The organism is Ralstonia nicotianae (assembly GCF_018243235.1).
Lineage (GTDB): Bacteria > Pseudomonadota > Gammaproteobacteria > Burkholderiales > Burkholderiaceae > Ralstonia > Ralstonia nicotianae.
Map to the genome: position 1 here is coordinate 748,586 of NZ_CP046675.1, position 56,925 is coordinate 805,510.

Consider the following 56,925-nt stretch of genomic DNA (forward strand, 5'->3'; position numbering starts at 1 on the left):
CGCCGCGTCGACGTCGTCGATATACAGGCCGGTCGTCATGGACCAGTCCCAGGGCTGGTAGTACGCGACGTAGGTCAGCTTGGGCTCCGGGGTGCTGCTGCCGGGCTTCGGCCACAGATAGCGCACGAACCCGCCGCCGGCCTTGGCGGTGCGGGCGATGTCGGTGAACAGGTGATTGCCGGCCGGATCGGTGACGGCGGACATGTTCTTGCCGACCATTTCCGGCTTGATCGGATGCATGACCGAGACCGCATCCGTGGTCGACAGCGAGAAATAGCCGTCGGCGCCATAGCGCATGGTTTTCAAGCGGGCCATCGTCTGCGCCTTGGCCTCTTCCACCGTCATCTTGCCTTCCCGCGCGAGCTGGCCGTATTCCTTGATGACGCTGAATGCCGTGGCGCTCACATTCTGCAGGTCGCGCTGCCGCTCTTCCATGCGCAGCGTGCGTGCGCTCCAGGCACTCCATAGCGTGATCGCCAGCAATCCCAGCCAGCTCAGGACGAGCGGAAGCCACAGCTTCTGCCGAAGCGTGAGTCGGTTCATGCTTTCCTCCAAGGTGTCTTGTATGCCACGCGATGCTGCGCGGCGCTCCCCGGCGCGATTCCACGCGCTCTACGGGGGCTATCGGGATGGAGGCAATGAAACTTGAGCCGGGGCCACCGTATGGCATGCCCCCGCGACTCAGTGCAATGCGGAAGGATCGATGGTCGGGAACACGCCGTCGGTGGCGGGTACCGGGCCGGGGGCGGGGCTCGATGCCTGGGCAGGCATGGCGGGCTCGGTATTGGCTGCGGCAGGCGTGTTGTCGAGCGGCGACCACGACTCCCACAGGCCCTGGCGCCGGAGCGGCACGTCCGGCGCGGCCTGGGCGGGGGCGTAGGCGGACGGCGGCTGCGCCGCGGCCACGGCAGTGGCCTGCTGCGTGATGTCGGTATGCGAGCCCGCCATGCGCGTGGCCCGGCCGCCGGCATCGCGCAACGCGACGCCGCTCGCCTGGATGCGACGGTAGCCGCCGTCCTTGTGGCGCATGCGGAATTCGGCCGCGTAGGACGGCGCATCGCCATCGACATGGACCTGGATGCGGTTGAGCACCAGCGGCAGGTCGTCCGGATGGACCAGCCGCAAGTATTCGCTGGTGCTCGGACCGATTTCCTTGAGCGTATAGCCGAGCATGGCGGCAAACCGCTCGGAGAAATGCGCGCCGCGCGTGATGAGGTCGAACTCCCACAGTCCGACGTGGGCGCCGTCCAGCAGCAGCTGGTGCCGCGCGCTGAGCTCGGCTTCGCGCTGGCGATAGCTCTGCTCCAGGTCGTTCAGCGCCTGCGTGGTTTCCTTGCGGCGACGGATCTCGCGCGCGACCACCGCCGCCGACCGATCGCCGGCTGCGCGGTCGCGAAAGCCGAGCAGGAGCACCGCGAGCACGGCGACGACCGGACCGGCCACCAGGGCCAGGCGTGCCCCTTCCGGCGCCCCGGTGGCGGCCGATGCTTGCTGCGCGCCGAGAATCGGCCCGGCAAGCACCGCGCCCAGCGTCAGCCCGAAGCCCAGCAGCAGGCAGACGAACACGCTCATGGCCGGACGCCGACCCGTTTCCGCGGGCAGCAGCGCAAACTGCAGCACGGCCGCGCAGGCCGTGGCCGCCAGGACCACCACGACGGCGAGCACGCCCGCATCCGACAGCGCGACCGTCTCCACGGTCTGCGCGCCGGCCTGGATCAGCTGCATCATCGGACCGCAGGCGCCCAGCAGCAGGCCCATCAGCAGCGTGCGGACCAGTCCGACGCCCGGCCGCGCACCCAGCATGCACCACAGCGCGGTGACCGCCAGGCTCCAGCCGAACGCCGCCAGCGTAAGCACCATGCCGTGCGTGCCGGACGCCGCTTCGTGCGATGGCCAATGCGCCAGCAGGGGCAGCAGCGAAACCGTCCACAGGCCGATGGCGGCAGCCAGCGCCGTCAGCAGCAGCGGCAGGCGCGCGGGACCGGCCGGTTGCCGGTGCAGGTCATCGAGCAAGCGCAGCAACAGGCAACCCGTGCCGCACGCCGTGACGAACGGCAGCAGCGCGGGCGACACCGCGCTCGCGAACTGCCCGATCAACTGGACAAGCGCGTCATCCACCGCAAAGCCTCCCCTCTTTCCGGACTACGCAAAACAGTGAGGGTAATGGATCAGCCCCGTGTCTGAAAGCCGTCCGGATTCATGCTTTGCCAGCGCCACGAGTCCTCGCACATGCGTTCGATGCCGTACTGGGCCCGCCAGCCCAGCTGCGATGCGGCCAGAGACGGATCGGCGTAGCAGGCGGCGATGTCGCCGGGGCGGCGCGCGACGATCTCATAGGGGATCGGACGGCCGCTGGCGCGTTGGTAAGCCGCAACGACTTCCAGCACCGAATAGCCGCGGCCGGTGCCGAGGTTGACGGTAAAGCCGCGTCCGTCGCGGCGCAGCACGTCCAGGGCGCTCAGGTGGCCGCGCGCCAGGTCCACCACGTGGATGTAGTCGCGCACACCGGTGCCGTCCGGCGTCGGCCAGTCGCCGCCGAAGACGGACAGCTGCTCGCGCCGGCCCGCCGCCACCTGGGCGACGTAGGGCATCAGGTTGTTGGGGATGCCGCGCGGGTCTTCGCCGATCAGGCCGCTGTGGTGCGCGCCCACCGGGTTGAAATAGCGCAGGTAGGCGATCCGCCAGGCGCCGTTGGAGACTTCCAGGTCGCGCAGCACCTGCTCGCCCATCAGTTTGGTCTGGCCGTAGGGGTTGGTGGCCGACAGCGGGAACGACTCGGTGATGGGCACGGTATGCGGATTGCCGTACACCGTGGCCGACGAGCTGAACACCAGCTGCCGCACGTTGGCATGCGCCATGGCCGCGCACAGCGTGACCAGCCCGCCCATGTTGTTGTCGTAATAGGCCAGCGGCTTCTGGACCGATTCCCCCACCGACTTCAGCGCGGCGAAGTGGATGACGGCCGAGATGCGCGTGCTGGCGAACAGGTCATCGAGCAGCCGGCGGTCGCGGACATCGCCCTGCACGAACTTCGGCGTCTTGGCGGTGATCTGCTCGATGCGGGCCAGCACGGCGGCGCTGCTGTTGCACAGATTGTCCAGGCCGATCACCTGGTAGCCGGCGTCCAGCAGTTCAACCCAGGTGTGCGAGGCGATATAGCCGGTGGCGCCGGTCAGCAGGATGGTTTCGTTCATCGGGTGAAGGGTTCGAGGAGGAGAAGGTTCGTGCCGCGCTTGTGTCAGGCCTGCGCGCGGCATCGAACGCCTGCGGAACAGCGCGCGCCAGCCCGCAGGACAGCGCGATCATAGCAAAGCCTTGCAACGGATTGCGGGCAAGCCGGCGAAACCACCGCGCTACGCAGCGGTGCCCGGGTGGTCTGCGGCAAGCCAGTCAGTGTAGGCCGCGCGCAGGCGCCAGGCGGAAGCCGGATCGCGCAGGCCCAGCGCGTGGCCGACTTCGGCGGGACCGGCGCCGGCATCGAACAGCGCGGCGGCATAGCCGTTGCGCAGGGTCTGCGGCGACAGGCGCTCATTGCGGTGGACCAGGGCCGGCAGCTCGCCCAGCCAGGACTCGACGCGCCGGTAGATGGACGCGGCATGCATCGCGCGCCCGCCGGCATCGGCGACGAAGATGCGTTCGCCGGGCACCTCGGCCTGGGCGCGCACCGCCAGCCACGCCGACAGCGCGGGGCGCGCCGTTTCCAGCAGCGGGGCATCGTACGGCTTGCCGCGTGCCGGCTCGACGCTGATGGTGGCCTGGTCCGCCGCCACCTGGCGCAAGCGCAGCGACTGGACCTGCGCCACCTTGAGCCCCGCGCCATGGCACACGGCCACGATGGCGCGGTCGCGGGCGAGCTTGAAGGCACTGGCATTGGCTGCCTCGCCCGCCGCTGCCGTCACGGCCAGCGATGCATCGATGGCGATGCGCTCGGCCCGCGAGAGGAATGCGGTGGGGTCGTTCTCGCCCTCGGCCAGCTTCTGCCGCACGGCGATGCTGGCCGGGTTGTGCGTGCCCGCGCGCAGCAGCGCGAGCTGATGGAAGACGCGCTCGATCAGGCGCGCGTAGCGGTAGCGGTGCAGCTTGGTCAGGCCCGCCTCATCGAGGAAGGCGGCGATGTCGGCGGCGCTCCAATCGGCCAGCGCGCGGCGGTGGGCCTCGGTCCAGCGCAGCCACTTGCGCCACATCGCGCGGTACACCGTGGCCGACGAGGCACGGTAGCCGCGCGCGGCCAGCCAGTGCTCGAAGGCCTGGGCGGGCTGGTCGGTCCAGTCCTGCAGATTCGGCTGGAAGAGATCGGGGGAAGGCGCGGCCGGATCGACGGACATGCGGCAAAAAACAGGCAGGCGCGGGCGTTTCGCGTATCCTCGCGAGCGTATCACGCCGTCGACAGGATTCCACCGTGAAAAAAACCGATCTCGAAAAACTCAAAGGCCTCAAGCTGAACAACGAACGCAAGCGCCAGGAACAGCGTACCGGCAAGGGGGGCCAGCCGGGCGCCGGCAAGGCCGTCCCGCGCAGCAAGCTGCTGACGGCGCTGCTCGACAAGCCGGCGCCGGACGACAAGCGCTGAGCCCGCCCCGCCCGGAACCCGGCTGCGCTGTGCCAACAGTTGCCGGGGTACCGGGCGGTCCGGCGCGGCTGTCCATCCGCACGCGCCGGCCATCACCTCCTCCCCTCGCCCCTGCCCGCCCCGTGCATCATCCACGCACACCGGGCACAGAAACAGCGGCCGCTTCAATCGCCTGAAGCCCGACGGCACGACATCCCGCCCACCGCCAGCAGCCCGATCCACAAGAACAAGCGCGCACGAACGACACGCGCGGCGCGTTGGGCGATCGACTGCACTCTCCCTGCATCCTGATCCGCGAGCTGCGACTGGCGACCACGCCCTCGGCGTGCAAGAACGATGCGCGCCGCCGCCAACGGCGCCTTCCGGCGCTGATCGCCTGAACCCGCACGCCACCGCGAATGTGGAGGATTTGCAACTTTGCCGCCGCTTTTACATACGGCGGCGGCGACAAATCGTTCGTGGATGCCGAGTCGATCACGCTTGCGCGCAGCGGCCCGCTTCTTGCGTGAACCGGCGTATCACGCACACATTCATGGATCGCCTTGTCTCGGATCGCATCACCCGCCTCCTCTGCCCGCGCGGCGCCGCTGCCGCCCATCGACCCGGCGCGCACGGCCTTTCTGCTCGACTTCGACGGCACGCTCGTTGACATCGCGCCGCAGCCGGAAGCCGTTCACGTCGCGCCGGACCTGCGCGCCACCCTCGCCGCCCTGCAGCGCGCAAGCGGCGGCGCGCTGGCGGTCATCAGCGGCCGCACGGTGGCCGACCTCGAAACGCGGCTCGACCTGCCCGGCCTGGTGATCGCCGGCGTGCATGGCGCCGAGCGCCGGCACGCCGACGGCAGCTTCCATCGCTTGCAGACCGACAGCGAGGCACTGGCCGCGCTCGAACGCGAACTGCGCGCGCAGCTGCCCAGCGTGCCGGGCGTGGTGCTCGAGTCCAAGGGCATCGCCTTTGCCCTGCACTACCGCCATCTGCCGCAGGCCGCCGACGCCGTGTGCGCGCTCGCCCGGCGCCTGGCCGACCGGTATGCCGACCACGTGCGGCTGCAGGCCGGCAAGATGGTGGTCGAGCTCAAGCCGCGCGGGGCCAGCAAGGGGGCGGTGGTCGGCCACCTGATGCGCGCCGCGCCGTTTGCCGGCCGCATCGCGCTCTTCGCCGGCGACGACCTGACCGACGAGAGCGCCTTCGAGGCGGTCAACACCCTGGGCGGCTGGTCGATCAAGGTCGGCATGGGGCCCAGCCAGGCGCATTGGCGCGTGCCCGATCCGGCCGCATTGCGCGACTGGCTCGCGGCGCTGGCCCGGCGCGCGGGAGGGCGTGCGGCATGAGCCGGCTGATCGTGGTCTCCAACCGCGTGGCGCCCATCGCCGAAGGCCAGGCGAGCGCCGGCGGGCTGGCGGTCGGCGTGTACGACGCGCTGCGCGATACCGGCGGCGTGTGGTTCGGCTGGAGCGGCGAGATCGCGCCGGGCGCGTCGGGCGAGCCGTCCATCGCCGCCAAGGGCGCCATCACCTTCGCCACCGTGGGCCTGAGCCGCCGCGACTACGACCAGTACTACCGCGGCTTCGCCAATGCCACGCTGTGGCCGGTGTTCCACTACCGCGTCGATCTGGCGCGCTACGAGCGCCAGGAGTACCACGGCTACCGGCGCGTCAACACGCAGTTCGCGCATCAGCTCAAGGCGCTGGTGCAGCCCGACGACATCCTGTGGGTGCACGACTATCACCTGATCCCGTTCGCAGCCGAATGCCGGGCGCTGGGGCTGCGCAACCGCATCGGTTTCTTCCTGCACATTCCGTTTCCGTCGCCGGAGATCCTGACGACGATCCCGCCGCACGAAGAGCTGATGCGCGCGCTGTGCGCCTACGACCTGCTCGGCTTCCAGACCGAGACCGATCGCGTCGCCTTCTACGACTACATCGAACGCGAGGCGCGCGGCTACATCGAGAACAAGGAGCACAACGGTCCGGTGCACGCCTACGGCAACACGCTGCGCGCCGAGGTCTACCCGATCGGCGTGCATCCGGACGAGATCGCGCGGCAGGCGGTGTCGTCGCTGGCGCGGCGCAATCCGTTCGCGCGCGAGGCCGATGCGAGCGGCGGCCGCCCGCTCAAGCTCATCATGAGCGTGGACCGGCTGGACTATTCCAAGGGCCTGCCCGAACGCTTCCGCGCGTTCGAGCAGTTGCTGGACGATTTTCCCGACCACCGGCGGCACGTGACCTTCGTTCAGATCGCGCCGACCTCGCGGCAGGATGTGCAGAGCTACCAGCAGATCCGCCAGCGGCTGGAGGCCGAATCGGGCCGCATCAACGGCAAGCATTCGGAACTGGACTGGACACCGATCCGCTACATCAACAAGCAGTACGACCGGCGCATGTTGATGGCGCTGTTCCGCGCCTCGCACATCGGCTATGTCACGCCGCTGCGCGACGGCATGAACCTGGTGGCCAAGGAATACGTGGCGGCGCAGGACCCGGAGGCGCCGGGCGTGCTGGTGCTGTCGCGCTTCGCGGGCGCGGCGCGCGAGCTCGATGCCGCGCTGATCGTCAATCCGTACGACACGCGCGGCATGGCCGAGGCGCTCAACCGCGCGCTGACGATGCCGCTCGAAGAGCGCAAGGCACGCCACGCCCACATGATGGACCGGCTGCGCGCGGCCGACCTCACGGCATGGCGCGAACGCTTTCTGGCCGATCTGCGCGGCGCATCGGCCCGCTAGCCCCGGAGACCCATCGCAGAAAAATAGCTTGCTATTAGGTAGCACGCGACATAATATCCGGGCCATGGACACACGCAAGACCGCCTCTCCGTACCCGAACCTGGCGCTGGACCAGCAGCTGTGCTTTGCGCTGTACTCGACCATGATCGGCCTGAACAAGGTGTATCGCGGCCTGCTCAAGCCGCTGGGCCTCACGTACCCGCAATACCTGGTGATGCTGGTGCTGTGGGAGCGCGACGCGCTGACGGTGTCGGAGATCGGCGAGCGGCTGTTTCTCGATTCGCCCACGCTCACGCCCATGCTCAAGCGGCTGGAGGCGGCGGGCCTGATCGGTCGCCAGCGCTCGGATGCCGATGAGCGGCAGGTGATCGTTTCGCTGACGGCCGAAGGCCAGCGCCTGAAGCATCGCGCCAAGGACGTGCCCGGCTGCGTGGCCGCCGCCATGGAATGCGTGCCGGCCGAGCTGGAAGCCTTGCGTACGCAGTTGACCGGCATGAGGACGCGGCTCTTCAAGAACGCGGCCTGATGCCGGAACGGGCGGGTGCCGCAAGCACCCGCATTTTTTAACCCAAATATATTGCACGCTATTTAATAGCGAACAATATTTCAGCGCCTGCGCCCGGCCCAAGACATCCGTGCGCAGGCATCCCACCCCTCTACAGGAGAACCGCCATGTCGATCGAAACCATCCTCTATCGTGCCCACGTCAATGCCACCGGCGGCCGCGACGGCCGCGCCGCCACCGATGACGGCCGGCTGGATGTCCGCCTCGCCACGCCCCGCGAGCTGGGCGGCGCCGGCGGCGAAGGCACCAACCCCGAGCAGCTGTTCGCAGCCGGCTACAGCGCCTGCTTCCTGGGCGCGATGAAGTTCGTCGCCGCGCGCGACAAGCTGCGCCTGCCCGCCGACACGAGCGTGCAGGGCTCGGTGGGCATCGGCGCGATTCCGAACGGTTTCGGCATCGAGGTGGACCTGGCGATCAGCCTGCCCGGCATGGACCGCGCCGAAGCCCAGGCGCTGATCGAGCGCGCCCACATCGTGTGCCCGTACTCCAACGCCACGCGCGGCAACATCGACGTGCGCCTGAGCCTGGTCTGATCCGGCCACCCCGACACCGCTCATCCACCTCTCTGGAGATTTCGCCGTGAACCGCATTGCCAAGTTCGTTGCCGGCTCGCTGCTGGCCGTCGCCACCGGTGCCGCCCTTGCCGCGGGCAGCCCGGGCGTGGAACGCAACACCCAGGCGTTCCTGGACGCGCTCGCCGCCGGCGGCGGCAAGCCGCTCGAAACGCTGTCGCCTGCCGAGGCGCGCGCCGTGCTGGTCGGCGCACAGGCCGCGCCCAAGGTGCCGCTGCCGCCGGCCGACGTCAGCGAGAAGACCATCAACGTGGACGGCAAGCCGATCCGCCTGACCATCGTGCGGCCGGCGGGCGCCAAAGGCGAGCTGCCCGCCTTCATGTTCTTCCACGGCGGCGGCTGGATCCTGGGCGACTTCCCCACGCACGAGCGCTTCGTGCGCGACCTCGTGGCCGACTCCGGCGCGGTGGCCGTGTTCGTGAACTACACGCCCTCGCCCGAGGCGCGCTATCCGGTCGCCATCAATGAAGCCTACGCAGCCACCCGGTGGGTCGCGGAAAACGGGGCGCAGATCAACGTGGACGGCACGCGGCTGGCGGTGGTGGGCAACAGCGTGGGCGGCAACATGGCAGCCGTGGTGGCGCTGATGGCCAAGACGCGCGGCGCGCCCGCCCTGCGCGCGCAGGTGCTGTTCTGGCCGGTCACCAACGCCAGCTTCGAGAACGCGTCGTACGACGCATTCGCCGAAGGCCATTTCCTGACCCGGCCGATGATGAAGTGGTTCTGGGATGCCTACACCGCCAATCCGGCGCAGCGCCAGGAGATCACCGCCTCGCCGCTGCTGGCGACGCCCGGGCAGTTGAAGGGCCTGCCGCCCGCGCTGGTGCAGACCGCCGAGAAGGACGTGCTGCGTGACGAAGGCGAAGCCTATGCGCGCAAGCTCGATGCCGCCGGCGTGACCGTGGTGGCGACGCGCTACAACGGCATGATCCACGACTTCGGCCTGCTCAACGCGCTGAGCGGTTTGCCGGCGACGCGCGCCGCCCTGCATCAGGCCAGCGAAACACTGAAGCTGCGTCTCAAGTGAGGTGAATCGGGAAGCGGCAAGCCCGCCGCCTCCCGGTGCTGCGGCCGCCGCGCGCTTGCGCGGCGGTTTGCCATGGCGCGCCGGCGCGGCTTACAGGCGGACACCGCCATGCCGCAGCGGCCCCTGCACCGCGTCGGCTTCGGCCGCGCCATCGGGATGCGGCGCGAGCATGCGGGCCAGCGAGGTATTCATGCGCGCCCAGTGCGAACCGGGCCAGTACACGCGCCGGCACACGTCGCACGTGCTGAACAGATGCTGACGCTCGCGCACGCGCGGCGGCACGCTGGCGGCCGCTTCTTCGGCGGACAGCAGCCGCAGCGGCGCATTGCATTCCAGGCAGCGCGAAAACGGCCGCGCCGCTTCGGCCAGCCTGAAGCGCGCCACGATCTCGCGCATCTGCGCCTGCGGCTCGCGCGCGCGGATGAAGGCGCCGCGCCGGATGCCGCGCCGCTTGAGCAGCTCCCGGTCGCGACTGAGCACGATCCAGTCTTCGGTATCGGCCAGCGCTTCGATGGTGGCATCGGCGTAGTTGTTGTCGTACGCGGTGTCGAAGCCGGCCATGCGCAGCAGGCGCGCCGTGGCGCCCAGGTGGGCGTCGCACAGGAAGTGCAGCGGCGCGTCCGGCAAGGCGGCCCGCACGCCGGCCACCGCCACCGCGCCGCGCGCGGGGAGCAGCGCATCGAGCAGCGCCGCATGGCCATCCACCTGGACCGCGCCGACCTCGGTATGCGGCACGCCGAAGGTCTCGATGGCGTGTTTGAGCGTGGCCCCCTCGGGCCATGCGCGCGCAGCGGGCCGCTCGCGCTGGGCGACCGGCAGAAGCGGCGTCAGACTCGCATCGAACGTGAACAGGAGGGTCGGCATGCTTCCCACGATACGCCGACCGGCGCCGGGGCGGAAATGGAAATGACAAGGGCGGCGCGGCCGGAAAGGACCACGCCGCCCCCGGGGATGCCGCCGCGACCGGTTCAGGCGGCGTCGGCCACCCGCCGCAGCGGCAGCGGCTCCTTCAGCCGCAGGCACGGGTGATCGGCGAACAGCATCGCCACCCAGTCCACGAACACCCGCACCTTGGGCGACAGGTGGCGGTTGTGCGGGTAGATGACCGACACCGGCAGCGGCTCGGAGATGTGATCGGGCAGCACCTCCACCAGTTGCCCCGATTGCAGGTGCTCATAGGCCAGGAGCCGCGCCGTCTGCAGCAGGCCCAGCCCGTGCAGCGCGCAGGCCATGGCCGATTCCGCGTCGTTGACCGACACCAGGCTGCGCACCTTGTGGATCTGCTTCTGGCCATCGATGACGAAATCCCAGTCCATGCGGCGGCCGTTGCGCGGCGAGAAGTAGTTCACCGCGATGTGGTCCTGCAGATCCTCCAGCGAACGGGGCGTGCCGTATCGCTCGAGGTAGTCCGGCGAGGCGCAGTTGACCATCGACAGCTGGCCGATGCGGCGCGCGACCAGGGTGGAGTCCTGCAGCTCGCCGACGCGCACGGCGCAGTCCACGCCTTCCTGGACCAGGTCGACGGTGCGGTCGCTCATGCCGATCTCCAGCTGCAGGCCGGGATAGGCGTCGTGGAAGTCGCGGATGCGCGGCACCAGCAGCCGTTTGCCGATCGAGCCGGGCACGTCGATGCGCAGCGTGCCCCGCGCCCCCGACGCGCTCTGCGAGAAGGCGGCCTCGGTCTCTTCGAGGTCGCCCAGGATGCGCACGCAGCGCTCGTAGTAGGCGGCGCCATCGGCGGTGACGTTGACGCGCCGGGTGGTCCGGTGCAGCAGGCGCACGCCGAGATGGGCCTCGAGGCTCTGCACGAGATTGGTGACGGTGGCGCGCGGCAACTGCAGGTTATCCGCAGCCTTGGTGAAACTGCTGGCTTCCACCACGCGCGTGAAAACCTGCATGGCTTGCAAGCGATCCATCTGCGGCTCCTGAAGATGGCCCGATCGGCGCAAGACCGCCTGCGCGAATCGATTCCTGGAAAGAGAGGTCCGGCGCGCGCGATCCGGCGCCGCGGATGATCGCGGCGCAGCAGACGGGCAAAAGGACGAGGCTTATTTTTAGCACAACCGGAAAACCTTGATTGTTCGGTTGCCGCTAATAGTGATGTCCGATTATAGGCATTTATCCGCGTGCGACGCGTCGCCAGAATTCAGCCCATCGATCACCGGGTACGCCGCCAAGGCATGCCCCGCTTGCCATCATGGGTTCTTCGCCACCTCGCCTCGTTGTTTCGGAGCATGCGCCGGCCGCCGCCGCGGACACCGGCACGCGCGCCGCACCACGGCGCCCGCTTGCCGGCGTGCCGGACGTCGTGCCCGCCGGCGCATTGCGCGTCGCGGCAGCCGATCAGCCCGGCCCCGGGACCGGCGCCCCGGCAACCGCAGAGGCGAACACGCCGCCGCGTGCCGTCAGCGCGGCGGACTACTGGACGCAGGGCTACGCCAGCCGCATCCGCCTGCGCGTCTTCCGCCCCGAGCGCCGCGCCGATGACGGTGCCGTGCCGCTGCGCCAGCCGGGCGTGCTCTACCTGCATGGCGGCGGATTCGTCGGCGGCTGCATCGACGATGCCGACGTGTCGGCCCGGCATCTGGCCGCCACGCTGCCGGCGGTGGTGGTGACGGTCGGCTATTCGCTTGCGCCGGCGGCGCCCTTTCCCGCCGCGCCGGAAGACGTCTACGCCGCGCTGTGCTGCATGGCCGAGCACGCCGCCACCTGGGGCATCGACCGCCGCCGGCTGGCGGTGGCCGGGCACGATGCGGGCGGCAACCTGTCCGCCGCGCTGGCCATGATCGCGCGCGACCGCGGCGGCCCCGGCCTGCGCGCGCAGGTGCTGATCGCGCCGATGCTCGACCCGACCATGGCGCGCGTGCGCCCGGACCGGCTGGCCGACGCGGACAACTCGGCCGAGGCCTGCGCCGCCTGCTACCGGCAGTACCTGCCGCGCCCCACCGAGCGCGTGCACCCGTACGCCGCGCCGGTGGAATCACGCCGCCTGCATGGCCTGCCGCCCGCCCTGCTGCTGACCGCGCCGCAAGACCTGCTGCGCACCGAAGCCGAACGCTACGCCAGCGCCCTGATCGAGGCAGGCGTGGCCACCCAGGTCCTGCGCGTGGCCGATGCCTGCCACGACTCCATCGCCACCGACCGGGCGGCGCTGGACGAGATCACCTGTTTCCTGCGCTGGCACCTGGGCCTGACCCGCCCGGCCGGCCCGCGCAAGCGCCGGAGGCGCCGCGCCGCCACGGCCGGCACGGCCGATGAACTGCCAGGCTGACACGGCGACGAGCGCCCGGCCCCCCGGAACCCGGCCCGGCAAACGCCGGCCTTTGATGAATGGTCCTCAACACGGCATGCGGTTGCGAGCGCTTGATCGACGACTGACGCTGTATTCCAATCCCGGAGCACGGTAGACCTGCGACCCAGGCCGCGCCGCTCCGATCCGGCACGACCTGGGAGACGCCTGGCTGATATCCCCATGACAACAAACGGAGTACGCCGCCGCGCGCATGCCAGCCATGCCGCGGCCGCACGCTGTTCCCGCTTTCTTCTTTGCTGATCCCCAACGAATCGAGAGTCATCATGAGCCTGTCAAAACGCACCCTCGCCTTGTCGGTCGCCGCCGTGGTCGGCGTTGCGGCCGTGGGCATCTACGGTCTCGCCCCCACTGCCGGCGCCTCGCAGCAACCGGCCGCGCCGGCCGCCATGCCGGTGGATGTCGCCCCGGCCATCGCGCGCAACGTCACCGACTGGGACGAGTTCTCCGGCCGCCTGGAAGCCGTCGAGCGCGTCGAGGTGCGCCCGCTGGTGGGCGGCACCATCACCGCGGTCCACTTCAAGGACGGCAGCATCGTCAGGAAGGGCGACCCGCTGTTCACCATCGATCCGCGCCCCTACGCCGCCGAAGTGGCCCGCACGCAAGCCGCGCTGACGGCCGCCAAGTCGCGCGTGGCCTACACCGCGTCGGAGCTGGAGCGCGCGCAGAAGCTGGTGGCCGACAACGCCATCGCCCGCCGCGAGTTCGAAGAGAAGGAAAACGCCGCGCGCGAGGCGCAGGCCAACCTGCAAGGCGCCGCCGCCGCGCTGGATGCGGCCAAGCTGAACCTGGAGTACACGCGCATCGTGGCGCCGATCGCGGGCCGCGTGTCGCGCGCCGAGATCACCGTCGGCAACGTGGTCGCCACGGGCGGCGCCGCGCCGGTGCTGACCACGCTGGTGTCGGTCTCGCCGATGTACGTGGCGTTCGATGCGGACGAGCAGACCTATCTGCGCTTCTCCGCCAACAGCGCCCAGGGCGCCAGGACGCCGGTCTATATCGGCCTGGCCAATGAAGACGGCTACACGCGCGAAGGCACGATCCAGTCGGTCGACAACCGGCTCGACGTGCGCTCGGGCACCATCCGCGTGCGCGCCACGGTGGACAACGCCGACGGCCGCCTCACGCCGGGCCTGTACGCCCGCGTGAAGATGGGCAGCGGCGCGCCGCACGATGCCGTCCTGATCAGCGACAAGGCGATCGGCACCGACCAGGACAAGAAGTTCGTGCTGGTGGTCGACGCCGCCAACAAGACCAGCTACCGCCCCGTCACGCTGGGCGCGTCGGCGGACGGCCTGCGCGTGGTGAAGGCCGGCCTGAAGGTGGGCGAGCGCATCGTCGTCAACGGCATCCAGCGCGTGCGCCCGGGCGACCCCGTGGCCCCCAACGCGGTGACCATGGAAAGCCTGGTGGCCAAGCGCGCGGCACGCCCCGGCACGCCGCCGCAGCCCGATGCCGGCAACACCGCCGAAGCCGCTGCGCCGTCGTCCGCCGCCGCCCCGGCCGCCAAGGCCACGCCGCAGCCCAAGCCCGCGAACGCCAAGACCGCCGCCGCGCAACGCCTCCCGGCCGACCGTGCCTGATCGCGCACGCACGGCCGAACCTCATCGCCCAACGCCATGAACTTCTCCAAATTCTTCGTGGACCGCCCCATCTTCGCCGGGGTGCTTTCCACGCTGATCCTGCTGATCGGGATCATCTCGATCTGGCGATTGCCGATCTCGGAGTACCCCGAGGTCGTGCCGCCTTCGGTGGTGGTGCGCGCGCAGTTTCCGGGCGCCAACCCCAAGGTGATCGCCGAAACCGTCGCCTCGCCGCTCGAAGAGCAGATCAACGGCGTCGAGAACATGCTCTACATGCAGTCGCAGGCCAACAGCGACGGCAACCTGACCGTGACAGTGACCTTCAAGCTGGGCACCGACCCGGACAAGGCCCAGCAGTTGGTGCAGAACCGCGTCTCGCAAGCCATGCCGCGCCTGCCCGACGTGGTGCAGCGCCTGGGCGTGACCACCATCAAGAGCAGCCCCGACCTGACGATGGTGGTCCACCTGCTGTCGCCCAACGACCGCTACGACATGACGTACCTGCGCAACTACGCGGTGCTCAACGTCAAGGACCGCCTGGCACGCATCAACGGCGTGGGCCAGGTGCAGCTGTTCGGCTCGGGCGACTACTCGATGCGCGTGTGGCTCGACCCGAACAAGGTGGCCGAGCGCGGCCTGACCGCCAATGAAGTGGTGCGCGCCATCCGCGACCAGAACGTGCAGGTGGCGGCCGGCGTGATCGGCGGCTCGCCGTCGCTGCCGGGCACGGACCTGCAGTTGTCCGTCAATGCGCAGGGGCGCCTGAAGACCGAGCAGGAATTCGGCGACATCATCCTCAAGAGCTCGCCCAACGGCGCGGTGACCACCCTGCGCGACGTGGCCCGCATCGAGCTGGCCGCATCGGAATACGGCCTGCGCTCGCTGCTGGACAACAAGCAGGCGGTGGCCATTCCGATCTTCCAGGCGCCGGGCTCCAACGCGCTGCAGATCTCGGACGACGTGCGCAAGACGATGGCCGAGCTGAAGGAAGACTTTCCCGAAGGCGTGGACTACCGCATCGTCTATGACCCGACGCAGTTCGTCCGCTCAAGCATCGAGGCGGTCACGCACACGCTGCTCGAAGCGGTGGCGCTGGTGGTGCTGGTGGTGATCCTGTTCCTGCAGACCTGGCGCGCGTCGATCATTCCGCTGCTGGCGGTGCCGGTGTCCATCATCGGCACGTTCGGGCTGATGCTGATGTTCGGCTTCTCGATCAACGCGCTGTCGCTGTTCGGGCTGGTGCTGGCGATCGGGATCGTGGTGGATGACGCCATCGTGGTGGTGGAGAACGTCGAGCGCAACATCGCCGACGGGCTGTCGCCGCGCGAGGCCACCTACAAGGCCATGCGCGAGGTGAGCGGCCCCATCATCGCCATCGCGCTGACGCTGATCGCCGTGTTCGTGCCGCTGGCCTTCATGACGGGCCTGACCGGCCAGTTCTACAAGCAGTTCGCGCTGACGATCTCGATCTCGACGGTCATCTCCGCGTTCAACTCGCTCACGCTGTCGCCGGCGCTGGCCGCGCTGCTGCTCAAGAGCCATGACGCGCCGAAGGACCTGCTGGCGCGTGTGATGGAACGCGGCCTGGGTTGGATCTTCCGCCCGTTCAACCGCGTGTTCGGTGCCGCGTCGGAATCGTATGGCCGCAGCACATCGCGCGTGATCGGCCGCAAGGCCGTCATGCTGGGCATCTATCTGGCGCTGATCGGCCTGACCGCGCTGCTGTTCAACCGCGTGCCGGGCGGCTTCGTGCCGATGCAGGACAAGCAGTACCTGGTGAGCTTCGCGCAGCTGCCCGACGGCGCCTCGCTGGACCGCACCGAGGACGTGATCCGCCGCATGTCGGACATCGCCCTGAAGCACCCCGGCGTGGAAAGCGCCGTGGCCTTCCCGGGCCTGTCGATCAACGGCTTCACCAACAGCCCGAGCGCCGGCATCGTGTTCGTCACGCTCAAGCCGTTCGACCAGCGCAAGACGCCCAACCTGTCGGGCGGCGCCATCGCCGGCCAGCTGAACCAGCAGTACGGCGCCATCAAGGATGCGTTCATCGCCGTGTTCCCGCCGCCGCCGGTGCAGGGCCTCGGCACGGTGGGCGGCTTCAAGATGCAGCTGGAAGACCGCGGCTCGGTCGGCTACGAGCAGCTCTTCGCCGCCTCGCAGGCCTTCATGCAGAAGGCGCGCCAGACGCCGGAGCTGGGCCCGTCGTTCTCGAGCTACCAGATCAACGTGCCGCAGCTCAACGCCGACCTGGACCGCGTCAAGGCCAAGCAGCTGGGCGTGCCGGTCACGGATGTGTTCGACACCATGCAGATCTACCTGGGCTCGCTGTACGTGAACGACTTCAACCGGTTCGGCCGCACCTACCAGGTGAAGGTCCAGGCCGATGCGCCGTTCCGCGCCCACGCCGAAGACATCCTGCAACTCAAGACCCGCAACACCGATGGCGACATGGTGCCCCTGTCCTCCCTGCTGCGCGTGTCGCAAGGCTTCGGGCCCGACATGGTGGTGCGCTACAACGGCTACACCGCCGCCGACATCAACGGCGGCCCGGCGCCGGGCTACTCGTCGGGCCAGGCCCAGGCCGCGGCCGAGCGCATCGCGCGCGAGGTGCTGCCCAAGGGCGTGCGCTTCGAATGGACGGACCTGACGTATCAGCAGATCCTGGCCGGCAACTCCGCCGTGTGGATCTTCCCGCTGTGCGTGCTGCTGGTGTTCCTGGTGCTGGCCGCGCAGTACGAGAGCCTGACACTGCCGCTGGCGGTGATCCTGATCGTGCCGATGAGCCTGTTCGCCGCCATGCTGGGCGTGTGGATCTCGCACGGCGACAACAACATCTTCACGCAGATCGGCCTGGTGGTGCTGGTGGGGCTGGCGTGCAAGAACGCGATCCTGATCGTCGAATTTGCGCGGGAGCTGGAGCTGCAGGGGCGCTCGATCGTGGAAGCCGCCATCGAGGCCTGCCGCCTGCGTCTGCGCCCGATCCTGATGACGTCGATCGCCTTCATCATGGGCGTGGTGCCCCTGGTGATGTCGACCGGCGCCGGCGCGGAGATGCGCCATGCCATGGGCGTGGCCGTGTTCGCGGGGATGCTGGGCGTGACGCTGTTCGGCCTGTTCCTCACGCCGGTGTTCTACGTGGTGCTGCGCACGCTGGCCTCGCGCCGCCGCCAGCGCTCGGAAGACGCCCCCGACCTGGATCCGGACGCCGGCGGCACGGCCCTGCCGCTGCCCTCCGGCCAACACTAATCATGCATCCCGAATCGACATGAACGCGCTCAAACAACAACAGGGCGGGCCCGCGCGGCCGGGCCGCTGGACCCCGCTGGCGCTGGCCGCCGCGCTGTTCCTCGCGGCCTGCTCGCTGGCGCCGACCTACGAAAAACCGGACGTCGGCACCCCGACCGCCTTCAAGGAAGCCGCCCAGGGCGCCGATGCGCCGCTGGCCGCCGGCGAGCAAGGCAAGTGGAAGACTGCCGAGCCCTCCATGCCGACCGACGGCGCGTGGTGGAAGCTGTTCAACGACGCCACGCTCGACAGCCTGGAAGCCCAGGCCGGCGAGGCCAGCCCCACGCTGGCCGCCGCCGCCGCGCGCGTCAGCCAGGCCCGGGCCATCGTGCAATCCAACCGCGCGGCGCTCTTCCCCGAACTGGATGCGGGCTTCGGCCCGACACGCCAGCGCGCCTCCGCGGCATCGGCGGGGCTGCCGGTCGGTGCACCGGTACAGCCGCAGACCTACTGGCGCGCGCAGGCCACCGTCTCGTATGAGGCCGACCTGTTCGGCCGCGTGCGCAACAGCGTGAACGCCGCCGATGCCGACGCCGAGCGCGTGGAAGCGCTCTACCGCGCGGCCCGCCTGTCGCTGCAGGCCGACGTGGCGCAGACCTACTTCAGCCTGCGCACGCTCGACGCCGAAGAAGCCCTGCTCGCCCGCACCGTGGTCGGCCGCGAAGAGGCGCTCAAGCTGGTGCAGCGCCGCTTCAGCACCGGCGACATCGGCGAGCTGGACGTCGCCCGCGCCGATGCCGAACTGGCCACCGCCCGCTCGGACCGCCTCGATGTGGCGCGCCGCCGCGCCTTGCTGGAGCACGCGCTGGCGACCCTGCTGGGCAAGGCGCCCTCGGGCTTCACCTTGGGCGCCGACCCGCTGCAGGCGGCCAACGTGCGCGTGCCGCCCGGCCTGCCCTCCGCCCTGCTGGAGCGCCGCCCCGACGTGGCCGCCGCCGAGCGCGCGATGGCCGCCGCCAATGCGCGCATCGGCGTGGCGCGCGCGGCGTTCTTCCCGCAACTGCAGCTCACGGGCGGCTTCGGCTTCGAGTCGCACGACATCGGCGATCTGCTCAAGTGGAGCAGCCGCACCTGGCTCCTCGGGCCGCTGGTGGGCACCGCGCTGTCGCTGCCGATCTTCGACGGCGGCGCGCGCAGCGCCGGCGTCAAGCAGGCCCGCGCCGCCTACGAGGAAAACGTCGCCAACTACCGCGAGGCCGTGCTGGTGGCCTTCCGCGAGGTGGAAGACAACCTCTCCGACCTGCGCCTGCTGGCCGACCAGTCCAAGGTGCAGGACGACGCCGTGCGCGCCTCCACGCGCGCCGCGCAGCTCTCGCGCACGCGCTACAACGCGGGCTCGGTCAACTACCTCGACGTGATCGATGCCGAACGCAACATGCTGTCGACGCAGCGCGTGGCGGTGCAGCTGGCCGGCGGGCGCGTGAATGCGACGGTGGGGCTGGTGAAGGCACTGGGCGGCGGATGGGGCGACCCGCCGGCGCCGCAGACCACGGTGAGCCAGCGATAGGCGCAACCGGCGAGCCACACCCGGCGCGGCTTCGGCCGCGCTTTTTTTTCTTCGCCGGCGCCGGCCGCGTCGGGCTGCGGTCATCCGGACGCAGTCGTTCGACACCACCGGGCCCCTTCCAGGCGAGCGGCGATATACTGCTTCCCGAAGTCGTCAACGTGCCGCCGCGCCCTTCCCATGGCCGATTCTGTCCAGTACCAGCAAGTCGCCGACGTGCCCGGCCTGGTGCTGAGCGCGGGTCGCTTCTCGCAATTCAGTTTCGAGCGGCATTTCCACCTGGATTTCCATGTCGGGCTGGTCACCGCCGGCGTGCAACGCCAGCGCTTCAAGGGCAAGACCGTCTTGCTCGGCCCCGGGTGTATCTCCCTGATGCCGCCCGGCGAAATCCATGACGGCGTGGCGGAAGGTGACGGCGCATACACACTCAAGACGTTCCGGCTCTCGCAAGCACTCTTGGCGAATCTGGCCCAGGACATCAGCGGCACGGATCATGAGCCGGAACTCGCCGCGACCTTGCTCGAGGATCCGGCACTGGCCGGCCACCTGCTCCGCCTGCACGACGCCATGCAACACAGCGGCGCCAGCACGCTCCAAGTGCAGTCGGAATGGCTGGCCCTGCTGGCATTTTTACTCAAGCAATCGCGCGCGCTCATTCCGGAGCACACCAAGGGCGCGCTCTCGCCGGCGCAATGGCAACGGGTCAGGGACTATTGCTTCGCCCACGCCGGTGAAAGGATCACGCTGGACGATCTGGCATCCCTATGTGCCCTGGGCCGCTTCCAGTTTCTCAAGCAGTTCAAGCAGACCGTGGGGATGACGCCGCACGCGTGGCTAGTCCGCCTGCGCCTGGAGCAGGCCTGTTCGCTGTTGTCGAGTCGCTCCAAGGCGATCGCCGAGGTCGCGCAAGAAGTCGGGTTCTACGACCAAAGCCACTTCAATCGGGCGTTCCGGCAGGCCTTCGGGGTGGCGCCTTCGCACTATCAGTCCTAGGCCGCCCCCCTAGTCCTTTCGTCTCCGGCCCGCACAATCCGCCGCCGGCCTGCGCGCTTCGTACCGGCTTTCCGCGACTGGCGCGACAATGACCGGCCGCCCAAGGCCGGTCAGGGCGATCGGTCAATTTTTTACAAGCGGCATCGCCCCGGGTCCAAATACGATGCGTCGGTCCGGGACAGCAAGTTCCCGGCCCCGATGAGGAAACCACAGTGAACCGCGATCCGATGCCGACCACCCGAACACCCGCCCTGGGCTTTACCAGCGACAACATCGAAGGCGCGTCGCCCGAGGTGCTCGATGCCATCCTTGCCGCCAATTCCGGTCAGGCGGCCCCGTACGGCGCGGATGACTGCACCGCCCGGGTCGAGCAAACGCTGAGCGAGCTGTTCGAGCGCGAAGTCAAAGTCTTCCTGGTCCCGACCGGCACCGCGGCCAATGCACTCTGCCTGGGCGCGATGACGCCGCCCTGGGGCAACGTGTACTGCCACCCGTCAAGCCACATCAACAACGACGAGTGCGGTGCCCCCGAGTTCTATACGAACGGCGCGAAACTGGTCGCAGTGGATGGGCCATCCGCCAAGATCGATGTGGAGAAGCTTCGCGCCGCCACCCGCGTGAAGGTGGGCGACGTGCATTCCACCCAGCCCGCTTGCGTCAGCCTGACGCAAGCGACGGAAGTCGGGAGCCTCTACACGCTGAATGAGATCGAAGCGATCGGACAGCTCTGCAAGGACGCCCGCATCAAGCTGCAGATGGATGGCTCGCGCTTTGCCAACGCGCTGGTTTCCCTGGGCTGCTCGCCCGCCGCCATGACATGGAAAGCGGGCGTCGATGCGCTGTCGTTCGGCGCGACCAAGAATGGCGTCGTCGCGGCGGAAGCCATTGTGCTGTTTGACCTGTCGCTCGCGGCCGAGATGGGCTACCGCCGCAAGCGGGCCGGCCATCTGTTCTCGAAGATGCGTTTTCTGTCGGCCCAGATCGAAGCCTACCTGGCCAACGATCTCTGGTTGCGCAACGCACGCCAGGCAAACGACATGGCCCTGCGCCTGGCCCGTGGCCTTGAAGGGATGCATGGGGCCAGCGTGCTGGGCGCCACGGAAGCCAACATCGTCTTCTGCCGCCTCCCCTCGACCGTCATTGAAAACCTGCTCCAGGCGGGATTCCGCTTTTATCACGATCGCTGGGAGCCGAACGTGGTGCGCTTTGTGACGTCCTTCGCCACCACGGCCGATGATGTCGACAACCTGCTGCGGCATATCAAGGCCGCAGCCGCCGGGCCATCGGCAGACACCCATGCCACCGCGTGAACGCCCGCCATGCGCCGAGGCTGCGTAACAGCGCTCGACGCGCGTTGAAGGGCGGTCTCGCTTGCGCACACCGCTACCAGGCATGACGCGCCACATCCGCATGCCGCGCGTCCAGTCCCAACCCTGTTCGCGCCGGCCCGGCAAGCCGGTCTGGCTGAAGATGGGGGCGGCGCAACCGTCCGCTGCGTCTTGCCCGGTACCGCTAGAACCGGGCCGCTTCGGCCGCAATCGTCCAGACGGGGCCGCTCAAATGATGGCGTGCGAATAATTCAATCGCTTCCCGTACCGACCACTTGGTCCAGTCTGCATCGGCATGGCGTGCATACCATTCAACGGCAAAGTTCCAAACCTGCTCGATAGGACGCACGTCCCCCTTCGGAATGCCTCTGGATGCACACCATTCGTCCACTTGGGCTTCATCGCGGAATAGCAACTGAACCGAGCATGTGTAGATGACGTTATCCCAGGCGTGCTTCATCGGTATCGGAAAATGCACAACATAATCCGTGTCGAGCAGCCTGCCGTTCTCGATCCTGATGATGACGTGGTCGTCGATCGCACCGATTCTTGTCTCGATGGTGGCCGATCCACCGGCCAAATGCACCAAGCCCAAGGCGCACCAGGCGCAGTTCCCCCACCATTTGCGGTTGCCTGACTTCACCACACAGGTCGTGGGCGCTGCCGAAAACGGATGGGCGATCCAGACCTCATCGGAATGGGGATGAAGTACGACGCCGTGATTGTCAGCGAGTGCGCGCAAAGCCTGTCGCACCTGCGCTTCATCCCGGTTGAAACGCTCGGCGATCTCACGAACCGTCGGAGGGCGCTGATGCTCAAGAAAGCACGAGATGATGGCTTCATGCAGGCTTGCATCGTTCATGGCCGTTATTCTTCCTGTAGCTGAGGGCACGTGGTTATCACGCTGGAATCAGGGGTGCATCCGCGCGCCCTTGGTGATCTTGTCAACGATCTTCTTTTCTTCGCGCAATGCGATACCGACGACTCTCGCGCTGTCCGGCCCGTGCTCCGCAAACACGGCCCGGTTCGCGGCGTCATGCCCGGTCGAGAACATGTCTTCGATATAAAGCCCATGCGGGACCTTTCGTTCCAGGGCGCGCCGGTGGACAGCTTTCAACGTTTCCTGGTCGCCCGACAGGACGATGACAGGCTGAACGCACAAGCTGTGGTAGGTGTTATCGGCCGCGTCGCGATAGGCTTCGCCCATGATCTCCGGCGACGCACCGGTGATACCGCTCATCAGGAATGCGGTGACATTGAGTTTCTGCCAGGTCGCCAGATCGTCACGGACGACAATCGCTATCTTCGTATCAAACATCAAGTCCTCTGTTCCAGTGGAAGGCTGCTCCTTTGAGCAGGATGTTGGGATGCGCGCGGGTACGGCATGGCTTGGGATTACGCACCATCGCGGCGGGCCTGCCGCTCCGCTTTGAAACTTGCTCCCAGCGTGACGGTTGCATCCTTTGGCCCGAACGGCTCATCGCATGCGGGGCAGACGAGTTTGAGACCCGTCTCGTGCCCGCACTGCCGATGGGTGATGGTCAAGGCAGGCGCAGTCTTCGCCTTGAAGCCGCCCCATTTCTCGCCCCAGGATTTGAGGCTCAGAAGCAAGGGATAGAAATCCAGGCCCTTGTTTGTCAGCCGGTACTCGTGCCGCGGAGGCCGGTCGCTGTAAAGATGCCGCACCACAATGCCGTCAGCTTCCAGCCGCTTGAGGCGGGTGGAAAGCAGATGCGACGACATGCCCGTCTGTGCCTGGAATTCCTCGAACCGTTTTACGCCCAGAAACAACTCGCGCAGGATCAGGACCGTCCAGCGATCGCCGACCACAGCAAGTGTGCGTGCGATAGGGCACACCGTTTCACCGACTTCCGACCAGCCCATGCTCACTCACTTCAAAAATTGAAGCCACTATAGCCTAGATTGGACGGCAACATCAAGGAGACGGATATGCCAGCGATCACCAGGCACCCGCGGCCGGGAGAGCCCCGCTATCTGGAGGACTTCAAGGTCGGGGATCTGACCGAAACCAGCGGGTTCGCCGTCACGCGAGACATGATCCTGTCCTTTGCCGAACAGTACGATCCGCAGCCGATGCACCTTGATGAGACGGCTGCACGTGACACGGTCTTCGGAGAGCTGGTCGGCAGTGGCTGGCAGACGCTGGCTGTGACGATGCGGCTGCTCCTGGACGCGCGCCTTCTCGGCGGCACGCCCATCGTGGGGGCCGAGCTCAGGGACATCCGGTTTCATGCCCCCATGCGTCCCGGAGACGTTTTGCGGGCGCGCGCCGAGGTCATTGCCATACGTCCCTCCAAGAGCCGTCCAGATCGCGGGTTCATGGACATGCGAGTGACGACGACGAATTCGGAAGGCGTGACACTCGTCACGCAGCGCTGGAGCCTGGTGGTGCCGCGCCGGCCAGATTTCCAGAAAGTCGCGCTTTAGAGCCCGTTTGGAAATTCAAGGATGAGCGATTCTGCGCAGTAGCAAGCCGCTCATTGCGACATGAATCATCTAAGAAGCCTGGCCGAGCATATGTCAAAAAAGGCGTATCAGACGGCGCGGCGCGCGCAGTTCTACCTGATGATGCTCTGCGGCATGAGGACCAACTGCCTGGCTCGCCGGCATATCCGGAACTGCTGCGCAAGCACGCGTAGTGCGTCTCGAAATCGGGCCTCAAACTCAACGACTCCAGCCGAAACTACAATTGCTGGTCCCTTACGTGGCCCCCGGCATGCCAGGTTCCACTGGTAATTGAAATCCCGTCAATCCTGGAGGACAAGCTCCAGCATCGCTATTCTTCAATCGGCCGACTTCACGATGAGAACGGCGCGTCTGCGGTGGCGAGACTATGCTGACCGGGCAACCGTCAGCAAACGGCACTTCGGCCATTGCACGGCAACACTTCCTGGCTGCGCCACTCTTTGACGAGCTGACGTCGGTTTCGCGTGTAGCGGTCGACAAGGACTTCCGCGCTGGCGATGTTGTCCATGCCGATCACACGAAATGCACTATCCACCTCACACCAGGCGGCGATAAACCGCTTGGCGTCAACGAAGCCCAACATGATCGGCCAGATCACCTGCTCCGCGACCGCCGCGTGCACCCCGGACAGCGTGATACGCACCTTGCGCTGCTCGCGCAAGGCGCGCCTGACTTCACTGAGATCGAGCGGCATTGCGGCTTTTGCCGGGTGACCCACGTAGACCGTGTCGTCATCCAGGGCGGACCGCATGTCCGACGGCAGAACCGCATAGATCTTGGCCAGCGCGTTCTTTACGGCAAGGGCGAGGGTATCGTCGGTCTGGCGACTGACCCACTGCGCGCCGATCACCAGTGCCTGAATCTCCTCTTCCGTGAACGAAAGCGGTGGCAGTAGAAAGCCCGGCTGCAAAATGTAGCCGACCCCCGGCTCTGCGTCGATATCGGCGCCCATCCCTTGGAGGGTCGCCACATCACGGCGGATCGTCCGAAGGGACACGCCCAGCTCGCGCGCGAGCGCTTGCCCCGACACTGTCCTCCGGTGTCGGCGAAGCACCTGCATCAGATCAAACAGCCGGTGACTTCTGGACACGTTCACTCCATGGCCACAAGGCCCTTTCCACCGAGCTTTCTTCCGGCCTCAAGCTCTGTGATCAGTTGAATCGCATGGCTCAGCGGTACCGTTTCGCCCACAGGCATCCTGAATCGCTGCTCCGCTGCGGCAGCGGATAGCCTGTCGAGAATCTCCGCGCGTGGCGCACCAATCACCGGCTTCAACCGCCGATCGACGAGCGCGCGCATCAGCTTGGCCGGACCCGGATTCAAATCGAGGAACACTCCGCCGCGCCGCAACATGGCAACGCCCGCAGACACCGGCATCGTCGCCGACGTGTCGTAAACCACATCGAAACGCTCGGCGATCTCCGATACGTTTGTCGTTCGATAGTCGTAGAGACGCTGTACACCGAGAGACCTTGCGCGATCCATGTCGCGCGCACTGCAGCTGCCCCAGACCGCTGCGCCGAAAAGCTGCGCAATCTGTACCGCCGCCTCACCGACTGCACCGGCGCAGCCGTTGATGAAGACGCGTTGCCCGGCCTTGAGCTTCGCCTTGTCGATCAGGCCGTTCCAGGCAGTGACGCCGGGTGTACCAAGACAAGCGGCTTGCTCGAACGAGACGTTGTCCGGCTTTCTGGCGAGAAATGTTTCCTTCGTGACCACAGCCTGCCCCAACGCGCCGCTCTCCTTGAAGCGTGCGAGCCCGAATACGGGGTCTCCTGCCCGAAAGCGGATCACGCCTGGGCCGACAGACATGACGGTTCCAGAGAAGTCCATACCCATTGCCCGCGGGAAAACCCGGCCAGTCACGATCTTCATCTGCCCGTTGCGCAACTTCCAGTCGATGGGATTGACCGCAGCGAATCTGACCCGCACGGCCACCTCTCCCGCGCCCGGCGCAGAGAGCTCGAACTCGTCGACCGCCATCCACTCCGGACCGCCGTACCTGCTGTATTGAATGCGTTTCATACGTGTTGCCACCCGAAGCGTTAAGCCGTGCAAAGGCCCGGTACGGCGACCTTCTCAAAGAGATGCGGGCGGGCAGTCACCGACGGTGGGTGCGCCTTGAGCCTTTCGCGAAATTCGGGATGGTTGAAGGCATCACGCCATGCCACCACGCTCTCAAAGACGGCATAGTTGAAATAGGTCGGGTTGTCGCCGATCGCACGGTGTAACTGCGTGGAAATAAGACCGGGCTGGAGCTTCATGAAGCGCGCGTCCTCGGCCCAAGCGGCCAGGAACGCGTCTTCGTCTGCAGGGACCATGGTGCACAGGTTGATCATCACAATGGGGCCGGCGTCGATATCCACCTGGCGGGCGACCGGAAAGCCTGGATCAAGCGGTTCAAATGTAGGCATGCTCAACTCCTTCTCGGGATTGGCGCGCGAGGGACGTTCGAGATCTCCCTGCGCTGTGAAGCCACTCTACCCACCCGTGGGGACAGCTTTTGTCACCATTGTGAGAAGGACGATGGTGCGGACAGCCCGGTTCCGAATGCGCCGGCATCAGCGCGTACGACGCGTTCCTCGCGGTGACGAAGCGCCGCCAGCCGTCACGCGCTGCGCCTGCCAGCCCGGGCGCACGATGGGGGTCTCCATGCCCCTGACGAGCGGCAGCTTCTCAACGAGCGTGTCGATGGCAAGCCGCACACGCAGAGGCATGTAGTCCGTTGCAGGCCAGATGGCATGGCTATCCATGGAAGCAGCGGGCCGATCCTCCCAAAGCACGGTCAGTGCCCCTGCCCGAATGCGATCGCACACAAGCCAATGCGGCAACCACGTAATGCCCATGCCGGCCACCGCCGCGTCGGCGGTCACCTCCAGATCATCGAACCGCAGGCGAGACGCGAGCCGGACTTCGGTCAGGCGCCCATCGGCGTCGGGCAGCAACCACGGATAGGGGTGGCCCGTGCGCCAGTGAATCAGCACATCATGGGCGGCCAGGGCTTCAATCGTGTCGGGTTCACCGCGCGCCTTGAGGTACGCGGGGGAGGCACACAAGACCTTGGGCTGTGTGGCGAGCGGACGCGCACACAGCCCGGTCGCTTCGCCCAGGGCGCCATTGCGAATGCCGAGGTCAAACCCTTCGGCGATCATGTCGACGGGTCTGTCGCTGAAGCTCAGTTCCAGTTCCAGCTTGGGATGCTGGCGCGCAAAGTCCAGCAGAATCGGCGCCACGCAATAGCGACCGAACAGCACCGGCATCGTGATCCGCAGCCGTCCCGCAACCTCCTGCTTGCCCGACTCCAGCAGCGACTCGGCCGCGCGCAGTTCTTCGATCGCGCGCAAGCAACGCTCGTAGTAGATCTGGCCGTCTTCGGTCAGGTTTTGCGTGCGCGTCGTGCGATGGAACAGCCGAACGCCAAGGCGGGATTCCAGGCGTGCAATCGCCTTGCCGACGGCCGATCGAGATAGCGCCAGGCGCTCGGCCGCTCGCGCGAAACCGCCCGCCTCCACCGCTTCCACGAAGACCGCTACGCCGTCCAACCGGCCTCGCATGTCGGTTTTCATCAGTCCATCCGTCATCAAAAGAGTCACACGCCATCCCGGCCGCGCATGCCAACCATAGCGGCTTGCGCAGCACGCTTGGTAGCCCCCAGTTCTACAAAGGTGGGAAAAACTGTCGCCACTAGCGCCTGCTCTTCCACAGTAGCATCGTTCCCACCCAAGGCAAGCGCACCGTCTGCCACCGCGCCGCGTGCGCCAGCCCTCCGGATCCCCGCATTTTTCGACCCAGGAACCTCTTCCATGAAATTCCTTTGCCTCGACATTCCCCAGCCCGGCGCCAGCCTGGAGAAATACCCGCCGCACATGCACGAGGAAACACGCCATGCCTGGACGCTCTATACGGGCGGCGTCGTGCGCGACTTCTATTTCCGTCAGGACCGCCCGGGCGTCGCTCTCATTGCCGAGGCCGACTCGATTGAGGCTGCCCGAGCAGCACTGAACGAATTTCCGCTTGCCAAGGCCGGGCTCATCGGCTGGGACGTGATCCCGCTCGGCCCCTTCACGGGCTGGCAACTGCTCTTCGCACCGGGCAATACCTGACACCTTCCCCCGGAGTTTCGACCATGAATGCTTCCGGCTACGCTGCGTCATCGGCCGCCGACGCGCTTGCGCCTTTCGCTTTCGAGCGGCGCCAGCCTCGGCCGGATGATGTTGTCATCGACGTCCTGTTCTGCGGGGTGTGCCACACGGATTTGCACCTGGCCCGCAACCACGGCGGCTTCACGACGTATCCCATCGTGCCGGGCCACGAGATCATCGGCAGGGTCCGGCAGGTGGGCGACAAGGTCCGCCGCTTCAAGGCGGGCGACATGGTCGGCGTCGGCTGCATGGTCGATTCGTGCCAGCACTGTCAGCCTTGCCTGAAGGGCTGGGAACAGGATTGCTCCGAAGGCCCCACCTTCACCTACAACGGCATCGATCGGCATGACGGCATGGTGACCTACGGCGGTTATTCGGATTCAATCGTCGTCCGGGACAGGTTTGTGCTGTCCATTCCCAATGGGCTCGATCCCGCCGGCGCGGCGCCGCTGCTGTGCGCGGGCATCACCACGTGGTCGCCGCTGCATCGCTGGAATGTGGGCCCTGGCAGCAAGGTCGCGGTGATTGGCCTGGGCGGGCTTGGCCACATGGCGTTGAAACTGGCGAAGGCCCTCGGCGCCGAGGTGTCGCTGTTCACGCGCTCGCCCGGCAAGGAAGAGGATGCCTTCCGGCTGGGCGCCGATCACGTGGTGCTATCGAACGATCCGGCCCAGATGGCAGCGGTGGCAGGCCGGTTCGACGTGATCATCGACACGGTGCCCTACGACCACGACATCAATCCCTACATGCCGACACTGGCGCTCGAAGGCGTGCTCGTGCTGGTGGGATACCTGGGCCCGCTTGGCACGCCGGTGAACGCCGGGGGCGTTGTGCGCGGACGCCGCGCCATCTCGGGCTCATTCATTGGCGGCGTACCGGAAACCCAGCAAATGCTGGACTTCTGCGGGCAGCACGGCATCGTCTCCGATGTCGAGGTCATTGCCATCCAGCAGATCAACCAAGCCTATGAACGCCTGCTGAAGAGCGACGTGAAGTATCGCTTCGTCATCGACATGGCCTCTCTCAAGACATCAGGAGCACCTGCGTGACCGCAACCATCAAGCCCGTTTTGTGCGTCGTTACGAGCCACCCGATCCGCGGCGACAGCGGTGAGCCCACCGGCTTTGCCATGGTCGAGCTCACACACCCGCTGGAGGTCTTCCGCGAGGCCGGCATCCCTGTCGAAATTGCATCGATCCGTGGCGGCCATCCGCCCATCGACTTCTTCGACCTCACGGACCCGGTCAACAATCGCTTCTGGCGCGACGCCACGTTCCGCGAGGCGCTTGCCCATTCGCTCGTGCTTGGCGATGTGGATCCGTCGTGCTACTCAGCAGTGTTCTTCGCGGGCGGCCACGGCACGATGTGGGACTTCGCCGACAGCGCGGCCGTGCAGCACGTCATTCGCACCATCTACGAAGCCGGCGGCATCGTGTCCGCTGTCTGCCATGGCCCGGCAGCGCTGGTGAATGCGAGGCTTTCCGACGGCAGCCATCTCGTTGCCGGAAAGAAGGTCGCCGCCTTTACCGACGAGGAGGAAGCGGAGGTCAAGTACACGAACGTCGTGCCCTACCTGCTTGCGACGACGCTCAAGCAACGGGGCGCGCTGCATCAGCCCGCGCCCAACTGGACGGCGAACGTGGTAGCGGATGGCCGCCTCATCACCGGTCAGAATCCCGCGTCTGCCCACGGCGTCGGCGAAGCGGTGGTCAAACAGCTCACGACCAAGCCCTGACATGAAGATTGTCGCCATCGAAGAGCACGTTCTGCCCGACGCGGTCAAGCAGGCGTGGAACACCATCCCTGGCGCCGATGATGGAACCCTCGCATTGAATACGGGGGTACTGGGCGAGCGCCTCGCCAACCTGGCCGAGCAACGGCTGGCCCTGATGGACGAAACTGGCGTCGACGTACAAGTGCTCTCGCTGACGACCCCAGGCCTGAACAACCTGGGGCATCACGGTATCGATCTGGCGCGACGTGTGAATGACCTCCTGGCCGAAACCGTCGCTGCCAACCCATCCCGCTTTCAGGCACTGGCGGTCTTGCCCTTCGCAGACGCTGAAAGCGCCGCGCAAGAGCTTCGGCGTTGTGTCGAGCAGCTCGGCTTCAAGGGCGCCATCCTTTACGGACGCGTCGGTGAGAAGCATCTCGACCACGCAATGTTCGAACCGACCTTTGCCTGCGCGGCCGAATTGGGCGCGCCATTGCTCATCCATCCGCAGATTCCGCAGGCGAGCGTTCGCGATGCCTACTACGCAGGCTTTGGTGCACCGGTCGATCTGGCCCTGTCGACCTTCGGGCTCGGATGGCATTACGAGGCCGGTATCCAGTTCGTCCGGATTGTCCTAGCGGGTGTGTTCGATCGGCATCCAAATCTGCAGGTGATCCTGGGCCATTGGGGCGAACTGGTCATGTTCTATCTCGAACGCCTCATCATGCTCGACCGAGTATCGAAGCTGCCCCGCCCCTTTGTTGAGTACGTCCGAAGCCACCTCTATCTGACCGCGAGCGGCATATTCAGCCCCGCGTATCTGCGTCAGGCAATCGAAGTGGTCGGGCCGGATCGGATCCTGTTTTCAACCGATTACCCCTACCAATACCGACCTGGCGCCGATGCCCGCCGCTTCGTTGCAACGCTGGAGTTAAGCGACGACGACAGACGGAAATTCGCGCACGGCAACTGGGAAAGACTCACCAGAGGAGCCAACCTGTGACGCCAATGTTCTCCCCGCGAGCTACGTTACGCAGCATCGTATTGACCTTGCTGGCTTGCCTGGTTGCACAGGCCGGTGCCGCTCAGACAACCCAGCAGCCAGCAGGAAACGCAGCCATGCAAACCTTGGGACTCTGGACTTCAGCGGCCGGTGAGCAACAGCCCACCGCGCCGTACGTGCGTATCGCACAACTCGATGTCGACCCGCAGCGGCTTGCAGAATTCGAGGCGGTGCTTCGAGAGAGCGCCTCCACGTCAGTACGGGTGGAGCCGGGCGTGTACACACTGTATGCGGTTGCGTTCAAGGACAATCCGCATCGATTCCTTGTCTTCGAGATGTACAAGGATGAGGCCGCATACAAAGCGCACCGTGAGACGCCGCACTTCCGGAAGTTCTTCGAAACCACGCAGATGATGGTGACGTCTCGAACGTTCCTGGACGTCAACCCCGTCGTGCTGGGCGCCAAGGCATACTGGGAACGTTCTGGCCAATAGTTCGAATTGGCTCGGACGGCATCGCTGTCAGCGCTGATGGCGAATGCCTCTATTACTGCGCACTCGCCAGCCGGCGACTCTACAGCGTTGCAACGTCCGCGCTTCGTGACATCACAATGACTGACACTCAGGTTGCCGCCACCGTGCGTGACGAAGGCTTAAAACCAGGCGCTTCCGACGGACTGGAATCTGACGTGCTGGGGCGCCTCTATGCAACGGACTACGAACATAACGCGATACATCGGCGCCTCGCCGATGGAGCCTATGAAACGTTAGCTCAGGATTCGCGGCTCTCGTGGCCCGACACGCTTGCGCTGGCTAGCGACGGCTATCTGTTCGTCATTGCAAAGGTCCACAGGCAACCCTGATTCCAGAATGGAAAAGACCGTCGGGTGAAGCCGTATCTCTTGCTGCGGATCAAAACAGACGGAAAACCCGTCTCACTGCGGCGAGAGGATTGGCATCACTCTCTCTTGTGCTCCGCCAAAAAGCTTGGTAAAAGCCGTGTGTCGAAAGAGTGCTGACCGGATGGTAGCCCGGTCGTCGTTCAACCGAACGGCAACTCCTCCCCTCGGGGTATCCGCGACACCCAGCCCGGCTTGCCGGTAGCGAAGGTGTGTCCGTGATACCCCATGTCATCGTCGGCGCACCTTCTCCTTGAAATAGAAGGACGTACGACCATGAAACTCACAGCCAATACAATCCTCGTCACCGGCGGCGCGACCGGCATTGGCCTCGCACTTGCCAAACGACTTTCCGAAAGCAATCAGGTGATCATCTGCGGCCGCAACGAGGCCGCCCTCCAGAAGGCGACGGATGAAGTGCCGGCGTTGGTGACGCGCGTCTGCGACGTCGCCGACACGCTCAGCCGCCGCGAAATGGTTGAATGGCTGAAGGCGGAGCATCCTGCGCTCAACATGGTCATCAACAATGCCGGCATTCAGGCACAGCGCGACTTCACATCCAATCCGTCGATGGAGAGCCTGGACCAGGAGGTGGCGATCAACTTCACGGCCCCAATCCACCTGATCGCCGAGCTGCTGCCCACGCTCAGGCGGCAAGATCAGGCCTATATCGTCAATGTCAGCTCGGGATTGGCCTTCTCGCCGATGGCCGATGTGCCGGTCTACTGCGCCACAAAGGCCGCTATCCACTCCTTCACGCTCAGTCTGCGGCATCAGTTGAAGGCTATCGGCATCCGTGTGATCGAAATCGCCCCGCCCATCGTCGATACGAGCCTGGGTGGCAACACCCGCAGCGCCGGGACGGCCAATCGCATGATGGTCACTGCGGAGGCATTCGCTGCCGAGGCCCTCGCACAACTGGAGTCGGGCAAGGATGAGGTCCTGGTCGGTGTTTCGGCCCAGACACGCCAGTTGGGCGAAGCCATGTTCGAGCGGATGAACAACCGCGCCTGACCTGTTTCGGAGGGGAATTCCATGACCATAGCTTCGCTATTTTCACGGCTAGATGCCCCCCGTTGTTCTAGTTTTCTCAGAGCCCGTTTGAAAATTCCCCGCGGGTGTGATGTAAAGACGGGATGTGGAAAAAGAACATCGAGAACGCGAGGCGAAGCTGGCTGGCAAGACCGAGCGTTACCCCATCGACATGACGGACGTCGAATGGGCCGCTGTGCAGCCGCTGCTGCCACGCGCGGCCGTCGATGGCGCATACGACCGTACAACGCTGACGGACAAGGCCGCAACCCTTCGACTTCATGGTTGAGGTGGTGCGCCGCCACGAGCAGCAAACGGGCTTTGCCGTTCCGCCGCGCCGCTGGGTGGTTGAGCGCACCTTTGGATGGATGGTTCGCTGGCGTCGGCTCGTACGCGACTACGAGCCGCGCGCGGACGTCTCGGAGGCCATGATTCATATCGCGCTGAGCGGCTTGCTACTGCGCAGAATCGCTCATCCTTGAATTTCCAAACGGGCTCTTACGACGCCCCTGACCGCAACAGAAGGCGATGCCGACACGCAACCGCCTACTGCCGAGCGCAAATGACTGCCTCAAATTGGCCGAAGGCGGCTGCCGATCTGCAAAGCACTGAACAACGGCACGAAACGCAAAGCCGACAACACCAGAGGACTAGAGGACAGAACCGGGTGGGGCGCATTCAACCTGGCAGCAATGCATGGCGTTCTCACACCCAACACGCGGCGCGGAAAACATCACCCCCACATCAACACCCCAGCATCGCCCATCCCATCACGCATGCCCCTCGACAGGCATCAACGCTTGCCACCGGTAGTCGCCCCCACCCGCAACCCAGCCACCATCACCTCAACCAACCGCCTCGCCCCCGCCTCCCAGTCAAGCTCAGCTCCAAAACTCGCCACCCCGGCAACAGCACTCAGCAGATCGAGCGGCTCGACCGCCAGCCCGATCGCACCGCTCTGCTTCGCACGTTCGATCAACTGCGCCAAGGTTTCGATGAGCACTTCGCCGGACAACGTGCACAGCCTTTCGCTGCAGTCCGTCATGCAGTTGAGCACGTCCGCCCGGATCTGCTTGTTCGCCAGGTAGCCGACGAACAGCAACAGCCACTGCCGCACGGCTTCCAGCGGCGGCTGGTCCTCTGACAGTTGGCGCGCGGCCTCGGCCAGCCGGCTGCCTTCATCCCGGTAGATCTCGTCGATCAGCGCGTCCCGCGTCGGGAAATGGCGGTACAGCGTGCCGATGCCGACGCCGGCCTCCCGGGCGATGTCTTCCAGGCTGGCGGAGACGCCCTTCTCGGCGAATGCGGTCTTCGCCACGTCCAGCAGGCGTTGCCGATTGCGCTCGGCATCGGCTCTCGGTTTTCTGGTGGTGATCTTTTCGGCCACTGCGTTGCGCTTCGCTTGACAAACGGAGGATACCTCCGCATATTAAACGGAGGCTGCCTCATGTTATGCCCTCCAGCCCGGCGGCGCAATACCGCCTCGTTGCGGAGGACGTCAAACGGAGAACGCCGCGACGTCTGCGGTTTCGCGTCCAGCGCGATCGCACGCCGGGCCGAGTACGCCGCTTTTTCCATTGTCATCGGAGCCCTTTTTCATGCCGCTGTGCAACGCTGCTTCCCCTCTGCCTTTCGCCGCTTCGGAGACGCCCGCCGCTCCCGGGCCGGACGGCAAATTCCGCAACGCGGTCAGCAGGCCCCGGCAAGGCTTCTGGCAAGGGCTCGGCCTGATGTGGACCTTCTTCTTCAAGCGGCCGGCGGATACGGTGCCGGATCGCGCGCTGCCGACGCAGCCCCTGACGCGCGACCAACTGCTGCAGGCGCCCGACCGCACGCTGTTCCGCCTGGGCCACTCGACGGTGCTGCTCAAGCTGCGGGGCCGCTTCTGGCTCACGGACCCGGTCTTCTCGAAGCGCGCCTCGCCGGTGCAGTGGATCGGACCGAAGCGCTTCCACGCGCCGCCCATCGCGCTTGCGGACCTGCCCGACATCGAGGGCGTGATCCTCTCGCATGACCACTACGACCATCTCGACCGCGACACCGTCCGGGCACTCGCGCCCCGGGTGAAGCACTTCCTCACGCCCCTGGGCGTCGGCGATCGGCTCATCGACTGGGGCGTGGCCGCGGACAAGGTGCGGCAGCTCAACTGGTGGCAGACCACCACGGTCGGCGGTCTGCAATTCACGGCGACGCCCGCGCAGCATTTCTCGGGCCGTACGCTGTCCGACGGCAACCGCACGCTGTGGGCGTCGTGGGTGCTGATCGACGATGACCTGCGCCTCTTCTTCAGCGGCGACACCGGCTATTTCCCCGGCTTCAAGGCCATCGGGGATCGCTTCGGCCCCTTCGACCTGACGTTGATGGAGACCGGCGCGTACGACCCGCGCTGGTCCTACGTGCACATGCTGCCGGAGCAGACCCTGCAGGCCCACCTGGATCTGCGCGGACGGCGGCTCGTGCCGATCCACAATGGCACCTTCGATCTGGCGCTCCATCCCTGGCAGGAGCCGTTCGAGCGAATCCTCTCGGCGGCGCGGGCGCATGACGTCGAGGTGGTCACGCCGATGATCGGCGCGGCGCTCGACATTGTCCGGCCGGCCGCGACGCCGGCCTGGTGGCGGCCTCAGCCCGAAACGCCGCGGGGCGCGGTCACGCCGTCCCTGGCCGCAGGCCACGCCGGCGACTGAATCCATGGGCCGGGCGAAGCCTCGCCGCGAATGCAGCCGGCCGCCCCACCCCTTCGTTCACAGACCGAGTCGAACATCACCATGTCCGCGCGGAACGGTTTTACCGAAGCAGACGTGCCGGACCAGTCCGGCAAAGGCTTCATCGTCACCGGCGCCAATACCGGCCTCGGCCTTGAAACGTCGCGCGTGCTGGCGGCACGCGGGGCGCGCGTCCTGCTTGCGTGCCGGGATCGATCGAAGGCCGAGGCGGCGATGGCACACATCCGGCAGACCCACCCGGGCGCCGACCTGGCATTCCTGCCGCTCGATCTGGCGGACCTGGCCAGCGTGCGAGCCGCGGCCGGGCAGGCGATGACGGCGCCGCGCATCGACGCGCTCATCAACAATGCCGGCGTGATGATGCCGCCGCTGATGCGCACCACGCAAGGCTTCGAACTGCAGCTCGGCGTCAACCACCTGGGCGGCTTCGCGCTGACCGCGCTGCTCCTGCCCAAGCTGGCGCAGACGCCGGGATCGCGGGTCGTCGTAACGTCCAGCCTTGCCCATCGCGGGGCGAGCATCGACTGGGATGACCTCAGCACAGCGACGCGCTACAACCGCGTGAAGCGCTACGGCGCCAGCAAGCTCGCCAACGCGCTCTTCTTTTTTGAGCTGGATCGCCGCTTGCGCGCGTCGGGGTCCCCCGTCACCGCGGTCGGCTGCCATCCGGGGGCGGCGGCGACCGACCTGGTGCGCTATATGGGAGCGCTTCAGCTATTGCAGCCGCTGGTCCGGCGCTTCCTCAACACCGCTGCGATGGGCGCGTGGCCCACGCTGCAAGCGGCCACCGGGCCGGTGCAACCCGGCGGCTACTACGGCCCGACGGGCTTGTGCGGAATCCGCGGCCCCTCGGGCCGGGCCACCCGGTCCGCGCAGGCGCAAGACCCGCTGCTTGCACAGCGGCTCTGGGATGTGTCGATCGCCATGACTGGCATCGACCCCGGGCTGCCCGTGGGAAATTAAGGGCACCCGGGCATCGCCCGAAATCATGCCGCGGCCGCCGCCTTCAGCGAAGCCATGTCGATCACGAAGCGGTACTTCACGTCGGCCTTGAGCATGCGCTCGTAGGCCTCGTTGATGTCCTGGATGCGGATGACTTCGATGTCCGACGTGACGCCGTGCGCGCCGCAGAAGTCGAGCATCGCCTGGGTCTCGGCGATGCCGCCGATCAGCGAGCCGGCCAGGGCCTTGCGGCGGTACACCATCGGCCCCGAGTTGAGCGGGGGCTCCAGCGGGCCGAGGTAGCCCACCATCACGATGGTGCCGCCGGTGGCCAGCGTCGGCACGTAGGGGTTGACGTCATGCTGGTAGGGGACGGTGTCGATGATCAGGTCGAAGCGCCCCGCCACCGTGGCCATCTGCGCCGCATCGGTGGAGATCACGATATGGTCGGCGCCCAGGCGGCGCGCGTCGGCTTCCTTGCCGGGCGAGCGGCTGAACAGCGTCACCTCGGCGCCCATGGCCTTGGCCAGCTTCAGCCCCATGTGGCCCAGGCCGCCCAGACCGACGATGGCCACCTGGCTGCCGGCGCCCACATTCCAGTGGCGCAGCGGCGAGTAGGTCGTGATGCCCGCGCACAGCAGCGGCGCGGCGCCGGCCAGATCCAGCCCCTCGGGCATCTTGAGCACGAAATGCTCGGCAACGACGATCTTCTCGCTGTAGCCGCCGTAGGTGCGCGTGCCGTCGATCGGGTCGGTGCCGTTGTAGGTGTAGGTGGCGCCGTTTTCGCAGTACTGTTCCCAGCCCTTTCCGCAGGCGTTGCAGTGGCGGCACGACTCGACCATGCAGCCCACGCCGACAGGGTCGCCGGCCTTGAAGCGCGTGACCTCGGTGCCGACCTCCAGCACGCGGCCCACGATTTCGTGGCCGGGCACCATCGGATACCGCGCGCTGCCCCAGTCGTTGCGGACGTTGTGCACGTCGGAGTGGCAGACCCCGCAGTACAGGATCTCGATGACGACGTCGTCCGGCCGCGGGCTGCGGCGGTCGAACTCGAACAGGCCCAGGCGGCCGGTGGGGGAATGGGCAGCGTAGCTCTTCACGGCATGGGGCATGGTGTTGGTCCTCAAATGCGGATGAACGGGATGGTGGATGGATGTCGGTGGACGACGCGGTCGGCCCTTTGCGCCGCAGCCGGGCGGAAGCACGGGCGGTCGTGAAGCGTCGGCAGGCCGGTCATCATGATCGAGATGGCCGGAACCGTCATCGGCCGGCTCGCGAGAACCGTGCCCGCACGGCCCGGCGATGGCCTGTGTTCCTGGCGGCGGGGATGGCAGTGGACAGAAGCATGCGCGACAGTCTAGGCAGTCATCTGTCAACTCGCTAGATGGCAAATGCTTGCTCTACAATCAAGCAAAACTTGATACCCACCTTGTGCCCCGGAACGCGGAAAGGTCAAGACCATGCCCATCAACGCGTTACGCGCCATCGCCACCTTCGCCAAGGCCGTCGAGCTCGGCAGCATCCGCCGAGCCGCCGCGGCCCAGGGCGTGACCCCTCAGGCCGCAAGCCAAGCGCTGGCGCAGCTGGAGGAGCACCTGGGTGTCCGCCTGCTGCACCGGACCACGCGCAGCCTGGCCCTGACCGACGAGGGCCAGCGCTTCCTGGAGGCCGCGCAGCCCGCCCTGGCCGCGCTCGACCGCGCGCTGAGCCAGGCGCGCGAGTCCAAGGACGAAATCGCCGGCCCGCTGCGGATCGTGGGCCCCAAGTCGTCGTTCGCGCCGATCCTGATGCCGGTAATCGATGCATTCTGCCGCCAGTACCCGCAGGTGCAGCCCGACGTCCAGCTCGACGACGGGAAAAGCAACTGGGTGCTGGATCGGGTGGACGTGGGGTTCAGGATCGGCGCCTCGCCCGACGAAGGGGTGATCGCGCGCCGGCTGTTCCCGGTGCAGTTGATGATCTGCGCGGCGCCGTCTTACCTGGAGCAGCACGGCGCGCCGAAGTCACTGGACGAACTGGCGACGCACCGCTGCAGCGCCTTCCGGCACCCGGCCACGGACCAGGTGCTGCCCTGGTACCTGAACATCGACGGCGAGATCGTGCATCGGCACGTCTCGCCCACGTTCTCCACGAACGACACCGAGCTGGAATTGCAGGCCGTCCTGGCCGGGCAAGTCATCGGTCAGGTCGCCAATCTCGCGGCAGTCACCCACATCCGGGCCGGACGGCTGGTGCCGCTGCTGCTGCAGCACATGAGCGACCACATCGGCGTGCACCTCTACTACGGCAGCCGCACCGCGCAGCCCCGGCGCGTGCGCGCGTTCATCGACCTGGCCATTCAGCAGTTGCTGGACACGCCGACCTACGTGCTCAGCGCGAAGGAACTCGCCCAGGCAGCCGCGCATCGGGCGAAGGGCAAGCGGAGTCGGTGACAGCCTTGACGGGCCATCGCGCTGCCTTGACGTGAAAGCGCGGCGCGGGTGACGTGAACGGCCGCTCTGGCTAGGTCGGTGTCGCGTGATGCGCCGGCTGCCGCTCCATGCGATCGACCGTTGCCGCCCCATGGCGAACGCTCACAACAACGCGAGCGAAGGAGCAAGCTTTTCAGCGATTGCGCCTCGTTGGACGCGGCTCCAGCAGACGATGCAGCATGAGCCCGAGCGCCGCCCCGACACACTGCGAGATGACGAAGGCCGGCACACTGCTCGGCGCGATACCGGCAAAGCTGTTGCTGAGCATGCGCCCAACCGCCGCCGCCGGATTAGCGAACGACGTGGATGCCGTGAACCAGTACGCGGCGCCGATATAGCTCGCCACCATGGGCGCCGCGCGTGCGCTCGGCGCCCGCAAGATCACCAGCAGCAGGCCCGCCGTTGCCACGGCCTCGGCAATCCATTGCCCCGCACCGCCGCGCACCTTGGTGGACCACTGCATGATGGGCAGGTCGAACATGGCATGCGCCAGCCATGCGCCCAGCACCGCTCCCGCCAGCTGGGCACCGATGTACCCGACCAGCACAGCGCCCGGCAACTCGCCCCGCACCGCCATCACCGCGCTCACCACCGGATTGAAATGCCCGCCACTGAGCGGACCAAAAACCTCGATCAGCACATACAGGCCACCGACCGTGGCCGCCGTATTGGCGAGCAGCGCCACCGCGGCATTGCCGCCCGCCAGCCGCTCGGCCATGATGCCGGAGCCGATGACGACGGCCAGCAACAACGCGGTCCCCAAGGCTTCAGCAAGCAGGCGCGGGCGCAGGTCGGTCATCGCGTTCAGTTCTGCGCGATGCGATCGAGGCATGCCTGCAGCTCGGCATTGCCCAGCGTGTCGAGCGGCTGCATCAGCAGTTGCAGCATGCGGTAGCCAATGGCCTGGCGTGTCAGTTCAAAGGCTTGGCGTTTGCCCTCGTCTGCGCCGGACGCATGGGACGGGTCGGCATAACCCCAGTGCACCTTGACCGGGCTGCCCGGCCAGTAAGGACACGGCTCGGCGGCGGCGCTGTCGCAGACGGTGATGACGATGCGCATCTGCGGCGCGCCGTCGGCAACGAACTCGTCCCAGCTCTTGCTGCGATACCCCGTGGTGTCGACGCCGGCGTTGGCAAGCACCTCCAGCGCAAACGGGTTCAGGCGACCGCTGGGTGCGCTGCCGGCGCTGTAGGCACGCACATCCTTGCCGAGTCTGCGCGCCCAGTGGTTCAGCATGCCCTCGCTCAGCACGCTGCGCGCAGAGTTGTGGGTGCAGAGGATCAGGACATTGGTGGTCATGCGGGCTCGGCGGCGAACCGCTGGGAATAGAAGGCAATGCGCTTGCCGAGATCGTCAACGAGGACATGTACAAGGAAGCGCTTCATGGGTATCTCCGTCAGCATTTGCAGCCGGCGGCGCTGAATTCCGGGCAAGCCTCGCCCTGGCAGCAGTTCTCGGTCAGGAAACCCAGCAGGCCGTTCATATGGTCGAACGCGGCGCGGTAGATCAGGTGACGGCCATCTCGCTCCTGCGTCACAAGTGCTGCATTCATCAGTTCCTTGAGGTGGAACGACAGCGTCGCGCCGGGCACGTCGAGCTGCTCGGCGATGGCGCCGGGCGTCAGTCCCGCCGGGCCGGCCACCACCAGCATCCGGAAGACCCTCAGACGCAGGCTGTGAGCAAGGGCGGCGAGGGAACGAATGGCATCAGTTTCTTCCATATTTCCAATATACTCAAATTATCCGGAGCAGACAAGGCATGCGAGAAGCTCGACAGCGGGGCAAGCAACCGCTTCCGGTCATCCCAGGCTGCCCCCCTTTCTTGCGTTCACGCCGCCTCGCAGATCGGCGAGGCATCTTTTCCCACCCGACCCACCCTCACGCCAATCCCCTCGCCCGACCCTTACCACCCGCTTGCCCCGACACCCGCGACGCAACCCCGGCTTCGCCCCCGGCCCCATCCATTCGCAGCCCCCAAGCAGCAAGACCCTCATCCACCGCTGAGAATCCACGCCTTTCTTCGCAACCCGGAACCCTCACGACATGGATGCAGGCCGAATCCCCCCATCGTTTGTACCGCCCGCAACGCTATCCCCCGATGCCACCGCCGGCGACCACACCATCCAGACGCAGAACGAGCCACCACGCTCTCCGAGAAAGCGCGCCTCGGACGTGACCAGCAACCTGCCGCGCCCGGCACGCCAGCCATCCGCTGAGCCGCTCGAACCGGCCTCGCTTGGCCAGGCGCCCTCCGGCTTCCGGACCGTGCCGCTGCCGGCGTCGACATCCTCGACCGTCACTCAAACCGAAGCCCTCCAGCCCGCGTCGGCCCGAATCGACCCGCCCCTCCTGCAGCAGAGCATGGCGGCATGGCTTCCCGCCGATGTCTACGACAACGCGCGCTTCACCGCCCGCTCGATCCGGGAATATGCGCAGGAGCAACTGGGGCTGCCGAACGACGCGGATGTCATCACGCACCTATTCAACGCGCTGCCCGAGGATCAGCGAACCGAGCCGAACCGCGAGCTGCTGGACAAAGCGATGCAGCATTCCGTCAACGCCAGCGGCGCCGCCATGCTGATGGTGAACACGGATGCGGGCCTCCAGTTGGTCGCGGCCAACAGCCAGCGCCACAAAATCGTCATCCAGACCAACGGCGCCTGCGAAAAAGGCGAGTCGATCCGGCAGACTGTCCACCGCGAATTCAAGGAGGAACTGGGCAACCCCGCGCCCAACGGCATCCTGCTCGGCACGCTGAGCGAGGCCAACCTGCGGGCCGTCAACGGCCTGAACTACATCGGCCACACCGCCGCGGAGATCGCCGCTCACATCGTCAAGGTCGAAGCCGATCCGAGCGAGCTGTTCCTCAACGTGACCAGCCTTTTCGTCAATCGCGCCCCCGTCACGATGCAGGCGCTGGAGGCGGAAGTCGCGCACCTGAACGAGCGGCTCGCCCGCGCCAAGCCCTTCTACCAGGAGGCCGTGCATTACATCTACGGCGAGGCCAAGACAACATTCCAGCAGGACGCCCAGGTGCGCGGCGAAGCCGCCAACGTCGTCAAGCGGTTCAGGGAAACCTGCCCGGACAACATCACCGAGCATTTCGCCCAGTGCCTCGACGCCATCAGGGCGGACGGCACGGACGACATGGATGCGCTCAAGCAGGCGCTGGCGGCCATCATCGACCTGGCCGAAAACGATGCGATCAAGCTGATCGATGAACCGACCTTCGCGCAAGCCATGCGGCTGGCAACCCGCATGGATTCGGACGAGGCCGCAAAGACTGCATTGGAGAATGATTACTTCGATATGTCGTTCATTGGCGGCGCGCTGCACCTGGGCGATGCCGAGCCCGAGGCGTTCATGGCACAGTTGAAGGCCGGGGAGACGGCGCCGGCGATTGGGCGGCCGGTGCTCAACAAGGATGATGCCGCCCAGCCCGAGGCGGCGATCCGACAGGCTGCTTAGACGGCGAGCGAGACCTCGGGAAGCACAGGCTCAGGTGAGCAGGTCTCGCTTCCCGGGGTCGACGACGACGCAATCCTCAATCTCGCGCAGGAAGTCCATCAGGTAGATGATCTGGTTCGTGTACACCCGGTCCTCGTCCGCCCCGAATACCACCCGAACCCGTCGATCGATCGTCGAGAGATCCGTGGGTGAGCGCTTCCCGAGCCACGCTTGTATCGTGGCGGAATCCGCCTTCACGTGATCGCCCTCTTCATAGCTCACCCGCACCAGCCAGCCTCCCCAGCGCAGGGCAAGCGTGTCGTGTTTGGCAAAGGGCAGGCGCTCAAACTTCAGGGAGAAATCGGTTTCGTTCCGGAAGTATTGGTTCAGGTCGATGGCCAAAGAGGCATTGGTCATCGGCGGTGAATTTTTGCCGAGCAAGGCGTACAAGGAAAACATGGCTGGCCTTCTGGGTGAATTGCCTGTTCGTACTGCCGCGTATGCATGGACGGGCATCTGTCTCTCAAAACACCGAATCCCGATTGATATCGAAGATATCGATCTGGCGGTCTTCAAAAGCGCGTTCCAGCGCATCAAGACCATGGTCCCGCAAATAGGCATGCTCAGCATCTGAGATCGGCACCGCCAGAAGCCAGTGAACTTTCTTATCACCGAAGTCCACTCCGTTGAATCCCTCCCACAAAAAGGGAGAGGTAAACAGGAAATGCTTCATGGTCACAGACAGCTTGTACATATCCAGAGCGTTCTGCAGAACACCACCATGGACGCAATGCCACTGGTTCCTGATTGTGTAAAAAGCCGCGGTAGTCAATGCATTGGGGAAATTCTTCACAGCATCGGCACATGCACCAAGCAGCTCAACACAAACCTCGTCGCCATCATCATTAATACGCACCGGATGATCCGACAGCCCTATCGTGCCGTAAGACATCACACCACTGCACGGGCTTCCAGCAGCGGCGAGCAAATCGACCGAAATCGCTTGATCATCACTCCAATAGCGAGTGACCTTCGGCGAGCCGCCGAATTTAGATGCGATGTGCCGTGCAATCTTTTTATTCACATCCGAAACACCCGACATCTCAATCTCCAAGATAAGTATCAGTCATGTCCTCTCCCGCATGGCTGCGATTTGACGACGGTAGCTCAGGGCGATAGTGCGAAGGATTATTGTGCTCATCCAGAAATTCCTCTCGCGTCAAATTACGCTCAGCAGCCTTTTCCTTGAATTTCCTGAATTCGTAGCCTGGCTTATGCCCCATATCCCAAGGTTCATCCTTATCCATAACCTTATTTGTTAGGGGGTCATATACGTTGCCGTCCTGTTGTTTTGCATTCTCCCACACCTCGTCTCGAACCCCGCTCCGATATCCCGACGGACGCTCATAGGGGCCTGACACATCAAGTGGGCTGTATAGATAGCCTTCAGGCGTAATGCCAAGCTTGGGTAGCGCGCCCATATCGGAGCGAACAACCTGTACAACGCCATTGGTCGTTCGATAGAAATATCCTTCCGGAAGCTCCGGCAATTTCGACTCTCTCGCCGCCTCTGCGGGAGACAGCCCTTGCTCACGGAGCGCCTTGTAACGTGCATACCTCGCCGGACACACCGCCAACCCCAGCGGATCCACCTCCCACAAAGGATTCTGCACATACCCCTGCGTCCGGTGCCCACCCCGGATCGCAATCGGATCGATGCTGAGGTAACAGCCGCTGTCCGGATCGTAGTAGCGATTCAGGTTGTAGTGCAGGCCGGATTCTTCATCCGCCCATTGGCCAGCAAAGCGCAGGCTGGTATCCAGCGCCTCGTCGTCCGGCAGCGCGTCTTCCGGCAGCGCCTGCCCCCAGAGGTTGTATCGGGATGCCCAGACCTTCTCGCCGGTGGCGCGATAGATTTCCAGCGGCAGGCCGGTGGGGTTGCAGAACACGGCGTAGTGCTGCGCGTCGGTCTCCTGCGCGAGCGGCGTGTGGCTGTCCGGCTCGAAGTGCCATGTCGTGGCGGTGCCCGTTGAACCGTCCCGCTTCTGCCCCCACCGCTCCGCCACCGTATAGCCATCCCACACGAACCGCACCGACGCCCCGGTGCCCGTGCTGACCTTCTCCACCCGCCGGTTGAACGCGTCGTAGCGGTACGCCCAGGTGCCCTTGTCCGGCGTGTGCACCTTCACCAGCCGGTTCAGGCCATCCCATTCGTAGCCCCACGTCTTCGGGCGGAAACCGGGCTGTTCGATGGTCTTTTCGATGGTGCGGCCGCGGGCGTCGTAGCGGTAGCGCGTGTGGCCGACGCGCTCGGGCAGGCCGCCGGGCAGGTAGTGGCGGCCGTCGATCGGGCCCTGCCGGCCGTGGGCGGCGATGTTCTGCGCCGCGTTGTAGGTGTAGTGCTCGGCCGGCTGGCGGATGCTGCTGACCGAGGTCACCTGCCCGCGCGGGTCGTGCTGGTAGGTGAAGCGGTCGGTGTCCGTCTCGACCTGGGCGAGCTGGCCGGCGGCGTCGTAGCGGTAGCTCTGGCGGGTCAGCCGCTGGAGCGCCTGCACCGGGTCCGTCTGCATGGCCTCGAACGCGGCGCGCGGGCCGGCGGCCTGGCGCAGCAGGCGGCCGAGGGCGTCGTACTGGCGCTGTGCGATGAAGTCGCCGGCCTGGCGTCCGGTTTCGCGGCCCAGCCCGTCGCGCGTGATGCTCAGTCCGCCGACCTGCGTCAGGGCGCCCAGCGCGTCGTACCCGTAGCGGGTTTCGCGGTGCGGCGTCTTGCGCAGGGTGCGCTGGCCCTGGGCGTCGTAGATGTGCTTGAGCAGTTGGCCGTGCTGGTCTTCTTCGATCACGCGGCCGTTGCCGTCGTAGCGGAAGCGCGTGACGTGGGTGGCCGCATCGTGGTGCACCGCCGCGGCGGTCAGGCGGCCGGCGGCGTCGTAGCGATAGGTCAGCGTGACGTCGCCGGCGTCCACCGCGACGAGGCGGTCGGCGAGGTCGTAGCGGTAGTGCCAGGCGCCGCCATCGGGCAACGTTTTGGTCAGCAGGCGGCCAGCGGCATCGCGCGTGTAGCCGGTGGTGCGTCCGCCCCAGTCGGTCTCGGCGGCGAGGCGGCCGGCGGCGTCGTAGCGGTAGGTCCAGGCCTCGCCCAGGGCATTGACGATGCGGGTCAGCCGCGTGGCGTGGTCGTACTCGAAGCGCGTCGCGTGGCCGGCAGCGTCGATGGTGCCGGTGACGAGGTCGAACGAGCCGTAGGTGGTGCGCGTGGTGCGGCCGAGCGGGTCGGTCTGCTCGATGGGCAGTCCTTCGCTGTTGTAGACCGTGCGATGCGCCGTGCCATCGGCGAGCGTTTTCTGGGCGACGTTGCCGCGCGGGTTGTGCGGGCCGCTGGCGTGGTCGTAGCGGGTGGCGTTGCCGTCCGGGTCGGTGTCTTCCAGCAGGCGCCCGAGCACGTCGAAGCGCGTGCCGAGCCTTGCGCCGGACGGCAAGCGCGTGGTCACGAGGCGAAGCTGATCGTCGTAGTCGAGGCGGGTTTCGCGCTCGCCGTCCACCATGCGCAGGAGCTCGCCGCGCTCACCGTAGCGGTAGCGCTTGACGGTGCCATCCGGTTCGGTACGGGCGATCAGGCGGTGCTGCTTGTCGTACTCCAGCGCCACGCGGTCGCCGGTCGGCAGCGCCATCGCGGCCAGCCGGCGCTGCGAGTCGTACTGGAATTGCGTGACCGCGCCGGAGGGCTCGCGCACGCCGGTCAGCTTGCCCTGCGCGTCGTGGCTGAAGTCGGTGCGCCGGCCCAGCGGATCGGTCTCCGAAGTCAAGCGACCGAGCTGCCATTCGCGCTGCGTGCTGTTGCCCAGCGGATCGGTCTCGCGCGTGACGAGGCCTTCGGCGTTGTGTTCGTAGAGCCATTCACCGTCGGCGTCGAGCACCCGGGTGCGGCCGTCTTCGTAGACGAGGTGACCGGTGTGATAGCCCTCGCGGGTGCCGGTCTCGACCACGCGGCCCGCTTCGTCGTAGCGGTAGCGCACGTCGGTCTGGTCGGTGTCGCGCCAGCCGGTGATCCAGCCTCGATGGTCGTAGGTGTAATGGAACGTGCCGTGCTGGAAGCTCGACACCCGCGCCAGCATCGGGCCGTCATAGGCGTAGTCGACCAGGCGATGCGTTGCGCCGGACGCTTCGTGCAGCGTGATGCTTGCGACGGTGTGCGCGCCGCCCGGGTAGGCCAGCGCGAGCCGGTAACCCGAGGTATGCCGCAGCGCGATCAGGCGGCCGTGCTCGTCGTAATCGAAGGCGATGGCGTTGCCGCTGTGGTCTTCGATGCGCTCCAGCCGCGCGACGGCGCCGTCGGCCAGCGGCGAGAAGACCAGCACCCGGCGCGTGTCGTCGTCGAGGATGCGCGGTGCGGCTCGGGTGCCTTCCAGGCGGTAGCGCGGCTCGCGCAGGTTGATGCCGTTGAGCTCCGCGTCCGGAGCCTCGAAGGTGATGACCAGGCCGCCGCCATCGTTGAAGCGCACGAGGTGGCCATCGTCCAGGCGCAGATGCTGCGACCAGTTGACCGACCACTTCGGCCCGAGCAGACCCGCGTCGTCGGAGCGCGTCCGGTAGCGGCGCGTCAGCGTCAGCGGCAGGACGCCGGGGATGGCGAGATCATCGCGGAAATCGACCATCTCGCCGGTGGCGACGTCGATCGGGTCCTTGCAGGGCGTGGTGGTCTCGTCCTTGACGCCCTGCCGCTCGGCGGACTCGGTCGGCTCGCGCCGGCCCCTGCCGACCGCGCCGCCGATCTTGGCGCCGACCAGCCCGCCCAGCAGCCCGGCGAGGAATTCCTCGCCGGCGGTCAGCTCGGGGTTCTTGGGCCCGAACTGGCCGGTGGTCTTGTCGATCCAGATGCTCTTGCGGCCCGAGTTGACCTTGCCGCTGCAATGCGACGCATGGCCGATGCGCACGCTCGGCAATCCGTTGATCGTGATGGTCAGGCTGCCTTCGACCAGCGGCTCCGGCCCGGGGTGCTTGGTGCAGGCGATCAGGTCCGTCACGCGCGCGGCGGCCTTGCCTTCAAAGGTGACGTTGCCCGAGCCCGTGGCGATCTTGCCGCAGTTGCTGCCCATGTTCTGGCTGGCCCCCGCCAGCGCGCCGCCGATGCTCAGGCCGCCCGCCATGCAGGCCCCGACCAGCAGGGCGCCGGCCAGCCCGCCGGTCGCCACGGTCGCCGCCACCATCGCACCGATCGCGACGCCCACCGCCAGCCCCGCGACCATGCCCCAGAAGCCCGAGGAGTGCGCAATGTCGTCGCCGACGCAGGCCGGATGCGGATCGCCCCGCCCGATGGTCAGGCCCAGCTTGTCGCCGACCCACTCGAAGCCCTCCTCGAGCTTGCCCGTGACGCCCATCTTGCCGAGCAGCCACGACCCGCCCAGCGCCACGACGGCCGGCACCGCGGCCACCGCGGCGGCGCCGGCGGCCGCGGCACCGGTTGCGCCCGCGCCCATCGCGGCGGAGCCCGCCGCATAGACGCCATACCCCACATCGGCGCCGAGCATGCCGTAGTTGGCGCCGTCCACCCATTTCATCTGGGACTGCTTGGTCGCCTCGCCGTTTTCCAGTGTCTGCAGCGCGGCCAGGCGCGCTTCGGCGCTGCCGCTCGGCTCGGCTGGCGGTTGCGTACTCGGATCGTGATCGGCCATGGGCGTGCGCGGCTCAGGCGGGGTCGTTCAATCGCAGGCTCTGGATCACACCTTCGACCAGCGCCTTCTGGCTCGGGCTGAGCACGCCGGGCGCGGTGAAGGTCAGCATCAGCACCTGCTTGCCATGCTCGACCATCGTCAGCAGCTGCTGCAGCGGGCTGCCGTTGTTCGTCCACTTGTACTCGTGGACATGCGCTGCGCGGCCGGACACCTGCGTTTCGCTGCCGCCGACGGCCTCGTAGCCGGGCACCTGCCTGGCCAGCTTGTGCAGCTCGCTGGCGACGTATTCGCCGAACTGCATGCCCCACGGCAAGCGCTCCCGCGTGACGACAAAGCTCACGCCCTCGGTGCCCGTCGCGGCGGAGACGAAGACGTTCATCGTCTTGTCGATCCAGTCGGCCGGCAGCGTCATGGAGCCTTCCTGCATCTGATACATGGTGTTCATCCGGTGGTCTTGTCGGGTGGGGAAACGGCTGTGGACCGTGGGTCAGCCGTTGTCGGGGTTGATGTGCGTGTTGGGCGCCTGGATCTTGATCTCGCCGCCGTCCAGCCGGATCGTGGAAGACCCCTTGTGCAGCTCGATCGCATCGGCCGTCATGTGGATGGACGTGCCGCCGCTGCCACCCACCCGGATCCAGAGCTCCTTGGCCTCGATGGTGTGGACGCCCGCCGGCGTCTTCTGCGTCGTATCGCCCTGCGTGACGGTGGTGGTCAGGTTGCCGACGGAGACGGTGGTCGCCTGGTTGCCCTTGGCCACGGTGATGGTGCGATCGCCCAGGCTGACCGTCTCGCTCATGTCGCCGGTCGAGACGGTCGTCTCGTGATTGCCCTTGGCGACGAGCGTGGTGCGGTCGCCCTGGATCGCCTCGCTCATGTTGCCGGTGGAGACCTCCGTCGCATGGTTGCCCGTGGACACGAGGATGGTCCGGTCGCCCTTGAGCACCTGCGTGCTCTGGGCATCCTGCACGACGGTGTTCATGTCCTTCTGCGCGTGCAGGTAGACCTCCTGCGCGCCGTTGACGTCGGAGAAGCGCAGCTCGTTGGAGCCGCCGCCCTTGTGCGTCTGGCTGCGGATGCCCATGGTCTGGCCGTTGTCGCCGTGGTACGGGTTGGCGGCCTCGCCGTTGAAGACGCGCCCGACGATCACCGGGTTGTCGGGGTCGCCCTCGTTGAAGGCGACGATGACCTCCTGCCCGATGCGGGGAATCGCCGCCCCGCCCCAGCCCGCGCCGGCCCAGGGCTGCGAGACGCGCACCCAGATCGAGTCCGAGCCGTCGAGCTTGCCGCGCCGGTCCCAGAAGAAGTGGACCTTGACGCGGCTGCCGTCGGTGTAAATCTCCTCGCCCTTGGGCCCGACCACCAGCGCCGCCTGGGTGCCGTACATGAACGGCTTGGGCGTGCGACGCTCCGGCCGGAACGGCACGTCGAGCGGCAGGCAGGTGAAGGCGTTGCGGTATGGCAGCTCGGCGGCCTGGCCCGTGTAGTCGTTCACGGCGTGGTGGCGGACATGCAGGATCACGAACTGCTTGTCGTCGTAGGCGGCCATCGGATGGTGCGTCAGCCGGAAGCGGCCGGCGGTGGTCATGGCCTGCACGAAGCCCGCGCCCTCGAAGCGGTGCGCCTGCGCTTCCTCGGCCTCCATGGCGTAGCGCGCATAGCGCCGGCCGTCGTCGGCCAGGTCGTACATCGAGTGGTACTCGTAGCGCTCGGTGCTGCCGATGTTCGGGTTCTTCAGCGTGGTCGGCACTTCGACGTGCATCAGCGGCGACGACGGCGTGCTGTAGTTGAAGTCCCGATAGGTGATCTTGCCCACGCGGAAGCTGAAGGCCTCGTCCCAGCGGTCGATGCCGTTGCGCTCGCTGGCCGCGCTGCTGCCGTAGTACGGAATCGAATCCACCGGCGCCAGCGGCCGGAAGGTATCGTTGGTGTCGCCGATGACGAGCACATGCTTGTCCGCTTCATAGCGGAACGTCCACAGCATGCCCTCCTGCTCCATCAGGCGCGCGCAGAAGTTGTAGTAGGACTCGCGGTACATCACGACGTATTCGAGCGTCGCCGGCGGCGTCTTGAGATGGAACTCGAAGTCGTGAAAGCCCAGCTCGACGAAGATCTCCGAGAGGATCTGCTCGGCGGTCCGGTTCTGGAAGATGCGGCAGTCGGTCGAGCGGGTCAGGAACCAGAACCACGGCACCACCGTCATCTCGTAGCGCGTGACGGCGCCGGGATGGCCCACCCGCCCGAACGACGCCGCGTAGCCGTGGAAGGTCCGCTTGCCGATGTCCGGACCGGCCATCAGCTGGCTCAGGGCACTCCCGCTGGCCTTCGGCTCGAGCCGGATCGAGACCGGCTGGCCGACGATCTGGTCGATCTGGATATCACCCTGGTGCGACAGCAGGTCGAGATGGATTTCCGGCAGCCGGTTGACGTACTCGTCGACCACCATCGCGTTGACGAGCAGCACGTCCCGCCCGAGCGGCGACTCCATCCGGATGAAGCGGCTGTCCTGGGTCAGCCGCGAGCGCGCGCCGGCCGCACTATTGAGAGCATCCGCGATGGACGCCGGTGTGCGGCCCAGCAGCGACATGCCGGTCTGGGCCAGCTCAGCCGCGCGCGCGGCCCCGCCGATCAGGCCCGCGCCGGGCACGTTGCCGAGCATCGCCGCGGCGCTGGCGAGCGTGCCCATGTCCAGCGCGTTCCCGCCGGCCGGAAGAGAGGAAAAGAATCGATTGCCGGACGGCGTGGCGCCGTTCCCGGTGGAGGTGAAGCTCATGGGCCCGCTCCCGTTGTCGTAGTGCAATCCACCCCGGCCGGGACATTCCAATTCGGCAGATGCGCCGCGCCCCCGGCCGGATCCCCGGTGCCGACCCATGCGTGTCCGGGGCGGCGACGGATCGCAATGCTAGTGGAAGCGCGAGCGTCGCACATCAGTGCTAAGCCGTCTTAAGACTGAAACTTATTGAAATCAGGTGTAAGCCGCTCTAATCGCGACACGTCCACGTGCGGGCGCGAAGCTGCATTCCCGAGGCGGCCGTTGCAGAGAGAGGGCGATGCCGTACCGGTGCGCACGGCGCCGGCTGGGCGATTGGCGAGCAGTCCGCGTTGCGGCGATCGCGCGATGCGTCGCACGTCGGCCGCCCGGACGAGGGCGACATGTTAAGACTTCTTAATCAAGCGCGCCCCCTGCCCTGCCCGCTGGGTGAGGTCGCAACGCAGCCGGCGCCGATGGCCGGCCGCAAGGTGGGCGCGCCTGTCTTCAGTTACCGGCGTTGTCCGTCGGGTAGCGGAAGGAATCGCGCAGCAGCAGGCTCATCGGGATGCCGAGATTGACGTTGTTCGGCGGGATCGGCTGCTGGAACCATTTCTTGTAGAGGCGCTCGGCCTCGCCGTCCTCCATGAGCCGCGACATGGCCGCATCGATCAGCTTCTTGAACTCGGGATCGTTCTTGCTGAGCATGATGGCGTACGGCACCACCTGCTGCGTCTTGCCGACGATCGCGTAGTCGGCGGGGTTCTTGGCACTGGCCTTCATGCCGGCGAGCAGCACGTCGTCCATGGCGAAGGCCTGCGCCTTGCCCTCGGCCAGCATTGCAAACGATTCACCGTGATCGCCGGCTTCGACGACGGTGATGCCCAGCCCGCCCGCCTCGCTGAGCTGGCGCACCAGGTTGCCGTTCGCGCTGCCGCGCGTCGACACCACGGTCTTGCCCCGCAGGTCTTCCAGCTGATGGATGCCGGATGCGGTCTTGACCAGCATGCGGCCGTTGGCGATGTAATGCGGGATGGTGAAGGCGACCTTCTCGCGGCGCTCGCGCGCGTTGTTGGTCGAGGCGCATTCCAGGTCGGCCTTGCCGCTCATGATGGCGTCCATCCGCGTGGCGGGCGTCACCTGCAGATACTGCACCTTCAGGTCGGGCCGCTTGAGGTTGTCGCGGATGGCATCGACCAGCCGCATGCACAGATCCATCGAATAGCCGATCGGCTTGCCGTTGGCGTCCAGGTACGAGAACGGCACCGAGCTTTCGCGATGGGCCAGCCGGATGGCGCCCGTTGCCTTGATGTGGTCGAGCGTGGGGCTGGAGGCCACCGCATTCACATTCAGCAATGGGAACGCAAGCAGCGCGGGCAGCAGTTTTCGGACACGGGGCAGCATGGTGGAGTTTTGCGGAAAGCTTCCGGATAAGGATCAATGGATAGGGCCCGACGGCGCCGGGTCCGCCATTTTAATCACGCGGGACGCGAACGCGGACAATGCAATGCGATTGGGCGGATGAACGCGTGTGGGCCGGCTGCGCGTCTGGATGCCGCCCGGCCCCGGCCCGGCATGCGAGACCGGTGCCCCCTGCTTGAAAACCTCGCACGATCCGTCGAAGGCAGGCCGGCCACGCAGGCCCGTCACGCAGCCATCGGGGCGGCGGCCCCCCGGTCTTACTGTCCCCGCCCGCGGACGTGGACGGCCTGCTGGTACATGGCAGCCAGCTCGGTCCGGTTGCGGGCCTCCAGCCGCATCAGGATCTGCTGCATATGGCTCTTCACCGTTTCCACGCTGATATGCAGGGTCTGTGCGATTTCCACGTTGGACTTGCCGCTCGCGACCTCCCGGAGAATGTCCTGCTGGCGCGGCGTGAGCGCCTGCCATGACTTCGGGGCGGCGGCCGGTTGCGGACCGGGCATCGCGCCGGTCCTGGGTGCGCCGTTCTTCAGTGCGCGGTCGAGCATGGCGTACACCTGTTCCAGGCACAGCGACTGCAATGCAGCGGGAGACGTATCGCCGGCAACGTCCTTCAGCGCGGCAAAGTCCAGCAGGATGACGCCGAGGGACGCCGTGAGCGCCCCCCATCGCGCCGTGGCCGGTGGCGCGGACGTGCCGTCCGTCCCGCCTGCGGCGAAGCGTCTGGCCAACGCGTTCGCGTCCTCGCCTGGCATGCGCTGCAAGGCTTCGTTCCGGGCTGGGCCACTCATGTGCTTGGTACGTCTGGTTTGCTCCTCGCTAGGTTATGGCGTGCCGCTGCCGGGCGCCTATCGCTAACCTTAGCGATGGACAACCGGGCCGGCATGCCGCCCGCGCTCGCGCCATCGGCGTGGGGCCTTACCCGTCCCCGCCCGGCCCGCACCGGCTGGCGCTGAGCACCGCCCGGCCGATCGCCGAGCGGGACTCGACCCCAAGCTTGTCCAGCACGCGCCCGACGTGGGCGCGCACGGTCCAGTAGCTGATGCGCAGCGCGAGGGCGATCTGCTTGTCCGACTGTCCTTGCAGCATGAGGTGGCAAACCTCGCCTTCGCGCAGCGTCATGCCGAACCGCTGCTGCAGCCACGCCGCCGACCCGACGGTATGGGCCAGCAGATGCACCTGGCACCACGGCTGTCCGTCGGCGCCACGGGGGGCGCGCTCCACGCACAGGTTGAAGCCGTTCCACCGCAGCTGGGCCGGCGCGCCCGCGCCGATCCGCGCCAGGCGGTCGAGCAGCGCCTCCCGCTCGTGCGCGTCCAGCCCCGCCATCAGCGCAAGCGCCCTGCGGTCGGGCTGCGGAGGCCTGCCGCCGACCAGCAGGAAGCACGGAAAGCACGCACCGTCCGCCCCGGCGCAGGCCGCCTCGCGCTCGGCACGGGCGGTCTGCCGCAGGCGCTGCGCGTTGAGCAAGTGCGGCTGGAGCAGGGTCAGCAGGGTGACCTCGCGCTCGCCGAAGCGCTTGCCCGGATCGCTCGTGCCAAAACGATAGTCGAGCAGCGTGCCATCCGCATCTTCCAGATACATGCTGACGCCGGGGTAGACCTTGTAGCGGGCCAGGAAATCGGCGAAGTACTCCGTGCACTGCAATGCGTTGCGGCCAATCAGCCGCTCGATCACCAGCGGCCCCGGACAGCTGCGCAGCAAGGGCGCGATCGGATCGACTGCCTGGAAATGCGCCCGGTACTCCAGGTTCATGCCCCCGTCGCGGCCCCATGCGCCGGGCTCCAGCAGACGGCGCCCGCGATCGGCCCAGACGAGGTGGCCGACGATGTCGGCATGCAGCAAGGCGCTCAGCTTGCCCACCACGTCGGGGCGATCCACGAAGCTGTCGGCGGACGGCTCGTGGAGGGCGCCGGTGATGTCCAGCAGGGTGCGCAAGTCGGTCGTCGTCAGGTCCATGGGGCGGCATTGTCCGGCAACCGTGGGCATGGCGGGCAACCGAGGCGGCACCGGCTTCGTTTTCGTCAAGAAAGAAACGCGTGGCGGTGCGCGCGCGCCGGCCTGCGCCCCGTTCCGGCCGCCCGCGCACGCCGGGGCCGGATTCGCCCGCTGTAGAATCGCTGCCCGCGTTCCGTCCGCAACCTCCAGCTCTACTAGCACGCCCTCCCGATGGACTACCAAGCGATCCTGGAAACCATCCACCGCGACATCCAGCCCTGGCTCGGCAAGGGCCGCGTGGCCGACTACATTCCCGAGCTGGCCAAGGCCAGCGCCACCGATTTCGGCATGGCGATCGTCACGCCGCGCGGCGAGGTGTTCCGCGTCGGGCAGGCCGAGACGCTGTTCTCCATCCAGAGCATTTCCAAGCTGTTCGCGTGCACCCTCGCCTTCCAGCTCGAGGGCGAATCGCTGTGGCAGCGGGTCGGCCGCGAGCCGTCCGGCAACGCCTTCAACTCGCTGGTGCAGCTGGAGCACGAAAACGGCATCCCGCGCAATCCGTTCATCAATGCCGGCGCGCTGGTGGTGACGGACGTGCTGTGCCGGCGCTTCGTGCAGGCCGAGACGGCCATGGTGCAGTTCATGCGGCGGCTGGTCGACAACCCGCGCGTCGACTACAACCCGCGCGTGGCGTTGTCCGAGCTCGAGCACGCGGACCGCAACCGCGCCATGGCGCACTTCATGCGCAGCTTCGGCAACCTGCACATGCCGGTCGAAACGGTGATCGACGCCTACTGCCGGCAGTGCGCCATCGAGATGCACTGCGTGGACCTCGCGCGCGCCGTGCTGTTCCTGGCCAACGGCGGCGTGGTGCCGTGGAGCGGCGAGCGCGTGATCGAGGCCAGTCCGGCCAAGCGCCTGTCCGCGCTGATGCTGACCTGCGGCACCTACGACGCGGCCGGCGATTTCGTCTACCGGGTCGGCCTGCCGGCCAAGAGCGGCGTGGGCGGCGGGATCGTCGCGGTGCTGCCGGGCGAGTTCGGCGTGTGCGTGTGGTCGCCAGGGCTGGACGTGAGCGGCAACTCGCTGGCCGGCCTGCAGGCGCTGGAGTGGCTGACGACGCTCAGCGGCCGGTCGATCTTCTGACGGGGCGGCCGCGCCCCGGGGCCGGGACATGGCGCGGGCCGACCGGCCTCGGCAGCATTGACGCAACGGATGCGCAGCGACACTGCACCGCTGCGGGCGCCCCGGGCAAGCCGGCGCGTCACACCATTCCCCATCGGGCATAGACGGCATTGCCATCCGGCGGATTGACCATCCGTTATAGCCAGCCCTATATTGCGCATGTCACACTTGACCTGCCGCCGGGCGTCCGCATGCCTGGGCGGCTGCATCCGCCTCTCATGACTGCTTCGATCTGGACGCCCCTGCTGCTGTCGCTCAAGGTGGCCGGCTGGGCAACCGCCCTCAACCTCATCCTCGGCGTGGCCGCCGCCTATGTGCTCGCCCGCACGCGCAGCCGCCTGCGCGATCTGCTGGATTCGCTGCTGACGCTGCCGCTGGTCTTGCCGCCCACGGTGCTCGGCTATTACCTGCTGGTGCTGCTGGGGCGGCGCGGCGTCATCGGGGGGTGGCTCGACAGCCTCGGCATCCAGCTCGTCTTTACGTGGCAGGGGGCCGTGATCGCCTCCACCGTGGTGGCGTTTCCGCTGGTGATGAAATCGGCCCGCGCCGCCTTCGAAAGCGTGGACCACCAGTTGGAAGCCGCGGCGCGGGTGCTCGGCATATCCGAGGCCGCGGTGTTCTTCCGCGTGACGCTGCCGCTGGCCGCGCACGGCATCGCCGCCGGGGTGCTGCTCGCCTTTGCGCGGGCACTGGGCGAGTTCGGCGCCACGCTGATGATCGCCGGCAACCTGCCCGGCCGCACGCAGACGCTGTCGGTCGCCATCTACGAGGCGGTGCAGGCCGGCGACGATGCCACCGCCAACACCCTGGTGCTGATCACGTCGATCACCTGCGTGATCGTGCTGGTCATCGCCAGCCGGCTGGTGCGGGGCCGCGCGCCGAACATGCTGGAGCAGCCGGCATGAGCCTCGACGTCACCCTCCAGAAAACCCTCGCCAGCGCGGCGCGCGTGTTCTCGCTGGACATCGTCCTGCGCTCGGATAGCCGCCGCGTGGTGCTCTACGGCCCGTCCGGCGCCGGCAAGAGCCTGACGCTGCGCGCCATCGCCGGGCTGCTGACGCCCGAGCGCGGCCGCATCGTGCTCAACGGCCGCACCCTGTTCGACCACGCCGAGCGCATCGACCTGGCCACCCAGGCGCGCCGCGTCGGCTATCTGTTCCAGGACTACGCGCTATTCGACCACCTCACGGTAGCGCAGAACATTGCGTTCGGACTCCGGCGCGGCTGGCTCAATCCGCCGCGCAGGCCGCGCGACCCGCGCGTGCAGCACTGGATCGACACCTTCGAGCTGGGGCCGGTGGCCGCCAACTACCCGGCGCAGATTTCCGGTGGCCAGCGCCAGCGCACGGCACTGGCCCGCGCGCTGATCGCCGAGCCCGCCATGCTGCTGCTCGACGAGCCCTTCGCCGCGCTGGACCCGGCCCTGCGCACGCGCATGCGCGCCGAACTGCTGGCTCTGCAGCAGCGGCTCGACGTGCCCACGCTGATGATCACGCACGACCCGGCGGACGTGGAGATCTTCGGCGACCACGTCTTCGAGCTGCGCGACGGCCGCGTGGTGGCCGACGCGGTGCGCGCACCGGGCGCCGCCACGGTGGTGCCGTATCCGCATCTCACCGTGGTGGCAAACCAGGGCTGACGC

General features: G+C 67.0%; 53 protein-coding genes and 1 pseudogene (1 of these 54 running past the window's edge). 28 read left to right on the plus strand and 26 right to left on the minus strand.

The features are described 5' to 3' along the window. From GO999_RS19530 to GO999_RS19545, 4 genes are all read right to left on the minus strand, one after another. Positions 1–543: the start of a methyl-accepting chemotaxis protein gene (locus GO999_RS19530; protein ID WP_111374532.1), read on the minus strand. The gene continues 999 nt to the left of window position 1, outside the view; the window shows 543 of its 1,542 coding nt (coding positions 1–543); the start codon lies at positions 541–543; its stop codon lies beyond the left edge, outside the window. A 138-nt stretch (positions 544–681) separates the two neighbouring features. Further along, entirely contained in the window at positions 682–2,118 is a 1,437-nt protein-coding gene (locus GO999_RS19535) for a PAS domain-containing protein (protein WP_071092954.1), read from the minus strand. Between the two features lie 50 nt (positions 2,119–2,168). After that, a complete protein-coding gene (galE, locus tag GO999_RS19540) occupies positions 2,169–3,194 on the minus strand; it encodes a UDP-glucose 4-epimerase GalE (protein ID WP_011004390.1) in 1,026 nt (341 codons plus the stop codon). Between the two features lie 159 nt (positions 3,195–3,353). Next, positions 3,354–4,325: a tyrosine-type recombinase/integrase gene (locus GO999_RS19545; protein ID WP_021155634.1), complete on the minus strand. Its 972-nt coding sequence runs from the start codon at positions 4,323–4,325 to the stop codon at positions 3,354–3,356. 74 nt (positions 4,326–4,399) lie between these two features. Between GO999_RS19545 and GO999_RS19550 the strand changes: the two genes are divergently transcribed. The 6 genes from GO999_RS19550 (at position 4,400) to GO999_RS19575 (ending at position 9,459) form a co-directional block, all read left to right on the plus strand. After that, positions 4,400–4,570 (plus strand): hypothetical protein, encoded by a 171-nt coding sequence (locus tag GO999_RS19550; RefSeq protein WP_011004392.1) that lies wholly within the window; start codon positions 4,400–4,402, stop codon positions 4,568–4,570. Positions 4,571–5,112: 542 nt separating this feature from the next. Next, positions 5,113–5,901 carry a trehalose-phosphatase gene (gene otsB / locus GO999_RS19555; RefSeq protein ID WP_011004393.1) on the plus strand — a complete coding sequence of 263 codons (789 nt, stop codon included), beginning with the start codon at positions 5,113–5,115 and terminating at the stop codon, positions 5,899–5,901. Then, the gene (gene otsA, locus GO999_RS19560; RefSeq protein ID WP_011004394.1) at positions 5,898–7,295 is read left to right on the plus strand and encodes an alpha,alpha-trehalose-phosphate synthase (UDP-forming); all 1,398 of its coding nucleotides are present in this window, start codon (positions 5,898–5,900) and stop codon (positions 7,293–7,295) included. The genes otsB and otsA overlap by 4 nt, the downstream gene beginning before the upstream one ends. 64 nt (positions 7,296–7,359) lie before the next feature. Continuing rightward, entirely contained in the window at positions 7,360–7,821 is a 462-nt protein-coding gene (locus GO999_RS19565) for a MarR family winged helix-turn-helix transcriptional regulator (RefSeq protein WP_011004395.1), read from the plus strand. Between the two features lie 146 nt (positions 7,822–7,967). Continuing rightward, on the plus strand, positions 7,968–8,393 hold the full coding sequence (locus GO999_RS19570; RefSeq protein ID WP_211907135.1) for an organic hydroperoxide resistance protein: 426 nt from the start codon (positions 7,968–7,970) through the stop codon (positions 8,391–8,393). Positions 8,394–8,439: 46 nt separating this feature from the next. Next, positions 8,440–9,459, plus strand: coding sequence for an alpha/beta hydrolase (locus GO999_RS19575; protein WP_019719713.1), 1,020 nt, complete (start codon positions 8,440–8,442; stop codon positions 9,457–9,459). A 90-nt stretch (positions 9,460–9,549) separates the two neighbouring features. Here GO999_RS19575 and GO999_RS19580 read toward each other — a convergent pair whose 3' ends face one another. Together GO999_RS19580 and GO999_RS19585 are read right to left on the minus strand one after the other, a co-directional pair. Continuing rightward, positions 9,550–10,323, minus strand: coding sequence for a Mut7-C RNAse domain-containing protein (locus GO999_RS19580; protein ID WP_211907136.1), 774 nt, complete (start codon positions 10,321–10,323; stop codon positions 9,550–9,552). Between the two features lie 104 nt (positions 10,324–10,427). Then, on the minus strand, positions 10,428–11,375 hold the full coding sequence (locus GO999_RS19585) for a LysR family transcriptional regulator (RefSeq protein WP_019719712.1): 948 nt from the start codon (positions 11,373–11,375) through the stop codon (positions 10,428–10,430). 281 nt (positions 11,376–11,656) lie between these two features. Between GO999_RS19585 and GO999_RS19590 the strand changes: the two genes are divergently transcribed. The 6 genes from GO999_RS19590 to GO999_RS19615 all read left to right on the plus strand — a co-directional run bounded on the left by GO999_RS19590 (position 11,657) and on the right by GO999_RS19615 (position 21,444). Further along, positions 11,657–12,730, plus strand: a complete 1,074-nt coding sequence (locus GO999_RS19590; protein WP_071012613.1) for an alpha/beta hydrolase — start codon at positions 11,657–11,659, stop codon at positions 12,728–12,730. Between the two features lie 305 nt (positions 12,731–13,035). Then, positions 13,036–14,352 (plus strand): efflux RND transporter periplasmic adaptor subunit, encoded by a 1,317-nt coding sequence (locus GO999_RS19595; protein WP_071012616.1) that lies wholly within the window; start codon positions 13,036–13,038, stop codon positions 14,350–14,352. A 36-nt stretch (positions 14,353–14,388) separates the two neighbouring features. Next, positions 14,389–17,598: an efflux RND transporter permease subunit gene (locus GO999_RS19600; RefSeq protein ID WP_019719709.1), complete on the plus strand. Its 3,210-nt coding sequence runs from the start codon at positions 14,389–14,391 to the stop codon at positions 17,596–17,598. 19 nt (positions 17,599–17,617) lie between these two features. Beyond that, entirely contained in the window at positions 17,618–19,144 is a 1,527-nt protein-coding gene (locus GO999_RS19605) for an efflux transporter outer membrane subunit (protein WP_020829906.1), read from the plus strand. A gap of 177 nt (positions 19,145–19,321) precedes the next feature. Beyond that, positions 19,322–20,134, plus strand: a complete 813-nt coding sequence (locus GO999_RS19610) for an AraC family transcriptional regulator (RefSeq protein ID WP_011004404.1) — start codon at positions 19,322–19,324, stop codon at positions 20,132–20,134. A gap of 212 nt (positions 20,135–20,346) precedes the next feature. Then, positions 20,347–21,444, plus strand: a complete 1,098-nt coding sequence (locus GO999_RS19615; protein WP_211907137.1) for a threonine aldolase family protein — start codon at positions 20,347–20,349, stop codon at positions 21,442–21,444. Between the two features lie 202 nt (positions 21,445–21,646). Here GO999_RS19615 and merB read toward each other — a convergent pair whose 3' ends face one another. From merB to GO999_RS19630, 3 genes are all read right to left on the minus strand, one after another. Then, entirely contained in the window at positions 21,647–22,324 is a 678-nt protein-coding gene (gene merB / locus GO999_RS19620; RefSeq protein ID WP_020371768.1) for an organomercurial lyase, read from the minus strand. 48 nt (positions 22,325–22,372) lie between these two features. Beyond that, positions 22,373–22,780, minus strand: coding sequence for a PTH2-like family protein (locus GO999_RS19625; protein ID WP_011004407.1), 408 nt, complete (start codon positions 22,778–22,780; stop codon positions 22,373–22,375). A 77-nt stretch (positions 22,781–22,857) separates the two neighbouring features. Beyond that, complete coding sequence (locus tag GO999_RS19630; RefSeq protein WP_104070434.1) at positions 22,858–23,346, minus strand: winged helix-turn-helix transcriptional regulator; 489 nt, start codon at positions 23,344–23,346, stop codon at positions 22,858–22,860. A gap of 66 nt (positions 23,347–23,412) precedes the next feature. Between GO999_RS19630 and GO999_RS19635 the strand changes: the two genes are divergently transcribed. Next, positions 23,413–23,910, plus strand: coding sequence for a MaoC family dehydratase (locus GO999_RS19635; protein WP_211907138.1), 498 nt, complete (start codon positions 23,413–23,415; stop codon positions 23,908–23,910). A gap of 424 nt (positions 23,911–24,334) precedes the next feature. Here GO999_RS19635 and GO999_RS19640 read toward each other — a convergent pair whose 3' ends face one another. From GO999_RS19640 to GO999_RS19655, 4 genes are all read right to left on the minus strand, one after another. Next, positions 24,335–25,039: a helix-turn-helix transcriptional regulator gene (locus GO999_RS19640; protein WP_029240568.1), complete on the minus strand. Its 705-nt coding sequence runs from the start codon at positions 25,037–25,039 to the stop codon at positions 24,335–24,337. Positions 25,040–25,041: 2 nt separating this feature from the next. Then, positions 25,042–25,974 carry an NAD(P)-dependent alcohol dehydrogenase gene (locus GO999_RS19645; protein ID WP_019719702.1) on the minus strand — a complete coding sequence of 311 codons (933 nt, stop codon included), beginning with the start codon at positions 25,972–25,974 and terminating at the stop codon, positions 25,042–25,044. A gap of 20 nt (positions 25,975–25,994) precedes the next feature. Further along, positions 25,995–26,363: an antibiotic biosynthesis monooxygenase family protein gene (locus tag GO999_RS19650; protein ID WP_211907139.1), complete on the minus strand. Its 369-nt coding sequence runs from the start codon at positions 26,361–26,363 to the stop codon at positions 25,995–25,997. Positions 26,364–26,510: 147 nt separating this feature from the next. Further along, a complete protein-coding gene (locus GO999_RS19655) occupies positions 26,511–27,515 on the minus strand; it encodes a LysR family transcriptional regulator (RefSeq protein WP_211907140.1) in 1,005 nt (334 codons plus the stop codon). 237 nt (positions 27,516–27,752) lie between these two features. Between GO999_RS19655 and GO999_RS19660 the strand changes: the two genes are divergently transcribed. The 8 genes and pseudogenes from GO999_RS19660 (at position 27,753) to GO999_RS19695 (ending at position 33,220) form a co-directional block, all read left to right on the plus strand. Beyond that, positions 27,753–28,052 carry a YciI family protein gene (locus GO999_RS19660; RefSeq protein WP_016726922.1) on the plus strand — a complete coding sequence of 100 codons (300 nt, stop codon included), beginning with the start codon at positions 27,753–27,755 and terminating at the stop codon, positions 28,050–28,052. A 23-nt stretch (positions 28,053–28,075) separates the two neighbouring features. Next, entirely contained in the window at positions 28,076–29,140 is a 1,065-nt protein-coding gene (locus GO999_RS19665) for an NAD(P)-dependent alcohol dehydrogenase (protein ID WP_165591881.1), read from the plus strand. Next, positions 29,137–29,826, plus strand: coding sequence for a type 1 glutamine amidotransferase domain-containing protein (locus GO999_RS19670; protein WP_020829896.1), 690 nt, complete (start codon positions 29,137–29,139; stop codon positions 29,824–29,826). The genes GO999_RS19665 and GO999_RS19670 overlap by 4 nt, the downstream gene beginning before the upstream one ends. Position 29,827: 1 nt before the next feature. Further along, positions 29,828–30,808, plus strand: coding sequence for an amidohydrolase family protein (locus GO999_RS19675; RefSeq protein WP_020829895.1), 981 nt, complete (start codon positions 29,828–29,830; stop codon positions 30,806–30,808). A gap of 116 nt (positions 30,809–30,924) precedes the next feature. Beyond that, positions 30,925–31,302 carry a putative quinol monooxygenase gene (locus GO999_RS19680; protein WP_016726915.1) on the plus strand — a complete coding sequence of 126 codons (378 nt, stop codon included), beginning with the start codon at positions 30,925–30,927 and terminating at the stop codon, positions 31,300–31,302. A 20-nt stretch (positions 31,303–31,322) separates the two neighbouring features. Beyond that, the gene (locus GO999_RS24845; RefSeq protein ID WP_249215130.1) at positions 31,323–31,670 is read left to right on the plus strand and encodes an SMP-30/gluconolactonase/LRE family protein; all 348 of its coding nucleotides are present in this window, start codon (positions 31,323–31,325) and stop codon (positions 31,668–31,670) included. 312 nt (positions 31,671–31,982) lie between these two features. Then, positions 31,983–32,720, plus strand: a complete 738-nt coding sequence (locus tag GO999_RS19690) for an SDR family oxidoreductase (RefSeq protein WP_058907293.1) — start codon at positions 31,983–31,985, stop codon at positions 32,718–32,720. A 124-nt stretch (positions 32,721–32,844) separates the two neighbouring features. Next, a pseudogene (locus tag GO999_RS19695) lies at positions 32,845–33,220 on the plus strand (transposase). Between the two features lie 311 nt (positions 33,221–33,531). Here GO999_RS19695 and GO999_RS19700 read toward each other — a convergent pair. Then, the gene (locus GO999_RS19700; protein ID WP_016724507.1) at positions 33,532–34,125 is read right to left on the minus strand and encodes a TetR/AcrR family transcriptional regulator; all 594 of its coding nucleotides are present in this window, start codon (positions 34,123–34,125) and stop codon (positions 33,532–33,534) included. A 211-nt stretch (positions 34,126–34,336) separates the two neighbouring features. Between GO999_RS19700 and GO999_RS19705 the strand changes: the two genes are divergently transcribed. Both GO999_RS19705 and GO999_RS19710 read left to right on the plus strand, forming a co-directional pair. Next, on the plus strand, positions 34,337–35,425 hold the full coding sequence (locus GO999_RS19705) for an MBL fold metallo-hydrolase (protein WP_016724506.1): 1,089 nt from the start codon (positions 34,337–34,339) through the stop codon (positions 35,423–35,425). Positions 35,426–35,506: 81 nt separating this feature from the next. After that, on the plus strand, positions 35,507–36,427 hold the full coding sequence (locus GO999_RS19710) for an oxidoreductase (RefSeq protein ID WP_211907141.1): 921 nt from the start codon (positions 35,507–35,509) through the stop codon (positions 36,425–36,427). Positions 36,428–36,450: 23 nt separating this feature from the next. Here GO999_RS19710 and GO999_RS19715 read toward each other — a convergent pair whose 3' ends face one another. Beyond that, positions 36,451–37,518: an NAD(P)-dependent alcohol dehydrogenase gene (locus GO999_RS19715; RefSeq protein ID WP_019719689.1), complete on the minus strand. Its 1,068-nt coding sequence runs from the start codon at positions 37,516–37,518 to the stop codon at positions 36,451–36,453. A gap of 348 nt (positions 37,519–37,866) precedes the next feature. Here GO999_RS19715 and GO999_RS19720 point away from each other — a divergent pair, with 348 nt between their 5' ends. Further along, complete coding sequence (locus GO999_RS19720; RefSeq protein WP_016724503.1) at positions 37,867–38,838, plus strand: LysR family transcriptional regulator; 972 nt, start codon at positions 37,867–37,869, stop codon at positions 38,836–38,838. Between the two features lie 172 nt (positions 38,839–39,010). Here GO999_RS19720 and GO999_RS19725 read toward each other — a convergent pair whose 3' ends face one another. From GO999_RS19725 to GO999_RS19740, 3 genes are all read right to left on the minus strand, one after another. Next, complete coding sequence (locus tag GO999_RS19725) at positions 39,011–39,676, minus strand: aquaporin (RefSeq protein WP_016724502.1); 666 nt, start codon at positions 39,674–39,676, stop codon at positions 39,011–39,013. Between the two features lie 5 nt (positions 39,677–39,681). Continuing rightward, complete coding sequence (locus GO999_RS19730) at positions 39,682–40,176, minus strand: arsenate reductase ArsC (RefSeq protein ID WP_016724501.1); 495 nt, start codon at positions 40,174–40,176, stop codon at positions 39,682–39,684. Between the two features lie 97 nt (positions 40,177–40,273). Then, the gene (locus tag GO999_RS19740) at positions 40,274–40,597 is read right to left on the minus strand and encodes an ArsR/SmtB family transcription factor (protein ID WP_011004418.1); all 324 of its coding nucleotides are present in this window, start codon (positions 40,595–40,597) and stop codon (positions 40,274–40,276) included. Positions 40,598–40,919: 322 nt separating this feature from the next. Here GO999_RS19740 and GO999_RS19745 point away from each other — a divergent pair, with 322 nt between their 5' ends. Beyond that, positions 40,920–42,344: an NUDIX domain-containing protein gene (locus tag GO999_RS19745; RefSeq protein ID WP_211907142.1), complete on the plus strand. Its 1,425-nt coding sequence runs from the start codon at positions 40,920–40,922 to the stop codon at positions 42,342–42,344. Positions 42,345–42,374: 30 nt separating this feature from the next. Here the strand turns inward: GO999_RS19745 and GO999_RS19750 are convergent, their stop codons facing one another. From GO999_RS19750 to GO999_RS19785, 8 genes are all read right to left on the minus strand, one after another. Next, positions 42,375–42,782: a hypothetical protein gene (locus GO999_RS19750; RefSeq protein WP_211907143.1), complete on the minus strand. Its 408-nt coding sequence runs from the start codon at positions 42,780–42,782 to the stop codon at positions 42,375–42,377. 64 nt (positions 42,783–42,846) lie between these two features. Next, positions 42,847–43,425, minus strand: a complete 579-nt coding sequence (locus GO999_RS19755) for a suppressor of fused domain protein (protein ID WP_038937857.1) — start codon at positions 43,423–43,425, stop codon at positions 42,847–42,849. 1 nt (position 43,426) lies between these two features. Beyond that, on the minus strand, positions 43,427–47,992 hold the full coding sequence (locus tag GO999_RS19760; protein ID WP_211907144.1) for a GH-E family nuclease: 4,566 nt from the start codon (positions 47,990–47,992) through the stop codon (positions 43,427–43,429). A 13-nt stretch (positions 47,993–48,005) separates the two neighbouring features. Next, a complete protein-coding gene (locus tag GO999_RS19765; protein ID WP_020829882.1) occupies positions 48,006–48,428 on the minus strand; it encodes a DUF1795 domain-containing protein in 423 nt (140 codons plus the stop codon). Between the two features lie 51 nt (positions 48,429–48,479). Further along, on the minus strand, positions 48,480–50,762 hold the full coding sequence (tssI, locus tag GO999_RS19770) for a type VI secretion system Vgr family protein (RefSeq protein ID WP_011004428.1): 2,283 nt from the start codon (positions 50,760–50,762) through the stop codon (positions 48,480–48,482). Positions 50,763–51,245: 483 nt separating this feature from the next. Next, positions 51,246–52,142, minus strand: coding sequence for an amino acid ABC transporter substrate-binding protein (locus tag GO999_RS19775; protein WP_211907145.1), 897 nt, complete (start codon positions 52,140–52,142; stop codon positions 51,246–51,248). A gap of 275 nt (positions 52,143–52,417) precedes the next feature. Further along, on the minus strand, positions 52,418–52,951 hold the full coding sequence (locus GO999_RS19780; protein WP_011004430.1) for a helix-turn-helix transcriptional regulator: 534 nt from the start codon (positions 52,949–52,951) through the stop codon (positions 52,418–52,420). A 127-nt stretch (positions 52,952–53,078) separates the two neighbouring features. Beyond that, a complete protein-coding gene (locus GO999_RS19785; RefSeq protein WP_064478548.1) occupies positions 53,079–54,119 on the minus strand; it encodes a helix-turn-helix transcriptional regulator in 1,041 nt (346 codons plus the stop codon). Positions 54,120–54,329: 210 nt separating this feature from the next. Here GO999_RS19785 and GO999_RS19790 point away from each other — a divergent pair, with 210 nt between their 5' ends. From GO999_RS19790 to GO999_RS19800, 3 genes are all read left to right on the plus strand, one after another. After that, positions 54,330–55,244, plus strand: coding sequence for a glutaminase (locus GO999_RS19790; RefSeq protein ID WP_028861816.1), 915 nt, complete (start codon positions 54,330–54,332; stop codon positions 55,242–55,244). Positions 55,245–55,501: 257 nt separating this feature from the next. Next, entirely contained in the window at positions 55,502–56,188 is a 687-nt protein-coding gene (gene modB, locus GO999_RS19795; protein WP_019719674.1) for a molybdate ABC transporter permease subunit, read from the plus strand. Further along, a complete protein-coding gene (locus GO999_RS19800; protein ID WP_016726158.1) occupies positions 56,185–56,922 on the plus strand; it encodes a sulfate/molybdate ABC transporter ATP-binding protein in 738 nt (245 codons plus the stop codon). The genes modB and GO999_RS19800 overlap by 4 nt, the downstream gene beginning before the upstream one ends. Positions 56,923–56,925: the final 3 nt, after the last annotated feature.

Coding starts and splice junctions, on each gene's coding strand:
- otsA (WP_011004394.1), top strand. CDS start 5,898: ATGAGCCGGCTGATCGTGGTCTCCAACCGCGTGGCGCCCATCGCCGAA.
- GO999_RS19605 (WP_020829906.1), top strand. CDS start 17,618: ATGAACGCGCTCAAACAACAACAGGGCGGGCCCGCGCGGCCGGGCCGC.
- GO999_RS19730 (WP_016724501.1), bottom strand. CDS start 40,176: ATGACCACCAATGTCCTGATCCTCTGCACCCACAACTCTGCGCGCAGC.
- GO999_RS19740 (WP_011004418.1), bottom strand. CDS start 40,597: ATGGAAGAAACTGATGCCATTCGTTCCCTCGCCGCCCTTGCTCACAGC.
- GO999_RS19585 (WP_019719712.1), bottom strand. CDS start 11,375: ATGGATCGCTTGCAAGCCATGCAGGTTTTCACGCGCGTGGTGGAAGCC.
- GO999_RS19705 (WP_016724506.1), top strand. CDS start 34,337: ATGCCGCTGTGCAACGCTGCTTCCCCTCTGCCTTTCGCCGCTTCGGAG.
- GO999_RS19645 (WP_019719702.1), bottom strand. CDS start 25,974: ATGAAACGCATTCAATACAGCAGGTACGGCGGTCCGGAGTGGATGGCG.
- GO999_RS19760 (WP_211907144.1), bottom strand. CDS start 47,992: ATGGCCGATCACGATCCGAGTACGCAACCGCCAGCCGAGCCGAGCGGC.
- GO999_RS19660 (WP_016726922.1), top strand. CDS start 27,753: ATGAAATTCCTTTGCCTCGACATTCCCCAGCCCGGCGCCAGCCTGGAG.
- GO999_RS19745 (WP_211907142.1), top strand. CDS start 40,920: ATGGATGCAGGCCGAATCCCCCCATCGTTTGTACCGCCCGCAACGCTA.
- GO999_RS19765 (WP_020829882.1), bottom strand. CDS start 48,428: ATGTATCAGATGCAGGAAGGCTCCATGACGCTGCCGGCCGACTGGATC.
- GO999_RS19780 (WP_011004430.1), bottom strand. CDS start 52,951: ATGAGTGGCCCAGCCCGGAACGAAGCCTTGCAGCGCATGCCAGGCGAG.
- GO999_RS19650 (WP_211907139.1), bottom strand. CDS start 26,363: ATGCCTACATTTGAACCGCTTGATCCAGGCTTTCCGGTCGCCCGCCAG.
- GO999_RS19775 (WP_211907145.1), bottom strand. CDS start 52,142: ATGCTGCCCCGTGTCCGAAAACTGCTGCCCGCGCTGCTTGCGTTCCCA.
- GO999_RS19725 (WP_016724502.1), bottom strand. CDS start 39,676: ATGACCGACCTGCGCCCGCGCCTGCTTGCTGAAGCCTTGGGGACCGCG.
- GO999_RS19690 (WP_058907293.1), top strand. CDS start 31,983: ATGAAACTCACAGCCAATACAATCCTCGTCACCGGCGGCGCGACCGGC.
- GO999_RS19595 (WP_071012616.1), top strand. CDS start 13,036: ATGAGCCTGTCAAAACGCACCCTCGCCTTGTCGGTCGCCGCCGTGGTC.
- GO999_RS19710 (WP_211907141.1), top strand. CDS start 35,507: ATGTCCGCGCGGAACGGTTTTACCGAAGCAGACGTGCCGGACCAGTCC.
- GO999_RS19675 (WP_020829895.1), top strand. CDS start 29,828: ATGAAGATTGTCGCCATCGAAGAGCACGTTCTGCCCGACGCGGTCAAG.
- GO999_RS19785 (WP_064478548.1), bottom strand. CDS start 54,119: ATGGACCTGACGACGACCGACTTGCGCACCCTGCTGGACATCACCGGC.
- modB (WP_019719674.1), top strand. CDS start 55,502: ATGACTGCTTCGATCTGGACGCCCCTGCTGCTGTCGCTCAAGGTGGCC.
- GO999_RS19680 (WP_016726915.1), top strand. CDS start 30,925: ATGCAAACCTTGGGACTCTGGACTTCAGCGGCCGGTGAGCAACAGCCC.
- galE (WP_011004390.1), bottom strand. CDS start 3,194: ATGAACGAAACCATCCTGCTGACCGGCGCCACCGGCTATATCGCCTCG.
- GO999_RS19630 (WP_104070434.1), bottom strand. CDS start 23,346: ATGGGCTGGTCGGAAGTCGGTGAAACGGTGTGCCCTATCGCACGCACA.
- GO999_RS19655 (WP_211907140.1), bottom strand. CDS start 27,515: ATGAAAACCGACATGCGAGGCCGGTTGGACGGCGTAGCGGTCTTCGTG.
- GO999_RS19590 (WP_071012613.1), top strand. CDS start 11,657: ATGGGTTCTTCGCCACCTCGCCTCGTTGTTTCGGAGCATGCGCCGGCC.
- GO999_RS19610 (WP_011004404.1), top strand. CDS start 19,322: ATGGCCGATTCTGTCCAGTACCAGCAAGTCGCCGACGTGCCCGGCCTG.
- merB (WP_020371768.1), bottom strand. CDS start 22,324: ATGAACGATGCAAGCCTGCATGAAGCCATCATCTCGTGCTTTCTTGAG.
- GO999_RS19750 (WP_211907143.1), bottom strand. CDS start 42,782: ATGTTTTCCTTGTACGCCTTGCTCGGCAAAAATTCACCGCCGATGACC.
- GO999_RS19790 (WP_028861816.1), top strand. CDS start 54,330: ATGGACTACCAAGCGATCCTGGAAACCATCCACCGCGACATCCAGCCC.
- GO999_RS19600 (WP_019719709.1), top strand. CDS start 14,389: ATGAACTTCTCCAAATTCTTCGTGGACCGCCCCATCTTCGCCGGGGTG.
- GO999_RS19580 (WP_211907136.1), bottom strand. CDS start 10,323: ATGCCGACCCTCCTGTTCACGTTCGATGCGAGTCTGACGCCGCTTCTG.
- GO999_RS19625 (WP_011004407.1), bottom strand. CDS start 22,780: ATGTTTGATACGAAGATAGCGATTGTCGTCCGTGACGATCTGGCGACC.
- GO999_RS19755 (WP_038937857.1), bottom strand. CDS start 43,425: ATGTCGGGTGTTTCGGATGTGAATAAAAAGATTGCACGGCACATCGCA.
- GO999_RS19720 (WP_016724503.1), top strand. CDS start 37,867: ATGCCCATCAACGCGTTACGCGCCATCGCCACCTTCGCCAAGGCCGTC.
- GO999_RS19715 (WP_019719689.1), bottom strand. CDS start 37,518: ATGCCCCATGCCGTGAAGAGCTACGCTGCCCATTCCCCCACCGGCCGC.
- GO999_RS19565 (WP_011004395.1), top strand. CDS start 7,360: ATGGACACACGCAAGACCGCCTCTCCGTACCCGAACCTGGCGCTGGAC.
- tssI (WP_011004428.1), bottom strand. CDS start 50,762: ATGAGCTTCACCTCCACCGGGAACGGCGCCACGCCGTCCGGCAATCGA.
- GO999_RS19545 (WP_021155634.1), bottom strand. CDS start 4,325: ATGTCCGTCGATCCGGCCGCGCCTTCCCCCGATCTCTTCCAGCCGAAT.
- GO999_RS19570 (WP_211907135.1), top strand. CDS start 7,968: ATGTCGATCGAAACCATCCTCTATCGTGCCCACGTCAATGCCACCGGC.
- GO999_RS19635 (WP_211907138.1), top strand. CDS start 23,413: ATGCCAGCGATCACCAGGCACCCGCGGCCGGGAGAGCCCCGCTATCTG.
- GO999_RS19665 (WP_165591881.1), top strand. CDS start 28,076: ATGAATGCTTCCGGCTACGCTGCGTCATCGGCCGCCGACGCGCTTGCG.
- GO999_RS19800 (WP_016726158.1), top strand. CDS start 56,185: ATGAGCCTCGACGTCACCCTCCAGAAAACCCTCGCCAGCGCGGCGCGC.